We start from the raw sequence: 55,961 nt of genomic DNA, 5'->3' as shown, positions 1-55,961 counted from the left end.
GCAGTGGGGGTCGCTGCGCTACACGCTGGCCACCCCGGTGCCGCGGATGCGGCTGCTCCGGCAGAAGTGGCTGGCCGCCTTCGTGCTCTCGGTCGGTGCCCTGGTCGCCATCGTGGGGACCGCGCTGGTGGCCGGCGGCATCGCCTTCGGCTTCGGCGCGGTCCAGACACCGGTCGGGGTGACGCTCGACCAGGCCGACGGGCTGCTGCGGCTGGCCGGGATGGTCGGCTACCTCGCCGTCCACCTGCTCGTCGTCGGCACGCTGGCGTTCTGGCTTTCCACGGTCACCGACGCGCCGTTGGCCGCGGTCGGCGGGGCGGTGTTCACCCTGTTCGTCTTCGCGATCCTCGAGGAGGTCGAGCAGCTGGGCGCGATCCGCGACTGGTTCCCCACCGCGAACAACTTCGCCTGGACCGACCTGCTGCAGACCCCGGTCGACTCCGGTGACCTGTTCCGCGGCGTCGTCCAGTCGCTGGTCTACGCCGCGGTCTTCACCGCGCTGGCGTTCCGGCACTTCTCCCGCCGCGACGTCACGTCGTGAGGTTGGCCCCGTCCCGAGGCTCGCGCCGAGCTCGCGAGGCGTGAGGAGGACGGGGTCCTTCGAGCGTGCCCCTGCCGCGTTGAGCCCTACCGTCGCACCCTTCGCGGAGCCCTCCGGGCCCCACTCGGGCACGACAGCGCTCCGCGTCACAGCGAGGCGCGGACGGCCTGGGCCCAGCCCTCGCCCATGGGGGCGTCGGTCACCGTCACGTTGGGGACGGCGGCCAGCAGGTCGGCCATCCCGTCGACGGTCGCCCCGTTGGCGGTGATCCACAGCCGGTCGACCGCCGGGGCCATCTCCAGGTCGCTGACGCTGTCGCCGATCGCGACCGCGTCGGCCGGGGTGAGTCCGCGCCGCTGGAGGTCCCAGGCGATCGCCGCGCCCTTGGAGATGCCGCGCGGCATCAGGTGGTAGACCCGCGGCGGCAGCGCCTCGGGCACCAGGGTCATCCGGGACGTCGCCGGGATGGCGCCGTTGTCCTTGAGCGTGAGCCAGCCCGCGCTCCGCTCGGCGAGCTCGGCGTCGACGGCCAGCGGGTCGACCCGGCCGCGCAGCAGCGCGTCGGTGAGGTGGGTGGCGTGCCACGGGGCGTGCCACTCCAGCCGGCCGGGGTGGCGGGCCAGCAGGCCCTCGACGACGCCCAGCTCGGCCATGACCTCCATCGGTGCCCGGCCGGCGTACTGCCCGGGCAGCGCGCCGGTCAGCCGGTGCACGCCGCGGCCGCCGTCCCAGCTCACGACCGAGCCCAGCTCGGCGATGGCGCCGTCGGCGGCGAAGATGCGCGCGGCCTCCACCACCTGCTCGAAGGTGCGGCCGCTGACGAGCACCAGGGCGACGCCGGCGCGGTGCAGGTCGTGCAGGGCGGCGGCCGGGTCGTCGGTCAGGTCGCGGTCGGCGGTGTGCCAGAAGGAGCCCCGCGGCCCGACCATCGTGCCGTCCAGGTCGGTGTAGACGACGCGCGTGCTCACCGGCCCATCCTGGCCCGGACCGGTGCCGCGCCCGCCACGTGGGTAGAGTCGTCGCCGTTCCACTCATCCAGAGGGGCAGAGGGACACGGCCCGACGAAGCCCCGGCAACCGCCGCACCGCGCGTCAGCGCAGCGGAAGGGTGCCAATTCCGTCCCGCGCGGCTCGACGGCCCGACGCGGGGAAGATGAGGAGGTAGTCGTCGCATGACCCTGACCGCTCCGGGCTCCATCCAGGCCGACTCCAGCGCCGGTGGCCCCGTTCCCCCGTGTCCCGCTCGCGGCCTCGTGTGCCGCAACTGCGGCGCGACCTTCGGCCTGATCGCCGAGCACGCCTGCGCCGAGTGCTTCGGCCCGCTGGAGGTCGACTACGACCCCGAGCTGATGCGGGCGGTCACCCGCGAGCAGATCGAGGCCGGGCCGCAGAACATCTGGCGCTACGCCGCGCTGCTGCCCGTCGGCCAGGACCCGGCCGACCGCGTCACCCTCGACCCGGGCATGACGCCGCTGGTCCGCGCCGACCGGCTCGCCGCCGAGCTCGGCCTCACCGGCGGGCTGTGGGTCAAGGACGACTCGGCCAACCCCACGCACTCCTTCAAGGACCGCGTGGTCAGCCTGGCCGCCACCGCGGCGAAGAAGCTCGGCTACACGAAGATCGCGGCCGCCTCGACCGGCAACCTGGCCAACTCCGTGGCCGCGCACGCCGCCCGCGTCGGCCTGCCCTCGTTCGTCTTCATCCCCTCGGACCTCGAGCCGGGCAAGGTCGTCCAGTCGGCGGTCTACGGGCAGACGCTGGTCGCCGTCGAGGGCTCCTACGACGACGTCAACCGGCTGACCAGCGAGCTCGCCGAGACCGACGAGTTCGAGGACACCGCCTTCGTCAACCAGAACGTGCGGCCCTACTACGCCGAGGGCTCCAAGACGATGGGCTACGAGATCGCCGAGCAGCTCGGCTGGCGCATCCCGGCGCAGGTCGTCATCCCGATGGCGTCCGGCTCGCTGCTCACCAAGGTGGACAAGGCGTTCCGCGAGCTCACCACGGCCGGCATCGTCGAGGCCGCGGAGTGGACGGTCTTCGGTGCGCAGTCGGCCGGCTGCGACCCGATCGCCACCGCCTTCGACAACGGTTGGGACGTCGTCAAGCCGGTGAAGCCGACCGGGATCGCCAAGTCGCTCAACATCGGCAACCCCGCCGACGGCCCGTACGCCCTGGACGCCATCCGGCGCACCGGCGGTTCGGTCGGCCGGGTGGACGACGACCAGATCGTGCAGGGCATCCGCGACCTGGCCCGCACCACCGGCGTCTTCGCCGAGACCGCGGGCGGGGTCACCACCGCGGTGCTCCGCCAGCTGGTCGAGGACGGCCGGCTGGACCCGGCGAAGGAGACCGTCGTCCTCAACACCGGCGAGGGCCTCAAGACCCTCGATCCCCTGCTGCCGGTCGTCGGGCCGACCCACCGCGTGTCGCCGGCCCTGTCGTCGGTCCGGGCAGCGGGCCTCATCGGGTGACGCGGTAGGGTCACGGGCGATCCCGCGTTCCGGGGACGAGGTCCCCCGAACCGGTGCGTCGCGGGCGTGAGTCTTCTCTCACCACGCGTTTCGTCCTGTACGTTCTCCGGCGGTTCGGTTCCACGTTCGTGTTCGGCGGGCGGAAGAGCTCGACCCGGCCTCCCTGGTCGGTGGGGGGCCGTCCGCACGCACGAACGTGGGAGCACACGTGGCACAGGGCACCGTGAAGTGGTTCAACGCCGAGAAGGGCTTCGGCTTCATCGCCGTCGACGGCGGTCAGGACGTCTTCGTCCACTACTCGGCCATCCAGATGGACGGGTACAAGAGCCTCGACGAGGGCCAGCGGGTCACCTTCGAGGTCGTCCAGGGCGAGAAGGGTCCGCAGGCCGACGCCGTGCGTTCCGCCTGAGCACACCTCCCCTCGTGCAGCGGCCCGGTTCCCCCCGCGGGAACCGGGCCGTTGCCGTTCCTGCGCGTCCCGGGCGTCCGCCGCCCGCCCGGGCCGGCCGTCCCCGCGGCGCACGCGGTGCTCCTGCTGCTGGTCGAGGTGTCCGGGGTGCTCGGCCTGACCGGCGTCCACCGCCCCGGCCCGGGAACCGGTCGGCTGCGGTCGCCGTCCTCGCCGCCTCCCCGTCCGGCCGGGTGTGGCCGGGCCGCCGGCCGCGATCGGCGCCGTCCGCACCGCCGTCCTGACCGGCATCCCCGACCGACGCTGCGGGAACAGCGGGCCGTCGTCCCCCCGTTCTTGCACTCGGCAGGGGCGAGTGCCAGACTCGGACTGGCACTCGACAGTGCCGAGTGCCAATCAGGTCGGAACGGTGAGGCACTGGTGTGCGGGCCGACGGAGTGCCCGCGCTGCCGGTGTCGTCCGTCGCGGGCGCCGGTCCCGGCCGTGCAGCGATCCATGCATGGAGGACATCACCACATGGCCAAGATGATCGCCTTCGAGGAAGAGGCTCGCCGCGGCCTCGAGCGGGGCATGAACACCCTCGCCGACGCCGTCAAGGTGACCCTCGGTCCCAAGGGCCGCAACGTCGTCCTCGAGAAGAAGTGGGGCGCCCCCACCATCACCAACGATGGTGTGAGCATCGCCAAGGAGATCGAGCTCGAGGACCCGTGGGAGAAGATCGGCGCCGAGCTGGTCAAGGAGGTCGCGAAGAAGACCGACGACGTCGCGGGTGACGGCACCACCACCGCCACCGTGCTCGCCCAGGCGCTCGTCCGCGAGGGTCTGCGCAACGTCGCCGCCGGCGCCAACCCGATGGCCCTGAAGAAGGGCATCGAGAAGGCCGTCGAGTCGGTCACCGAGTACCTCCTCTCGACCGCCAAGGACGTCGAGACCAAGGAGCAGATCGCCGCCACCGCGTCGATCTCCGCCGCCGACACCGCCATCGGTGAGCTCATCGCCGAGGCGATGGACAAGGTCGGCAAGGAAGGCGTCATCACCGTCGAGGAGAGCAACACCTTCGGCCTCGAGCTCGAGCTCACCGAGGGCATGCGCTTCGACAAGGGCTACATCTCGCCCTACTTCGTCACCGACGCCGAGCGCATGGAGGCCGTCCTCGACGACCCGTACGTGCTCGTCGTCAACAGCAAGATCAGCTCGGTGAAGGACCTGCTCCCGCTGCTGGAGAAGGTCATGCAGTCGGGCAAGCCGCTCGCGATCATCGCCGAGGACGTCGAGGGCGAGGCCCTCGCGACCCTGGTGGTCAACAAGATCCGCGGCACCTTCAAGTCGGTCGCCGTCAAGGCCCCCGGCTTCGGCGACCGCCGCAAGGCCATGCTGGCCGACATCGCCATCCTCACCGGTGGCCAGGTCATCAGCGAGGAGGTCGGCCTCAAGCTCGACACGGCCGACGTCTCCCTGCTGGGCCGCGCCCGCAAGGTCGTCGTCACCAAGGACGAGACGACGATCGTCGAGGGTGCCGGTGACAGCGACCAGATCGCCGGCCGGGTGAACCAGATCCGCGCCGAGATCGAGAAGTCGGACTCCGACTACGACCGCGAGAAGCTGCAGGAGCGCCTGGCCAAGCTGGCCGGTGGCGTCGCCGTCATCAAGGCCGGCGCCGCGACCGAGGTCGAGCTCAAGGAGCGCAAGCACCGCATCGAGGACGCGGTGCGCAACGCCAAGGCCGCCGTCGAGGAGGGCATCGTCGCCGGTGGTGGCGTCGCCCTCGCGCAGGCCACCGCCGTCGCGTTCGACAAGCTCGAGCTCGAGGGTGACGAGGCCACCGGTGCCAACATCGTGCGCGTCGCGCTCGAGGCGCCGCTGAAGCAGATCGCCATCAACGCCGGCCTCGAGGGTGGCGTCGTGGCGGAGAAGGTCCGCAACTCCGACACCGGCTGGGGCCTCAACGCCGCCACCGGCGAGTACGTGGACCTGGTCGCCAGCGGGATCATCGACCCCGCCAAGGTGACCCGCTCGGCGCTGCAGAACGCCGCCTCCATCGCGGCGCTCTTCCTCACCACCGAGGCCGTCATCGCCGACAAGCCGGAGAAGGCCGCCCCGGCCATGCCCGGTGGCGACGGTGGCATGGGGGGCATGGACTTCTGATGAAGGACCCCGTCCTCCCCGCCCCTCGCTAGCTCGGGGCGGGGCCCGGGACGGGGCCGTTCCAGTCCGTCACCTGCAGGGGCGGTCCCGCACGCGCGGGGCCGCCCCTGTCGGCGTTGCCGGCTCCACGTCCGGGCGGGATCGCCGATCTCGCCCGGATGGACCACCGGGGGCGAGCGAGAACGCCGATCTCGTCGGGTCCGTCGGTCGAGGTCCGGCTCGGCCGTACCGTGCCGCCGTGGCGGAGGTCCCTGTCGTCGAACCCTGGATGAGCCGGGTGCTCGTCGCGGCACTCGTGGACGTGGGGTGTCCGGAGCCCCGTGCGCGCGAGATCGCCTTCGAGCTGAGGGTCGAGCGTCGACACGGCGAGTGGCTGGCCCTGCTGGTGGGCCACGGGTTCGGCGTCGAGGTGCCGGTCGAGCGCGGTGGGTGGGCGGCCGCGGTGGCCCACCTCGCCGGGAACCTTGCGGCCGACGACGCCGAAGCGGTCGACAGGTCCGCGCGGGGGGAGGCGGGCTGGGTGCCCTTGTGGTCGTAGGTCAGCCGGCGGGGGCGCCTCCGCTGCAGACACAGCGAGGCCAGCCGCGTGGTCACCAGCGCGGAGACGTCGTCCACCCGCCACCTCCCGGGATCGGCACCGGCCCAGCGGGGTCTCCGGGCGGCGGAGGGCCCGCTGCGGCCGAGGTGATCACGACCGGCGTCCGTCGCCGAGCAGCCAGCCGCACGGCTCGGCCAGCGCCTCGGCCTCGACGGGGCCCCACGAGCCCGGCTCGTAGCGGTGCACCTGCGGAGGCCGCTGCTGCAGCGGGGCGAACGCCCGCCAGGCGTGCGCCAGGCCCTCGCTGCTGGTGAACAGCGACCGGTCGCCGACCAGCACGTCGTGCAGCAGCGAGACGTAGGGCGGCAGCGGCGTCCCGCCGGGGACGTCGGCCAGCTGCAGCGTCGCGGTCGCCGTGGCCAGGGCCAGGTCGGGGCCGGGCTCCTTGGCCACCACCTGCAGGTCCACCGCGCCGGACCCGGACAGCGACAGGGAGACGACGTTGCCGTGGCCGGGGGTGTCGGTCACCGGGCCCTCGGGACGGCGCAGCAGCAGGCTGACCCGTTCCTCGCTCGCCGCCATCCGCTTGCCGGTGCGCAGCACGAAGGGGACACCGTGCCAGCGGTCGGTGTCGACCCACAGCCGGGCGGCGACGTAGGTGTCGGTCGTCGAGTCGTCGGCCACGCCCTCGATGTCGGTGTAGCCGTCGAACTGGCCGAGCACCACCTCGTCGGGGTCCAGCGGCCGGAAGGCGGCGAGCACCCCCTCGCGGGCGGCCTGCAGGTCGGCGGGGGAGAAGCTCACCGGCGGCTCCATGGCCACCTCGGCGGCGACCTGGAACAGGTGGGTGACCAGCATGTCGAGGGCCGCGCCGGTGGCGTCGTAGAACTCCGCGCGCCCCGCCACGTCGAGGTCCTCGGGGACGTCGATCTGCACCTGGGCCACGTGGTCGCGGTGCCACACGTGCTCGAACAGCCCGTTGGCGAACCGGAGCACGTGCAGGTCCTGGGTGCCCTCCTTGCCCAGGAAGTGGTCGATGCGGAAGACCTGCTCCTCGGCGAACACCGACAGCACCAGGTCGTCGAGCCCGCGGAAGGTCTCCGGCGTCGTGCCGTAGGGCTTCTCGTAGACCACCCGCGCGCCCTCGGTCAGCCCGTGCTGCCGCAGCGCCCGGGTCATCGGCTCGAACGCCGACGGCGGGACGGCGAGGTAGTGGACGAGCTGTGGCTGCCCGCCCAGCTCGTCGCGCGCCTCGGCGAGGACGTCGAGCAGGCTGCCCGGGTCGTCCTCGGCGAACCCGCCCCCGGCGAAGCGCAGCCGGGCGGCGAACTCCGCCCACGGCCCGTCGGTGCCGCCTTCGTCCAGCGGGCCGAACTCGGTGAGCGCGTCGCGCGCCCGGTCGGCGAACCCGCCGTGCGAGACGTCGCCGCGCCCGTTGCCGACCAGCCGCCAGTCCGCCGGCAGCAGGCCCCGCTGGGCGAGCTCGTAGAAGGCCGGTAGCACCATCCGGTGGGCCAGGTCGCCGGTGGCGCCGTAGAGCACGAACACGGTCGGGGGCAGGTCGGTCACGCGCGTCCTGTGCCCGGGTGGCGGTGGGGTCACGCGTGCAGGCCGAGGGCCCGCCACCGGATGGTGACGGGCCCTCGGGGTGTTCGGTCGTGCTCAGGGCCTCCAGTGCCGCCCTGTCGGGTGCCGCCGGATCAGCGGGACCGGGTGATCGTCGTCTCCACCCTGGCGCCGGAGTCCGAGGTGACGACGATGCGGTTGTTCGTCGGCAGCACCGGACCGTTGCGCAGGTCCACCGTCCAGCTCCCGTCGGCCGCGACCGGGACGTTGAGCTGGATGGTCAGCCCGGTGGTGGTCCGGACGTGCACCCGGTTCGCCGTGGTGTCCTGCGCCGTGCCGTTGACCTTGTACTCCCGCCGGTCGGCGCGGTACTGGGCCCGGCCGACGGTCACCACGTCGTTCGGGACCACCGTCGTCGGGACGTTGAGGCCGAAGGTGCCGGCCGGGCCCCGCAGGTCGCCGGTCCTGGCGAACACCGCGAGGTCGTAGGTGACCCCGTTCACCAGGCCGGTGACCGCGCCGGTGGTGACCGTGCCCACCGGGTTCGTCACCTGCCTCGCCGCGGCGTTCGTGGTGCCGGCAGCCGGGGTGGCCACGATGTCGTAGCCGGTCACCGGGCTGGCCGCGTTGCCCGCCTGCGCCGCCGTCCACTCGAGCGAGGCCCCCTCGTGGGCCGAGGCGACGCGTGTCACCGTCGCCGCGCCCGGTGCCACGGCCGCGGCCGTCGTCACCGTCGCGGTCCCGGCCTCGGCGCTGGTGCCCACCGCGTTGCTGGCGGTCACCGACACGGTGTAGGCCGTGCCTGCGGTCAGCCCGGTCAGGGAGGCCGTGGTGGCCGGGGCCTGCACGGTCACCGCAGCGGGGATCGCTGCACCGGTCGCGTCCGAGGTCACGCTGACCGCGTAGGCGGTCGCGCCGGTCGACGCCGTCCAGCTCACGTCCACGGCACCACTGTCCGCCGCCGTGGCGGTCACGCCCGCCGGGGCCGCCGGGGCCGCCGTCGGGGTCTCGCCGACGGGCCCACCGCCGCCACCGGTGCCGCCACCCGTGCCGCCGCCGGTCGAGGTGCCCGACCCGACCGTGATCGTGCCGAGCGACTGCGCCGACGACCACCGGCCGTTGTAGGCCTCGATCATGATCTCGTAGCTGGCCCCGGCCTCCAGGCCGTCGAGGGAGACGGTGGTCCCGCCGGTCCGCTCCGCGACCTCCTGCTCGGCGTGCGTGCCACCGATCGCGGCCACCCGGTAGCCGGTGACCTCCGAGCCGTCGGCGGGCTGGGCCGGCGTCTGCCACGTGACGTCCACCGAGGTGGAGCCCGCGGCCGAGGACAGCTGAGCGGTCGTCGGCGCGGTGGGCACCTGGCCGTCCGGGCTCGGCGGGCAGCCGCCCATCCCGGGGCCGGGGATCTCCTCGAACTCGTTCTGGGTCAGGCCGAGCGCCGGCTCCTCGCCGGCCATCCACGCCGCGAAGACGTGGTCGCCCGCGAGCACGCGGTCGTAGTCGGCCTCGGTGTAGAGCGTGTAGGTGCCCACGATCTCGCCGGTCGCGGGGTCGGCCGTCGCCGTGGCGTCCCACAGACCGGGCTCGCCGTTGGGGTGCTCCGCGTCCGGGACCAGGCTGATCCCCATCGCCCGGTTGTCGGACAGGCCCGGGTCCTCCCCGGGCGGGGTCTTGTCGTCGTCGTTGTCCGGGTTGACCGTCTCGATGTTGAACCGGGCCGGGTCGAACCACGGGTCCTCGGGGTCGTAGGTGCCCTCGATCGTGACCGTCCCGACTCCCCGGACCCGGTTCTCCGGATCGGTCGGGAGGTTCTGGCCGGCGACGAACCCGCTGCCGGTGACCGAGGTGACCGTGGGGGAGGCGGTGATCGCGGAGTCGGTGAACGCCGCTCCGCTGAAGGAGACCCTGACCTCGTCGCCGGGCTTGATGGTGGGCGTGACCCCGATCCAGCACTCGCCGCCCGGGTGGTTGAACTCCAGGAAGCCGGTCGCGTCCACGGTCCCCACGCCGATGCCGATCACCTGGCCACCCCGGAGCACCTCGACCGTGGCCTCCTGGCCGGCCTGCTCGGCGTAGCCCTCCAGGGCGACCATGCTGCGCTTGTTGAAGATCTCGATGTTGCCGGGGCCGGCCGGAGGGGTGCCTGCCTGGGCACCGCTGGCGAGCGTCACGAGGCCCCCCGTCGCCATGGCGGCCGCGAGGCCCCCGGCGATCAGGCGGGAGTTCCGCTTGCCGGTGGATCGGGACGTTCGCGACGCGGGGGCACCCACAGCTCCGTGCCCACCCCCGCGACCGCCGTGCTGGGTCGGTCGTGTCCTGGTCATCGCCTACTCCGCAGTCGCGCCGCGCCCACACCCACCGTGGGCCGGTCTCGTGGGGGTCACAGTCGTCGCGCATCGGCACCCCAGGCAGCCGTGGGGAGGGGGACCGGATCCCCCCAATCCGGGGGCAGCACGCGGCCGCCCTTCCGCGTCGGCGACCGCCGGGACGGGTAGGCGGCTCCCCGTGGCGGTGGTGATCGGGACGTCGGGCTGGCAGTACCGCGACTGGCGGGGCCGCTTCTACCCGCAGCGTCTGCCCCAGCGGCTGTGGCTGGAGCACCACGCGGCCCACTTCGCGACGGTCGAGAGCAACAACGCCTTCTACCGCTTGCCGGAGCGGGCGACGTTCGAGGCGTGGCGGGCGCGCACCCCGCCCGACGTCCGCTGGGCGGTGAAGGCCAGCCGCTTCCTCACCCACGTCAAGCGGCTGCGGGACCCCGAGGAGCCGGTCGCGCGGCTGGTGGAGCGCGTCGCCGGCCTCGGGAACCGGCTGGCCGCCGTCCTGCTGCAGCTGCCGCCGACGCTCAGGGCCGACCCCGGCCTGCTGCGCGACTGCCTCGCCCAGTTCCCGCCGGGCACCCGCGTGGCGGTCGAACCGCGGCACGACTCCTGGTGGACCGACGAGGTCCGGGCGCTGCTGGAGCGCTTCGACGCCGCGCTGTGCTGGGCGGACCGGGCCGAGCAGCCGGTCGCGCCGCTGTGGCGCACCACCGACTGGGGGTACCTGCGACTGCACACCGGTGCGGAGGGCTGGGCGTACCGCCCGGAGACCCTGCAGGCGTGGGCCGACCGGCTCTCGGCGTCCTACGGGGACTCCGACGTCCTCGTCTACTTCAACAACGACCCGGGTGGGGCGGCGGTCACCGACGCGGTCGTCTTCGCCGAGGCGGTGCGCCGCACCGGCCGGACGCCGACGCGGGTGCCGACCCCCGACCAGGCCTCGGGCGCGGCGTGGTCACCCGCGGGGACACCGCAGGCCGGGACGCCGCTCGCGGGAGCGGGCCCCGGCCTGCCGGAGGGGTGAGGGGTCAGTCGTCGTCGGAGTCGTCGGAGCCGCTGCGCTCGGCCTCGCGCTCGGCGGCCTCGCGTGCCTCCTCCTCGGCCTCGCGCTGGGCCTCGGCGGCCTCCTCGGCGGCGCGCTGCGCCTGCTCGCGGGCCTCTTCCTCGGCCTCGCGCTGGGCCTCGGCGGCCTCCTCGGCGGCCTCGCGGGCGTCTTCCTCGGCCTCGCGCTGGGCCTCGGCAGCCTCCTGCGCGGCCTCGCGGGCCTCCTCCTGGGCCTCCTCGGCGGCCTCGCGCGCCTCCTCGGCCGCCCGCGCGGCCGCGTCCTCGCGGCCGCGCTGGTTCTGCTGCTGGCCGGGGGCGGAACTCTCCTCGGGCGAGTCGTCGGTGCCGGGGGCGTCGCCGGGGCCCTGGTCGGGGGTGCCGTCGTCGTCCGGGCCGTCCTCGGGCGAGTCGTCGGTGCCCGGGGCGTCGCCGGGACCCTGGTCGGGGGTGCCGTCGTCGTCGGCCGAGTCCGGCAGGTCGAAGGGGGAGACCACCTCGACCGCGCTCGCGACGGTGTCCTGCACCGGCGCCGGGAGGACCCCGGCGGCGCCGGCTCCCGTCACGCCGGCGACGGCGATGCCGAGGCCGGCCACGGCCTGGCTGACGGTGGAGGCGGCCGCCACCTTGGCGGCGAGGGCGGCGAGGCCTTCGATCAGGAACACGCGGAGCTCCGGTCGGGTCGGTGGCGACCGGCCGGGCGGGCGGTCGCTGTGACCATCGGCACGGCCCGCGACGACTTGAGGCAGACCACCCGACCGGGTGGGGTCACCCCAGCGCGTGCGGGTCCTCCGCGTGCCGCACACCCAGCTGCTCGGCCGCCTGCCCGAGGACGGTCTGCACGGCGAGGGTGTCGGCCAGCGGCATGACGGCGCTCTCCGTCCGCCCCGCCCGTAGGCACCCGGTCACCTCGGCCAGCTCGTGGGCGTAGCCGGTGCCCGACGGCGGCAGCGTGACCTCCTCGGGCTCGGCGCCGGAGCGGTGCAGCACGATCGTCCGCGGGTGGTGGAACCGGGGCAGGACGTCGATCCAGCCCGCCGTCCCGAAGACCCGGGCCTGGCCGGGCGTCGGGTACCGCAGCGAGGTGGTCAGCGTGGCCGACCGGCCGTCGGCGTAGCCCAGCAGCAGGGCGGCCTCGGCGTCGACGCCGGTGGGGAACAGCGAGCCGGTCGCGGTGACCGTGTCGGGGTCGCCGAGCAGCATCTGGGCGAAGGAGACGACGTAGACGCCCAGGTCGAGCAGCGCGCCGCCGCCGAGCTCCCGGGCGAACAGCCGGTCGGCCGGGTCGTACTCGCGGGCCACGCCCAGGTCGGCCTGGACCGAGCGGACCTCGCCGATCGCGCCGTCGTCCACCAGCTCCCGCAGCCGGACGACGGCCGGCTGGAAGCGGGTCCACATCGCCTCCATGACGAAGACGCCGCGCTCGCGGGCCCGCCCGACGACCTCCCGCGCGCCCTCGGTGGTGGCGGTGAACGCCTTCTCCACCAGCAGTGCCTTCCCGGCGTCGATGGCGGCGAGGGCGACCGCGCAGTGCTGCGGGTGCGGGGTCGCCACGTACAGGACGTCGACGTCCGGGTCGGCCAGGATCTCGGCGTAGGAGCCGTGGGCCCGCTCGAGGCCGTGCCGCTGGGCGAAGGCCGCCGCGCGGTCGGCCGAGCGGGAGGCGACCGCCACCGGCCGGGCGCCGGGCACGTGTGCGAAGTCGGCCATCACGTTCCCGGCGATGCGGCCCGGTCCGACCACACCCCAGCGGATCTCGTCGCTCACCGGCACGACGCTAGTGCGGCGGGCAGACTGACGCCGTGGCGGTGCTGATCGACCCCCCGGTGTGGCCGTGGCGCGGGCGGCGCTGGTCGCACCTGGTCAGCGACGTCTCCTACGACGAGCTGCACGCCTTCGTCGGCGCGGAGCTGGGCATCCCGCGGCGGGCGTTCCAGGGCGACCACTACGACGTCCCCGACGAGCTCTACGACGCGGCGGTGGCCGCGGGGGCGACGCCGGTCGGCGCGCGGGAGCTGCTCGCCCGGCTGATGGGCGCCGGGCTGAGGGTCAAGAAGCGCCGGATCGCGCCCTGAGGAGCGCCAGCTCCGCGGCGAGGTTGGCCCGCGCCCGCGGCGTCCACTCGCCGGCGACGGCCGGCAGCCGGTACAGCGCCGGCAGCGCCAGCAACTGGTCCAGGACGGCGGTGCGCCCGGCGGTGAACTCGGCGTCGGAGAGGTGCCCGTACTCCTCCCGCACGGCCGAGGCGTAGGCGGCGTAGGTCTCCGGCGGCCCGGCCAGCACCGCGAGGTCGGCGTCGCAGAGCACCGCGCCGTTCGCGTCGTCCGGCGCCGGGTCGTGCCCGGCGGTCAGCAGCACCAGCCGGGCCACCTCCTCGACCCGTTCCGGCGGCACCAGCCCGCGCAGCCCGGCGCGCGCCCGCTCGGCGCTGACCTCTTCGTTGTCGCCGCGGCGGGGGTCGTAGACGACGTCGTGGTACCAGGCGGCCAGCCGGACGGCGGCGGGATCGGTGGCGGCGCCGGCCAGCTCACCGACCAGTCCGAGGACGGCGGCCAGGTGCGCGAGGTCGTGGTAGCGGCGGTGCGGCTCGCTCCAGGCGGCGACGACCGCGGCCCACTCGGTGCGGGAGGTGGGGGACTCTCCGGCCAGCTCCGCCCAGGCCTCGAACCCGACGAGACTCATGCGACCCCGCAGGTGCGCAGGGTCAGCAGCGCGAACGCCCGCGCGGCGGTGACCAGCTCGTCGACCGGGACCCGCTCCAGCGGCCCGTGCGCCAGGTGCAGGTCGCCGGGGCCGTAGTGCAGGGTCGGCACCCCGGCGGCGGCGTAGAGCCGCAGGTCGCTGCCGGCGGGGATCGCCCGTTCGGGCGGCACCCCGCCGCCGGTGTCGGCGACCGCGCGCTGGACGGCGGGCAGCAGGGGGTGGCCCGCCGGGAGCGAGCCGCTGGCGAAGGCGCCACCGGTCCAGGTCAGGCGCACCGGGTGCTCGGCCAGCCACGGGTCGGCGGCGCAGATCGCGGCCAGCCGCCGCTCGAACGCCGTCCGGGCCTCCGCGACCGGCTCGCCGAGCCGCACGCCGTAGCGGCCCTCGGCGACGAGCAGGTCGGGCACCGAGCTGGCCCAGTCACCGGCCCGCACCCGCCCGATGCTGATCCCGTAGGGGTACGGCGCGCCGCCGAAGCGCGGGTCCGCGCCGGCCTGCCGCTCGGCCTCGAACGTCCGCAGCCCGGCGTGCACGTCGGTGAACTTCTCGACCGCGCTCACCCCGCGGTCGCGGTGGGCGGCGTGCGCGGCGTGGCCGGTGACCTCGAGGCGGAAGGTCAGCGCTCCGGCGTTGGCGGTGACCACGGCGCCGGCGGTCGGCTCGGGGATCACGCACAGCTCGCCGCCGTGCCCACGCCGCAGGGTGGCCCACGCGCCCAGGCCGCCGTCCTCCTCGCCGACGACGGCGTGCACCGCGACCGGCCGGGCCAGCCGCACCCCCGCCGTCCGGACGGCGGACAGCGCGGCGAGGACGGCGACGACACCGGCCTTCATGTCGCAGGACCCGCGGCCGTGCACGGCCCCGCCGGCCACGCGCGGGTCGAACGGGTCGGCCGGCCACAGCGACCGGTCGCCGGGCGGGACGACGTCGGTGTGCCCGGCGAACACCAGCGCGGGCAGGCCCTCTGCAGCGGCCGGGACGGTGCCGACCACGCCCCACGCCTCGGTGCGCACCACCTCCTGGCCCGGGGCGTCGGGAGCCGTGGCCGCGGCGTCGAGGTCGATCGGCCAGCGGTCGACGGCGCAGCCGAGCTCCTCCAGCCAGTCACCCACCCGGTGCTGGACCTCGCTCTCGGCGGCGGTCCCGCCGACCGAGGGGAGGGCCACCAGGTCCCGCAGGCGGGCGACCGCCCAGGCCTCGTCGACGGCGGACAGCACGCGCGCCTCGGCGGAGGTCAGGTCGGCCACGGGTGGAGTCTGGCAGGGCTCCGGAGGGGCCGAACTCCCCCGCCCCGGCCCGTGTGAGGGGGCTCGGGCGGGGGTAGCGTGGACAGCGTCCGGGCCGGGTGCATCGTGCCCCCGGGTGCCATTTGGTTACGCCTTCACGGAACACCGCCCCGACTCCGGTCGGGGGCCTGGAGCCGCGTTGTGCATCTCGCCGCGAGGCGGCCGTCGCCCGGTCCGGACCCCATCCCGTCGTGCCGACGACGCCGCCCCGTCCTACGGTCGACCCCTGGACCGAGGGTGGGAGTGGCGATGGCCGGAGCAGTGCAGCAGGCACAGGGGACGACGGAGGAGCGGCACCGATTGCCGGTGAAGACGCTCGTCTCGGCGAGCATCGGCAACGCCGTCGAGTGGTTCGACTGGACGGTCTACGCCACCTTCGTCGTCTACTTCGCCGGGCAGTTCTTCCCGGCTGAGAACCGGGCGCTGGCGCTGATCGGGGCGACGTCGACCTACGCGCTGGCCTTCTTCTTCCGGCCGCTGGGCGGCATCCTGCTCGGCCGGTTCGCCGACCTGCGCGGCCGCAAGGCGGGGATGCTGCTCACCATCCTGCTGATGGCCGGCGGCTCGATGGTCATCGCGATCCTGCCGACCTACGAGCAGGTGGGCTGGCTGGCGCCGATCCTGCTGCTGCTCGCCCGCATCGCCCAGGGCATGTCGCTGGGCGGTGAGGTCTCCAGCGCGTCGGCGTACCTGGGGGAGATCGCACCCCCGGCGCACCGCGGGCGGTACTCGGCGTTCTTCTACATCTCCACCGGGTCGGCGCTGCTGGCAGCGTCCCTCCTCGGCGTCCTGCTGACCAGCACGCTCAGCGAGGACCAGCTGCAGTCCTACGGCTGGCGGATCGCCTTCTTCATCGGTGGCGTGCTGGGCCTCCTCGGCATGTGGCTGCGCCGCTCGCTGGTCGAGACCGAGCAGTTCGAGGAGAACGCGGCCAAGGCCCGGGCCACCAAGCACCCGCTGTGGCAGACGGTCCGGCACCACCCGAAGGCCGTGCTCCAGCTGATCGCGATCACGCTGCTCAACACGCTGTCCTACTACACGTTCTTCAGCGCGCTGACCCCGTTCGCGATCAACTTCCGGGACGCCGACGGGACCGACGTCTTCCTCGCACTCTCGATCGGCACCACGCTGTTCGTGGCGCTGTGCTACCCGTTCGGGGCGCTGTCGGACCGCTTCGGCCGCAAGCCGCAGCTGCTGGTCTGGTCGGGCGCCTACGCGCTGCTCATCGTGCCGCTGTCCTTCCTGGTGCAGGACAACCTGTTCTCGCTGATCGTCGTCTTCTGCACGGGACTGGGTCTCTACGCCCTCATGGCCTCGATCGCGCCGGCGATCATGAGCGAGCTGTTCCCCACCGAGCTGCGGGCCACCGGGATCGGTGCCTGGTACAACCTCACGGTCGCCACGTTCGGCGGCACCGCGCCGCTGGTCATCGTCTGGCTGTCCAACAACGACCGCCCGCTGTGGTTCTTCTGGTACGTGGCGGTCGCGGCGGTGATCTCGTTCCTGGTCATCCTCACCACCCTGCGCGAGACCAAGGGCACCGACCTGCGCTGAGCAGCGGCCCCCACGGACGACGCGGCCCCCGCCCTCACCGAGGACGGGGGCCGCGTCGCGTGGTGTCGGCGGTCAGTAGGTCTCCTCGGTCGTCCGCCGGGCCGGACCGGCAGCGGGGGGCACGCCGTAGCCCTCGGTGTGGGTCACCCGACGGCGCGAGCGCGGGCCCCAGACGGCGATCTCCAGCACGATGCCCAGTGCGCCGACGATCATGAGGATCCAGCCGACCACCTGCAGGTCGACGCCGCTCACGTCGATGCGCAGGGCGAACGCCAGGATCGCGCCGAGCGCGAGCAGGACGATGGCAGTTCCGAGCCGCATGTCCGTACTTCCTCCCTCTCGGTTCCGGGCGCTCGGGCCCGGACGAACCGGCGGCGGTCGCCGCGGGCCGACCGTGCCCGCGTGGGACCCCGCGAACCGCTTGAGAGGGTCGATGTCCCTCGAACGGGTGCCCTCCAGCCCCCGCCGGCGGACTGCTGACCCCGGATTGACCCCGCGACTGATCGCCGAGACCTGCGGACTCGGGGCGATCAGCGTCCGATGGCCACGAGTGCGCAGGTCTCGGCACCGACCCCCGGCCTGCCCGGTCGGGGAGCTGACCGGGGCGGCGCGCTGGGGCAGGGTGGCGGCGTGGAGTCCGTGCGCCACCCGGTGACCTGGCTGGTGACGGCGTGGGCCTGGCCGCTGTGGCGGGTGGTCCGGGCGACCGCCGCCGGGCCCTGCACCCGCCGCGACGCCGAGCGGTGGGCCGAGTGCCTCGACCGCCCGCGGCTGGCCCGGTTGCCGGCGGGCGCGCGCTTCGGCTGGCTGGTGGCGCAGCACCCGGAGTTCCGGTCGCTGGTGCACTACCGGCTCACCCCGCTGCCGTGGGCGGTGCGGCTGCTGCTGCGCGCGGTCTACCGGCCGCTGCCCACGCTGCACCTCAACTGCGCGGTGATCGGCCCCGGGCTGTTCATCGAGCACGGCTTCGCGACCACGCTCACCGCCCGCACCGTCGGCCGGGACTGCCGGGTCAACCAGCAGGTCACCGTCGGGCACACCGGCCGCGGTCAGCCGGTGATCGGGGACCGGGTGAGCATCGGGGCCGGCGCGGTCGTCGTCGGGCCGGTGACGATCGGGGACGACGCCTGCATCGGCGCCAACGCCACCGTCGTCCGGGACGTGCCCCCGGGCGCGGTCATGCTCGCCCCGCCCGCCGTCGCCCGGTAGGGGTCTCTTCCAGGTGGACCGATCGCGGGGGCCCGGAGGGTCTCCCGATCGGGACTCGGGTAGCGGTTCCGCTCGGGTCGGGGACGGCACCTGGCCGCGGTGGACCGATCGCGGGGGCCCGGAGGGTCTCCCGATCGGGACTCGGGTAGCGGTTCCGCTCGGGTCGGGGACGGCACCTGGCCGCGGTGGACCGATCGCGGGGGCCCGGAGGGTCTCCCGATCGGGACTCGGGTAGCGGTTCCGCTCGGGTCGGGGACGGCACCTGGCCGCGGTGGACCGATCGCGGGGGCCCGGAGGGTCTCCCGATCGGGACTCGGGTAGCGGTTCCGCTCGGGTCGGGGACGGCACCTGGCCGCGGTGGACCGATCGCGGGGGCCCGGAGGGCCTCCCGATCGGGACTCGGGCAGCGGTTCCGCTCGGGTCGGGGACGGCACCTGGCCGCGGTGTCGTCCGGCAGGACGACAGTGTCACAGCATGGTGCGCAGGCGCTCCCGGCGGGCGCGGAGCACGTCGACCGACGCCGAGGCCGACGGCGGTCCGGGCACGGACTTGCGCAGCTCGGTGTGCACCACCCCGTGCGGCCTGGAGGTCTTGGCCGCGACCCGGGCGACCAGTCGGTTGACCTCCCGCCGCAGCTCCGCGGCGTCGCGCCAGGAGCGGCCGGCGTCGTCCTCGTCGGGGTGGTCCTCGACCAGCGGCAGCTCGCCGGTGTCGTCGTCGGAGGAGGCGCGCTGGGCGATGCGCAGCCGCAGCTCGTCGTCCCGCCTGGCCAGCAGCGACGCGGTCTGCTCCGGGGTGAGCAGGCCGGGGATGCCGAGGAAGTCCTCGTCCTCGGGGGCGACGGCCACGGGCGACCCCGAGCCGGTGTGCGCGGTGCCGCTGTGCAGCACGTGCGCGAAGCGGGCGTCGGCCTCCAGCGCCTCGAACTGCTTCACCGTGACCGGCTCGCGCTCCTCGGGCGGGAGCGGCTCGAGGTCCAGCTCGTCGCCCTGCACCGTCTTCGGCGGGGGCATGACGTGGTTGCGCTGCTCCTCCATCGACGCGGCCAGGGAGAGCAGCGGCCGGACGGCGGGCAGGAACACCGTCGCCGACTCGTGCGAGGCCCGGGCGCGGACGACGCGGCCGACGGCCTGGGCGAAGAACAGCGGCGTCCGGTAGGAGGTCATCCAGGCCAGGACGGCGGCCCGCGGGACGTCGACGCCCTCGGAGATCATCCGCACGCAGACCGCGATGCGCGCGGACCCGGTGGCGAAGCGCTCGATCTTCTTCGACGCCTTGGGGTCGTCGGAGAGGATCAGCTCGGGTGCCTTCCCGGTGACCCGGCGGACGATCTTGGCGTAGGCGCGGGCGTCGTCCTGGTCGCTGGCGAGGATCAGCCCGGCGGCGTCGGGCATGCCGCCCTCCTCGCGCAGGTGGGTGATCCGGTCGTCCATCGCGGCGATGACGTGCGGCACCCACTGGCCCTTGGGGTCCAGCGCGGTGCGCCAGGCCTGCATCTCCACCGACCGGGTGCCGGCCTCGGACAGCGAGGCGGCGACCACCTCGCCGGCGGAGTTCCGCCAGCGCGAGGTGCCGGTGTAGGCGGCGAAGACCACCGGGCGGACGACGTTGTCGGCCAGCGCCTCCTTGTAGCCGTAGGTGTAGTCGGCGCGGCTGACCAGGCCGGCGCCGTTCTCGCCGGCGTCGCCCTCGAAGCCGTCCTCCTCGTAGCGGACGAAGGGGATGCGCTCGTCGGGCTTGGTGCGGAACGGCGTCCCGGTGAGACACAGCCGGCGGGCGGCGCGGCCGTAGGCCTCCTCGACCGCCTCCCCCCAGGACAGGCCGTCGCCGGCGTGGTGCACCTCGTCGAGGACGACCAGCGTCTTGACGGTGGTGGAGCGGGCGGCGTGCAGCATCGGCTTGCCGGCGACCTGCGCGTAGGTGGTCACGTAGCCCTGGGTACCGGCCCGCACCGGACCGACGGCGTTGGTCAGCCCCGGGTCCAGGACGATGCCCATCCGGTCGGCGGCGTCGGCCCACTGCAGCCGCAGGTGGTCGGTGGGGCAGACGACGACCACACGGGCGACCTCGCGCCGCTGGAGCAGCCGCGCGGCCAGGGTGAGGGCGAAGGTCGTCTTGCCCGCACCCGGGGTTGCGGTGACCAGGAAGTCCTTGGGGGAGCGCTGCTCGTACTCCTCCAGGGCGGCCTGCTGCCAGGCCCGGAGCGGTCGGCCGGTCCTCTGCGGGGCGACCGCCTCCGCGCGTGCTGCACTCGCCATGTCGAGGGTCATCCTGCCTGCGCGGCGAGCAACACGCCCAACCGGCCGCCTCCCGCGCGTCCCGCCGGGGGCGACGTAAGGGGCCGCCGGACGAGCCGCTGACCAGCACGGACGTCGTGGGGCGGCGAGCGGTGTGGCGATCGTCTCGCGGTGTGGAGGGGCCGTTCCGTCCCGCCGGCCCCGGTCGCCCCTCGGGTCGGGGCGGGGCCGGCCACTGCTCGTCGTACGCTGGACCCGGCTCCTCGACCAGGAGGCCCCACGGCGCGGACTGCAGCGGCACACCACCCGCACTCCGGCGCCGTCCCCCTCACCGCGCAGTCCCTCCTGGAGCCCGCCCGTGTCCTCAGCCGTCCTCTCCTGTCCCCTCCCCGCCCTCGCGCAGCGCCTGGCCGGTGTGGCCAGCTCGCCGGTCCGCGAGCTGCTGGCCCTGCTCGACCGCCCCGAGGTCGTCTCCTTCGCCGGCGGTCTGCCCGCGCCCGAGCTGTTCGACCTCGACGGCGTCCGCGCCGCCTACGAGCAGGTGCTCTGGGGTCCCCACGCCCGCCGCGCCCTGCAGTACGCACCCACCGAGGGCGACCGGGAGCTGCGCGCGCGGATCGCCGCCCGGATGACCGCCCGTGGCCTGCTCACCACCATCGACGACCTGCTGGTCACCTCCGGCTCGCAGCAGGCGCTCAGCCTCGTCGCGACCGCGCTGCTGGACCCGGGGGCGGTCGTGCTGGTGGAGGACCCGACCTACCTGGCGGCGCTGCAGTGCTTCCAGCTGGCCGGCGCCCGCGTCGTCCCGGTGCCCACCGACGAGCACGGCGTCGACCCGGCCGCGCTGGCCGACGTCATCGAGCGGGAGCGGCCGGCGCTGCTCTACCTGGTCCCGACGTTCGCCAACCCCACCGGGGCGACCATGCCGGCGGAGCGGCGGGCCGAGGTCGTCGAGGTCACCGCCCGGCACGGCGTCCGGGTGGTCGAGGACGACCCCTACGGCGAGCTGCGCTACCGGGGCGCCCCGGTGCTGCCGCTGGCCGCGCACCCCGGCGCCGACGGCCACGTGCTGCACCTGGGCAGCTTCTCCAAGATCGCGGCGCCGGGCCTCCGGCTGGGGTGGCTGCGGGCGCCGTCCCGGCTGCTGCCGGCGCTCACGGTCGCCAAGCAGGCCGCGGACCTGCACACCTCCACGGTCGACCAGGCCGCGGCGGCGGCCTGGTTCGCCGCGGCCGACGTCGAGGCGCACGTGGCCGGGCTGTGCGCCGCCTACCGCGAGCGCCGCGACGCCCTGGTCGAGGCGCTGCCGGCCGCACTGCCCCCGGGGAGCACCTGGACCGACCCCGACGGCGGCATGTTCGTGTGGGTCCGGCTGCCCGGGGCCGCGGACACCGGCCAGCTGCTGCAGCGCGCGCTCGCCCACGACGTGGCCTTCGTGCCGGGTGCCGCCTTCCACGCCGGGACGCCGGACCGCGCCACGCTGCGGCTGTCGTTCACCACGAACACGCCGGCGCGGATCGCCGAGGGGATGCGCCGGCTCGGGGCGGCCCTGACCGGAGCCTGAGCGCAGGTCCGCCGGCAGGCCCCCGCTGCCGCCGCGTCACGGTCGGGTGGCGCCGCTGGACGGCGGGGCCGCCGGGCCACACGATGCGAGCTGTGACGGGATCACGGCCGGTGGGGCGCCTGCTGGTGACGGCTGCCCTCGTCGCCGCCACGCCCGTGCTGGCCGCGTGCGGAACGGGCCGGGTCGGAGCGGGCGGGCCGCTGCCCTACGTCGCGGAGTTCCGCCTCGGCTGGGGCGCACCCGAAGAGCAGCGGTTCGTGCTCACGCCGGCGCCCGGTCCTCGTGTCCAGGTGCTCCCCGAGCCGTCCCACGCACCGCCGGTCACGCCGTCCCCCGACCACGGTGAACCGGTGCAGACGCCGCCGGTCGCTCCGCCACCCGACCCCGGCGGGTGGCCGTCCTCCTTCGAGCCCTCCGTCGCGTGGGTCGACGGCGGTCGGTACCTCGGGGTGGTCACCTACGGCAGCGGCAGCTGTCCCAGCGGTCCGCACGGCATCGAGGTCGTCGCCGACCAGGAGATCGAGATCCGCCTGGGACCCCTGTTCCCCGGCCGGGACGTCTGCTCCGCGGACGTGAGCGGGCACGTCACCGTGGTGGAGCTGCCGCAGGGGGTGACGCCGGCGGAGCCGCTCGTGGCCCGCTTCGGGGAACGCGAGGTGACGATCCCCGCCGTCGGCCGCTGACCGTCGCGGCAGCCGGCTCCTGCTCGGTGCCCGGGCCCCGTGCTGCCCGCGGTACACAGCCCGGCGGGCCCTCGTGCGGGCGCGGAGACGGGCATCCCCGCCACAGGATGCCGTAGGCCTCGCCGGGTGGGGGTCAGGAGGGGGCGACGACCGGCAGCCCGGCCTCGGTGGCCGCGCGCGCCAACCGCTCGTCGTAGACCACGAAGGCCTCCAGCACGGGCCCGAGGGTCAGGGCGGCCGCCAGGTGGACGGCGTCGAGACTGCGCAGGGACGGCGGCCCGAGGTCCGCGGCCGTCTCGAGCAGGTCCCTGCTCACCGGGACCAGGTCGACACCGGCCAGGAGCGTCCGGGCTCGCGGCACGCCGGCAGAGTCGGCTCCGGCCACGGCGCGGATGACCTCGACCCTCACGAGGTCGCTGGCCGTGACCGAGAGCGGGGTCCGACCTGACAGCCACGTCTCCAGTGCTGCCGACTCCGGCGAGTCCAGCACGAGCTTCGCGAGAGCGGAGGAGTCCAGAGCGATCACAGTCGCTCGGCGCGCTGCTCGTCGAGGGCCTCGGTGGCGCTGAGGGCTCCTGGTCGGGGCGTGATCCGGTCGGGGAACCGGAACGGTGCACTCGCGGGGATCAACCGCCCCTCGGCGATGAGCCGCTCGCGTGCCGTGACCGCGGGGGACGGCGGGGACAGGACCGCGACGAGCTCACCGCGCTCGGTCACCTCGACCGTCTCGCCCGCCTTGACCAGAGCCAGGTACCGGCTGGCGTTTCTGCCGCAGCTCACGCACACGATGCGGGTCATGCCCGGCACCTGCAGGCAGCCCGGCCGTCAGCGCCGGTTCCGCAGCGCGAGGAGTGCGCCGGCGGTGAACAGCGCCGCGGCGACGACCGCGTACAGCGAGGGCTGGCCACCGCCCAGCAGGTCGTCGACCAGGTTGCCCTCGTTGTTGGCGGCGTTGAAGCTCGCGTGCACGAGCCCGGCGGCCAGCAGGCTTCCGGCGGCGCCGCGCACGGTTGCCCCCACCAGGAGCCGCACCAGGACCCCGAGCACGAGCAACCCGCCGATCGCGAGCGCGAGCCGGTCGATCGCCAGGTCGCCGGTGAACGACAGCGGCAGGTGGACCGCCGCGAACGGGACGGCGGTGAGCGCGGCGGCCGGGAGGAAGCCGTGCCGCTGCTCCAGCCGGCCCTGGAAGAACCCGGCCCAGACCGTCTCCTCCCACAGGTGCACGAGCAGCACCGCGGACAGCACCGAGAAGGCGCCCCAGCCGAGCGTGGCGAGCAGGCCGCCCGTCCGCAGGCGCTGCCCCGTGGCCAGCCCGACGGCCAGGGTGAGCACCGGCAGGGCCAGCAGCACCGCGGCCCACCAGCCGGCACCGAAGCGCCACCGGACCGACCGGCGGAGCAGCGCCCGGACGGCGCCGGGCCCGTCGGTGACCGCGGTGACCCAGAGGGCGGCGGGCAGCATGACGAGGAGCGTCGTCCCGAGGGCGAACGGCTCCTCGGGCAGCGGGCCGCCGGGGAGGACCCCGTGCGCGGTGAGCGCCGGCACCGAGATCAGCGGCCACCCCACGACGGCCACCACCACGAGGAAGGCGGTCAGCGGGCGGCGCGCGACCCGGCTGCGCAGGCCACCGGGCGCGGCGGGGACGGGCCGGCGGGCGTCGGTCGTGGACATCTCAGGACCTGCTCCCTGTCCGGTGGAGCTCATCGGGCGGTGACGGACGACGTGCCGGTCTCCTGCTGCTCGGCGGTGCCGCGGCCCCGGACGAGCGGCGCGGTGACCGCGGTCAGGAGCGCGACGGCGAGCACGGCGAACAGCACCGGCTGACCGCCGGACAGCAGGTCGTCGACGATCGAGTCCTCGCTGTTGCTGGCGTTCCACACGGCGTGCAGGACCGCGACGGCGAGCACGCTGCCGGCGGTCCCGCGCAGGACGATCCCGGCCAGGAGCCGGAACAGCAGCGCGACGGCCAGCACGAACCCCAGCTCCAGCAGCACCGAGGACGCGGTGAACTCCTCGGCGAACGACAGGGGGACGTGGATGGCGGCGAAGGCCACGCCGGTCAGGGCGGCCGCGGCCACGAGACCGTGCCGGCGCTCCAGGTGGACCTGCACGAACCCGGCCCAGACGGTCTCCTCCCACAGGTTGACCAGGAACAGGGGCAGGAGGGCGGCCAGCGTGCCGCTCAGCAGGACCGACGGCAGGTCCGCGGTCTGCAGGCTCCGGCCGGACAGCAGGCCCAGGACGACGGTCCCCACCGGCAGGGCGAGCAGCACGGCGGCCCACCAGCCGGGGCCGAACCGCCAGCGGAACGTGCGCGCGAACAGCCGCCGCACGCCGGCGCGGCCCTCCGCGACGGAGACCACCCAGACGGCGGCGGGGAGCATCACCAGGACGGTGAGCGCCAGGGCGAAGACCTCGACGGGCAGCTGCCCGCCCGGCAGCAGGCCGTGGTACGCGAGCGCGGGCACGCCGAGGACGGCCCACCCCAGGGGGAGGGCGAGGAGCAGGAAGGCCGTCACGGGACGGCGGGCCACCCAGCCGCGCCAGCCGTCCTCGGTGGTGTCGCGGGTGCGGGGGACCGTCGGCACGGGGGTGCGCCGGCCGTGGTGGAGAGCGGACACGTCAGGACCTGCTTCCGTTGCGGAGGACGGTCCCCCCGCCCAGCGCGCGGGCCGGGGAGACCGACGCGGTGGGCAGGGCGGCCAGGTCGCGGGCGAGGACGACGTCGGCCTCCCGTGCCGCCTGCACGAGGCACAGGCACCGGCACTCGTCGAGGAGCAGCCAGGCGGCGCACCAGCGGATCGGCGTCCCGGCCGAGCCGAGCCGGGTCACCGCCCGGTGCAGGGCGCGGTGCATGTCCTCCGCGTCGTCCGCCGACGGCGGGCAGCTGCGGAACTGCACGAGGAACAGCCCCGTCTCCCGGTGCCCCGCCTCGCCCATGCGGCCACGTTCCCGCCGGCGGGCGCCGTCGGCAGCGGGCATCTCCCGGACGGCGGTACGGGTCCTCCCGCACACCCGTACCCGGCCGCTACGGTCCCCGGCCATGGTGCGGCGGGCCGCCCCCGCGGCGGGGCCCCGGCTGCCGGCCGAGCGCAGCTCGTTCGTCGGCCGGCGGGCCGAGCTCGCCCGGGTGCGTGGCCTGCTGGCCGGGTCCCGGCTGGTGACGCTGGTCGGGCCGGGCGGGGTGGGGAAGACCCGGCTGGCCCTGCGGGCGGCCGAGGAGCTGCGGCGGTCGTTCCCGGCCGGGGTCGCGCTGGCCGACCTGACCGCCGTCGCGGACCCCGCGCTGGTCGCCGCGCTGGTCGCCGCCGCCTTCGACGTCCGGGACGGCACGGGCCGCTGGCTGCCCGCGTCCCTGGCCGACGTCCTCGGCGAGCGGCGGGTGCTGCTGGTGCTGGACAACTGCGAGCACCTGCGCGACGCCTGCGCCGTGCTGCTCGACGCGCTCACCGCCGCCTGTCCCGGCCTGTCGGTCCTGGCCACCAGCCGGACGCCGCTGGACCTGCCGGGGGAGGCGCTGTGCGCGGTGCCGCCGCTGCCGCTCGGAGCGGGCACCGAGTCGGTGGCCCTGCTGCGGGAGCGGGCCCGGGCGGCGGCCCCGGAGCTCGTGCTGACGCCGGCGGACGACGAGACGCTCACCGAGCTGTGCCGCCGGCTGGACGGGATCCCGCTGGCGATCGAGCTGGCCGCCGTCCGGCTGCGCACGCTGACCCCGGCCGAGCTGCTGGTCCGGCTGGACGACCGCTTCGGGCTGCTGCGCCGGGCGGGGACCGCGGGGCCGGACCGGCACCGCACCCTGCGGGCGACGATGGAGTGGAGCGCCGGCCTGCTGGACGAGCGCGAGCGGCTGCTGTGGGCGCGCGCGGCGGTCTTCGCCGGCGGCTTCGACCTGGCCGCCGCCGAGGTGGTGTGCGCCGACGACCGGCTGCGGGAGGACGACCTGCTGGACGCGCTCGGCGCCCTGGTCGACGCCTCCCTGCTCACCGTGACCCGCGACGGCGCCGGGAGCCGGTTCGCGATGCTGGAGACCGTCCGGGCCTTCGGCAGGGAGCTGCTCGAGGCGTCGGGTCAGGTGGACCGGGTGCGCCGCCGGCACCGCGACTGGTGCGCCCGGCTGGTGGCCGACGCGGCGGCGCGGTTCCTCGGACCCGGGCAGGCCGCCGCCTTCGACCGGCTGGCCGCGGTGCACGCCGAGCTCGCCGGAGCGGTCGAGCACTGCCTGCGCACGCCCGGCGAGGAGCCGGCCGGCCTCGCGACCGTCGCCGACGCCTGGCTGTACTGGGCGGCCCGCGGCCACCTCGGCGAGGGACGGCGCCGGCTGGACCAGCTGCTGCGCGCGGTCCCGGCGACCTGCCCCGAGCGGGCGCGGGGGCTCGTCGTCGCCGGCTACCTCGCGCTCGTCGCGACCGACCCGGAGACCGCCGTCCCGCTGCTGGAGGAGGCGGTGCGGGACGCGCGGGCACTGGACCTGCCGGCGGTGGCCGCGCTGGCCACCCAGTACCTCGGCCAGGCGGCGCTGTTCCGCGGGGACCTGCCCGCCGCCGACCGGCTGCTGCGGGCGGCGGCCGCCGAGCACGAGATGGTCGGCGCCCCGGCCGGTGCGTTCTGCTGGGCCGACGTCGGCGTGGTGGCCCTGCTCGCCGGCGACCTCGGATCGGCCGACGCGGCGTTCGGCACGAGCCTCGCCACCGCCGCGGACCCCTGGACCCGGTCCCACGCCCTGTGGGGCCGGGGCCTGGTGCGGCTGGCCGAGGGGGACCCCGGAGCCGGCCGCTGCCTGGAGGAGCAGGCGCTGCGGCTGATGCGCGAGGTGGACGACCGCAGCGGTGTCGCGCTCTGCGTCACCGCCCTCGGCTGGACCGCCGCCGCCCGCGGGGACGCCGAGACGGCCGCCCGGCTGGCCGGCGCCGCCGACGCGGTCTGGCGGTCGGTACCGGCGCGGCGACCGGAGCCGCTGACCGCTCCGGACGCGCACTGGACAGCAGTGGCCCGGCGCGCGCTCGGCGAGCAGCGGTGGGACGCCCGGTACGCCGAGGGCAGCGCCCTGGAGCGGGCGGGCGCGGTCGCGCTGGCCCTGGGGGAGGGGCCGGCGGCTGGGACGCCGGAGCCTCCGCCGTCCGGCCCGCTGACCCGCCGCCAGCGGGAGGTGGCCGACCTGGTGGCGCAGGGGCTGACCGACCGGGAGATCGCCGCCCGGCTGGTCATCTCACCGCGGACGGCGGAGTCGCACGTCGAGCAGATCCTCACCCGGCTGGGCTTCCGCTCCCGGGCGCAGATCGCCGCGTGGACCGCCGCCCAGGGCTGAGCGCCCGCGCCGGCGGTGCACGACCCGTCAGACACGGCGGGCCAGCACGAGCGGCGGCCCCTGGTCCGGCGAGAAGACCGCGTGCTCGCCGTCGCAGACCCAGCAGGCCTCCTGGTCGTACGGGACGTCGGCCGGGTCCTCGTCGGGCAGCCCCCAGCCGGAGCGCTCGAGCGGCTCCCGGTTGGGCTCGGGCCAGTCGCCGTACCGCACCGACCGCCAGACCACCCCGTCGGCCGTGGTGAAGCTGTAGCGGTCCTCGCCGTCCGGCAGGACCCGCACGCGCACCGGAGTCCACACCCGTCCGTCCAGCACGCGGCGGACCTGGCGGTGGACGCTCAGCCGCCAGACGCCGAGAGGGCCGGCCGCGAAGGCCGTGAGGAGCGCGGGGGCCAGGGCCCAGCCGGTCCACGCAGGCGCGTAGAGCGCGTCGTCGACGATGAAGCGGTCCGGGTCGGAGCGGTCGTACACGACGTCCACGACCTGACCCTCGACGTAGTCGTCGGCGTAGCCACCCAGGGACACGTACCGCGCCCGGGTCACGCCATCGGCGGTGAACCGCACCGACGCGCCTCCCGAGCTCCAGTCGTCGTCGTGGTCGACGCGCAGGACGGTCCCGACCGTGGTCACGCCGACGGCCCGCAGGTCCTCGTCGGCCGCGATCTCGACGGCGGCGAGCGCCACCACGGCACAGGCACCCGCCGCACCCAGGGCCGCGACGGCACCGGCTCTCCGCGTGGCCCGGGCCAGGTCTGCAGTCGTCCGCTCGACCGAGAGGGCGGCGCCGTGGCCGCCCTCGAGCGCGGACGGCGTCGCCAGGTGCGGCATCGGGACGAGCGTGCGCCGTCGGGCCAGGTACCAGAGCCGTGCCGCGCCTGCGGCGATCGGCGGCAGGCCGAGGACGAGTCCCAGGCCCACGTACGTCTCGGTCAGGGTCGGCTCGCCGGCGTCCGGCCAGCCCGACACCCGGACCTGGAACCGGCTGCCCGCCGGCTCGTCGTAGCAGTCGGACTCCCCGCTGAGCACGCGTCCCGACGGGTCCTCCCAGACGACGTCGCAGAACCCGGCGCCGTCGCCACCGGTCACGGTGACGGTCGCCGTGTACCCGGTGACGTAGAGGCTGGCCAAGAAGGAGAGCCCCAGCGCGCCGAGCGCGATCGACCCGATCGCCCACCACGGCCGACGGGGGGAACGGAAGCGCACGGGGACGAGATCGGCTCCCGTGCGCCGCGCCTGAAGTCGAGGACGGCCTCAGCCGGCCGGCTCGCCCACCGGGGTCCGGACTCGATGTCCTCCCCGCTCAGCAGTCCCTGCCGACCAGCCGGAGGTGGGGTCCGGTGCTGATGTCGGCGCGGGGGTCCGGCACCTGCGCGAGTCCTGCGGCGCGGCGGACGCGGTTCTCGGTGACGTCGAGTGCGCGGGCCAGGGGACGTGCGAGGCCCTCGGTGATGAAGCTGCGGCCGCTGCGGGCCAGCTTGCCCATGGTGGCGGGCGGGATCAGCCAGCCGGTCCGCTGGGACGCCTGGTCGGGGCTGCGGCCGAGCTCCCAGAGGCGGCGCCGCACGAGGTCCGTCAGGTCGGCCATCCGGGCAGGTTACGACGGCGGGGCCGCGGAGGCACCCCTGGGCGACGGGAACCGCGGACGTCCACGACGAACACCCCCGCGCGGATCGCCGAGGCGGTGCGGCGACCGGCGGGCGTGCTGCGCGCCAGAGGGGCCGGCCGGCGTCAGTCGGCGGGCTCGTCCACCCAGTCGGGGCCGCCGACCTCGCCGGGACCGGCCAGGTCGGCGGCGTCGACGATCGTGTACGCGTAGCCCTGCTCGGCGAGGAAGCGCTGGCGGTGGGCGGCGTACTCGGCGTCCAGGGTGTCGCGGCTGACCACCGTGTAGAAGTGCGCCTGCCGGCCGTCGGCCTTGGGCCGCAGCACCCGGCCGAGCCGCTGGGCCTCCTCCTGCCGGGAGCCGAAGGTGCCCGACACCTGGACGGCGACCGCGGCCTCGGGCAGGTCGATGGAGAAGTTGGCGACCTTGGACACCACGAGGGTCTTGACCTCGCCGGCGCGGAAGGCGTCGAAGAGTTTCTCCCGCTCCCGGTTGGTCGTCGACCCCTGGATGACCGGGGCGTCGAGCGCGCGGCCGAGCTCGTCGAGCTGGTCGAGGTAGGCGCCGATGACCAGCTTCTGCTCGTCGGGGTGCCGCTCCAGCACGCGCCGGATCACCGGCAGCTTGGACGAGGCGGTCGCGGCGATCCGGTAGCGCTCCTCGGGCTCGGCGACCGCGTAGGTCATCCGCTCCTCGTCGTCCAGGGCGACCCGCACCTCGATGCACTCGGCCGGCGCGATGTAGCCCTGGGCCTCGATGTCGCGCCACGGGGCGTCGTACCGCTTCGGGCCGATGAGGGAGAAGACGTCGTCCTCCCGGCCGTCCTCGCGCACCAGCGTGGCGGTCAGCCCGAGCCGCCGGCGGGACTGCAGGTCGGCGGTCAGCCGGAAGATCGGCGCCGGCAGCAGGTGCACCTCGTCGTAGACGATCAGGCCCCAGTCCTGCGCGTCGAACAGGTCCAGGTGCCGGTACTCGCCCTTCCGGCGGGTGGTGATCACCTGGTAGGTCGCGATCGTGACCGGGCGGATCTCCTTGCGCTCACCGGAGTACTCGCCGATCTCCTCCTCGGTCAGCGAGGTGCGGGCGATCAGCTCCCGCTTCCACTGCCGCCCGGCGACGGTGTTGGTGACCAGGATGAGAGTGGTCGCCTTCGCCTCGGCCATCGCCGCGGCGCCGACCAGCGTCTTGCCCGCTCCACAGGGCAGGACGACGACGCCCGAGCCGCCGGCCCAGAAGCCGTCGACGGCCTCCTGCTGGTAGTCCCGCAGGTGCCAGCCGGCCTGGTCCAGCTCGATCGGGTGCGCCTGCCCGTCGACGTAGCCGGCGAGGTCCTCGGCCGGCCAGCCGACCTTGAGCAGCGCCTGCTTGAGCCGCCCGCGCTCCGACGGGTGGACGACGACCGTGTCCTGGTCGATCCGCGCGCCCAGCATCGGCGCCACCCGCTTGCTGCGGATGACCTCCTCCAGCACCGCGCGGTCCGAGGTGGTGAGCACCAGCCCGTGCAGCGGGTCGTTGGCCAGCGTCAGGCGGCCGAAGCGGTCCATGGTGTCGGCGACGTCGACCAGCAGCGCGTGCGGCACCGGGTAGCGCGAGTACCGCACCAGCGCGTCGACGACCTGCTCGGCGTCGTGCCCGGCGGCGCGCGCGTTCCACAGCGCCAGCGGCGTCACCCGGTAGGTGTGCACGTGCTCGGGGGAGCGCTCCAGCTCCGCGAACGGCGCGATGGCCGCGCGGCAGTCGCGGGCCAGCGGGTGGTCGACCTCGAGCAGCAGGGTCTTGTCCGACTGGACGATCAGGGGGCCGTCAGACACGCGGGACCTCTCGGCAGGCGGTGAGGGGATTGGCGGCCGCGCAGGGCCTCCGACACGGTAACCACCGGGGCCGACGGGTCCTTCCCGGCCGAGGTCAGGACGACGGGGCCAGGTCGTCGTCCTCCACCAGCGCCACCGAGGTGATCCGGTGGACGGCGAAGGTGCGGCTCTCCCCGCGGCGCTCGTCGTAGCCCTGCAGGAAGCCCCCGGCCAGCGACACCGGCTGGACGACGCGCTGGCTGCCGCTGCCCTGCGCGTCGACGTAGCCCAGCCACACCGGCACGCCCTCGCGCACCGCGCGGGTCAGCAGCTCCAGCGTGCCGGCCGTGGTCACCCCCGGCACCTGGCGCACCGCCTCACCGCGGCGGGCGGCGAGGGCGGCGTCCCCGGCCCGGACCTCGCGCACCGTGGCGGCCAGCTCGTCGCCGGTCAGCGGCCGCGGCGCCTGCGGGGCCGAGCCCCCGGGACGGCGGCCCGCGGCGCGCGGCCGGGCCGGTGGGCGGGTGAGGACGGTGCCGCCCGGGGACTCGCCGGCGGGGGCGTACCCGGCCTCGCGCAGCACGGTGAGCACCTCGTCGGCGCCCAGCCCGCTGACCAGCACGCCGGGGGCCAGCCGGCGCAGCTCGGCCGCCGCCGTGCGCCGGTCGTTGAGCACCTGGGAGAGCAGCCCGTGGTCGTCGGAGCGCACGTAGCTCTCGATCGCCCCGACCCGCAGCCGGCCGTGCTGGCGGGCCACGTCGTCCACCAGGTAGTCCAGCGCCTGCGGAACCGGGGTGCGCGAGGCGCGGGTGAAGAAGTCGTGCAGGTCGGTGGCCGACCAGCCGGCGTCCAGGGCGCGGCGGACGCTGCCCTCCGACACCCGGAACACCGTCGCCCCGCCGGAGGACTCGACGTCGGCGACGACGGCGAGGGTGTCGGCGAGCTCGGCGACCAGCGGGCCCGGCGCCACCAGCGACAGGTCGGGCTGGGCGAGCACGTGGTCGACGGGGTCGGGCAGCAGCCCGCGCATGCCCGTCGCGGCGCCGTCCTCGCCGGTGGCCAGCAGCCCGCGGCCACCGGCCGACAGCACCCCGCCGACGACGATCCCGAGCCGCGCGGCCTCGGCCAGCAGGTCGGGCACCGGGGCAAGCCGGTCGGCCCGCCGCGGGGTGCGCCAGCGCAGCAGCGCGACCAGGTCGTCGGGGGCGACGCCGCAGCCGGGCGGGTACTCGGCCAGCGCGCTGAGTGCCGAGCGGCGGATCGCCGGGGCGGTGTGCCGCACCAGGTCGGGGGACAGCGCGTTGACCGCCTTGCCCGCGACGTCGCGCTGGCCGGCCAGCGAGGGCAGCCGGACGGCGGCCAGCCAGCCCGCCGCGAGGGTCGCCCAGCGGTCGGGCAGCTCCTGCTCGCGCCACAGGTCGAAGGTGCGGGTGGGCAGCCACTCGTCGCGGTGCGGCCCGCCGACGTCGAGCAGGCCGGCGGCGAACGCCAGCTCCAGCAGCCACGCGGCCTCGGGCTCGGGGACCTTCAGCGTGCGGGCCAGCCGCTTCTGGTCGCGGACGCCGACGCCGCCACTGCGCAGCAGGCCGGCCGGCTCCTCCTCCAGCAGGGTCAGCAGCTCGCCGACCCGGCCGATCGCCTCCATCGCCGCGCCGGCGGCCTGCCGGTCGACGACGGCGGGGTCGCGCTCCAGGCCGGGCGGCTCCGGGCGCACCCGCGGCGGGCCGAAGGGCCGGGGTCCGCGCAGCAGCAGGCCGATCTCGCGCGGCAGCTCCACGTTGAGCGCGTCGATGCGCGCCAGCAGCCCGCGCTGCAGCAGCCGGCGGGCGGGGGAGGAGCCGGGGCCGTCGGTGTCCGGGAGGTGGCCCACGGGCCGGTCGCCGGCCAGCCGCTCCAGCACCTCGCGCTCCTCGGCCGGCAGCTCGGCCAGCGCCACCGGCAGGTCCGCCGGGAGGGTCAGCCGCAGCTCGACCGCCCGCCGCCCCAGACCCGCTGGGTACCGGACGGCGCGGCGCACCGGCTCGGGCGCGTGCAGGACGTCGTCCCCCCAGAGCAGCGCCCGGGTGGTGAGCTGGTCGACCGCCGCCGCGAGCACCTCGTCGGGCACCTCGGGCAGCGCGGCGGGCAGGTCGGCGGCGTCCACCCCGTCGGTGTCGGCGAGCAGCACCACGTCGAGCACCTGGAGGGTCGCGGCGTCCAGCTCGTCGAGGGCGCGGTCGACCGAGACGGGCACCGCCAGCCGGCTGGCGAGCGCGACGACGTCGGAGGGCGCGGGGCGGGCCACGTCGGGCCGCGCGGCCAGCAGCGCACCGAGCTGCTCGTCGCTGCGGGTGCGCAGCCAGGAGGCGAGCGTCGCGGGGGCGGGCGAGGACATCCGGTCCACGTTACGTCGCCGGGCCGGCCGGTGCTCCTGCCAGCATGGAGGCGTGACCCCGGCCGCCGACGACCCCCGGACCCGGGCCGCGCTGACCGGCTACCAGGCCGGTGCGGTCCGCTGGCTGGCCGGCGGGCTGATCGCCGTCGTCCTCGGGGTGCTGCTCGCCGCCGCCGCGGTGACGATCGCCCGCGACTCCGGCCGTCAGTTGCCCCTGGCCGGTCTGCTGGTGGTCTCGCTCGTCTTCGTCGGGGCGGTCGCGGCCGTCGCGGGCGCCGGCGCGCTGCTCCGGTACCACCGCTGGTGGCGGGCGCTGCGCACCGTGCCGTGGCAGACCGGGGTGCTGCGGGTGGCCGGGCCCGCGGTGCTGGCCTTCGAGCCGGAGGGCTACGACGAGCTCGACCCCACGGCCGACCCGGTGCGGCTGCGGCTGACCAGCACCGCCGTCTGGCGGACGCGCGCGGTGCAGCAGCTGCACGACGCGGTGGTGCGCGCGGCGCCGGTGGGGCAGCGGGAGTGGGTGCTCACCGCGGACGGCGTCCCGACCGTCTACGGCGCGCGGCGGGTGGCCCGCCGCTGACCCGCCAGAGGCGGCCCGCAGGACTCGGCGGATGGGACAGGTGCGTGCATCCGGGGTACCGCATCGGACAAGATGCAGGCCGACGCGGGCACCGGGCGGTGCACCGCAGGACAGCGGAGCACGGAGGACACGGCGACATGGCCAAGCGGAACAGCAAGCACGAGCACCTGGTGGAGCCCACCTGGGGTCAGTCGGACGACGGCGGCGCGCCGGTGACGGAGCTCACCGCGGAGTCGGCCGGGCCGCTGTCGCCCTTCGGCGAGGACCACGACTTCCCGCTGCCGCCCAGCCGCCTGCGGTACGCCCACCCGACCGACAAGCCCAACCGGGCCGGCGTCCAGGCGGGCGAGTAGCCATGCCGACGCCCGCGCTGCCGTCCTACAGCAGTGGTACTTCGACCGTTCCCCTGCTCGGGGACACGATCGGCGCCAACCTGGACCGGACGGCGGCGCGGGTGGGCGACCACGAGGCGCTCGTCGAGTGCGCCACCGGTCGCCGCTTCAGCTACCCGCAGTTCGTCGCCGAGGTCGACGCGGTCGCCCTGGGGCTGGACGCGCTCGGTGTCGCCAAGGGCGACCGGGTGGGCATCTGGGCGCCCAACTGCGCGGAGTGGGCCTTCGTCCAGTACGCGACGGCCAAGCTCGGCGCGATCCTGGTGAACATCAACCCGGCCTACCGCACCCACGAGCTGGCCTACGTGCTGCGGCAGGCCGGCATCTCGGTGCTGGTGAGCGCGCCGGCGTTCAAGACCAGCGACTACCGGGCGATGGTCGGCGAGGTCCGCGGCCAGTGCCCCGACCTGCGCGAGGTCGTCTTCCTCGGCTCCCCGGAGTGGGAGCAGCTCGTGACCACCGGCCGGGCCGGTGACCGCGGCCGGCTGGCCGAGCGGGAGGCCTCTCTGTCGGCCGACGACCCGATCAACATCCAATACACCTCGGGGACGACGGGCTTCCCGAAGGGCGCCACGCTCACCCACCACAACCTGCTCAACAACGGCTTCTTCGTCGGCGAGGGCTGCGGCTACACCGAGGCCGACCGGATCTGCATCCCGGTGCCCTACTACCACTGCTTCGGCATGGGCATGGGCAACCTCGCGGCCACCAGCCACGGGGCGACGATGGTCATCCCGGCACCCGGCTTCGACCCGGCGGCCACGCTGCGGGCGGTGCAGGAGGAGCGCTGCACGTCGCTGTACGGCGTCCCCACGATGTTCATCGCCGAGCTCGCGCTGCCCGACTTCGCCTCCTACGACCTCTCCTCGCTGCGCACCGGGATCATGGCCGGCTCGCCGTGCCCGGTGGAGGTGATGAAGCGGGTGGTCGCCGAGATGGGCATGACCGAGGTGACCATCTGCTACGGGATGACCGAGACCTCGCCGGTCTCCACCCAGACCGGCGCGGACGACGACCTGGACCGGCGCACCTCGACCGTCGGCCGGGTGCACCCGCACCTGGAGGTCAAGGTCGTCGACCCCGACACCGGGCTGACCGTGCCGCGCGGGACGCCGGGGGAGTTCTGCACCCGCGGCTACTCGGTGATGCTCGGCTACTGGAACGAGCCGGAGAAGACCGCCGAGGTCATCGACGCGGCCCGCTGGATGCACACCGGCGACCTCGCGGTCATGGACGCCGAGGGCTACCTGAACATCGTCGGCCGGATCAAGGACATGGTCATCCGCGGCGGGGAGAACGTGTACCCGCGCGAGGTGGAGGAGTTCCTCTACACCCACCCCGACGTCCTCGACGCCCAGGTCATCGGCGTCCCGGACGAGCGCTACGGCGAGGAGCTCATGGCCTGGGTGCGGCTGCGCGAGGGCGCCCGGCCGCTCACCCCCGAGGGGCTGCGCGAGTTCTGCGCCGGCAAGCTGGCGCACTACAAGGTGCCCCGGTACGTGAAGGTCGTCGACGCGTTCCCCATGACCGTCACCGGCAAGGTCCGCAAGGTCGAGATGCGCGAGGTGTCGGTGCGGGAGCTCGGGCTGGAGTCCGCGGCCGCCGTCCGCAACGCCTGAACGGCGAGCCCCCGGAGATCCGCCGCGGGGCTCCCGACCGGCCCGGGTCGGCGGAGGAGCCACCTCCGCAGGACCTAGGCCCCTGCTTCCCCCTGTGCGCAGGGGCCGAGGTTCCGGGAGGAGGGGTTCCGCCCCTGCTGCGGTGTGTGCGTCGCGCTCTCGGGGGGAGGGGTCCCGGTGACCCGGCGGCGCGGAGGGGGTCACGCCCGGGCGCGAGGGGCTCGGCGCAGGTCAGGCGGGTGCACAGGGCACCACGAGGGCCCGGTGGTCCGACAGCGGCAGCCGCACCGACTCGGCCGGACCGGTCGCGCTGATCGGGCCGCGGGCCAGCACGTGGTCCAGCTGCCGGGTGGGCTCGTCGACCGGGAAGGTCGGGGTGCGCGCCGGTGCCATCGGCTGCAGCCCGCTGACCCGCACGGCCTGGCCGGCCTGCATGTTCAGGTCGCCCATGAGCACCAGCGGCTCGCGCGTGCCGGTGAGCGAGCGCACCAGCGTCGACAGCTGCAGCGCGCCCCATCCGGGCACGAACGACAGGTGCGTGTTGCAGACCGTGAACTGCCCGGACGGCCCCTCCAGGACGGCGGCGACGGCGACCCGCGGCTCGTCGCCCACCAGCTTCGGGCGGGGCGCCCCGCGGAACCAGACCGGCACCCGGCTGCGCAGCGCGGGGAGCCGGACCACCCGCCAGGAGACCACCGGGTAGCGGGAGAGCAGCGCGATGCCGTAGGTCGCCGACCCCGGCTGCTCCTCGCCGGTGGCGGCCATCCAGGTGCCGCCGGGGGTGCCGTGCAGCGCCGCCACGAACTGGGAGTCCACCGCGCCCATCGCCTCCGCGGCCACCGCGGTGAGGTCCGCGCCGAGCGACCGGGGCTGGTCGCGGTCGACCTCCTGCAGCCCGAGGACGTCGGCGTCCAGGGTCTTCACGGCAGCGGCCAGGCGCTCGACGTCGACCCGGCCGTCGTCCGGCGAGCGCCCGTGGAGGATGTTGAAGGTCGCGATCCGCACGGGGGCTCCTGTGCCCCGCGAGCCGACGTCCACACCGCCGTGTTCGGCCGGGCGCACCCCGGGTAGCAGGCACCCCGTGCTGCCCTCCGACCGCGACGAGATCCGCGACCTCCTCAAGCGCGTGGCCGTCGCGCTCAAACAGGGCGACGTCCCCTTCGCGCTGTGCGGCGGCTACGCGGCCTGGGTGCGCGGGGCACCGGAGCCCGACCACGACGCGGACTTCCTGGTCCCGGCCGCGGAGGCCGAGCGGGCCGCCAAGGTGCTCGCCGAGGCGGGCCTGGAGGTCGTCGACCCGGCGGAGGACTGGCTGACCAAGGTGGTGCAGGGCGACTCGTTCGTCGACGTCCTGTGGCGCACCTGCGGCATCCCGGTGGAGCAGGACCTCATCGACCGGGCCGAGGACCTGCCGGTGCTCTCGGTGCACATGCCCGTGCTCCAGGCCACCGACCTCGTCGTCACCAAGCTCATGGCCCTCGACGAGCACTACTGCGACTACGGGCGGCTGCTCCCGGTGGCCCGCGCGCTGCGGGAGCAGGTCGACTGGGAGCGGGTGCGCCGCGAGGTGGCCGGCAACGACTTCGCGGCGGTCTTCCTCGTGCTGCTCGACCGGCTGGGGATCGTGCAGCCGCTCAGCGGGGACTGAGCACCGCGACCAGGGCGACGCCGGACGCGGTGACGACGACGGCGGTGGCCAGCAGCACCAGCCGCGGCACCGCCACCGCCGTCCCGCGGTCGAGCGCCCGCTCCGCGGCCCGCGCCCGCAGCGGCGCCGGCCCACCCAGCACCCCGAGGCCCAGCAGCGTCCGCTCGTCGGCCGGCGTGAACCGGTGGTCGGGTGGTCCGGGGGCGGCACCGCGTCAGGGTGGGCAGCTCCCGGAGGCCGCCCGCGCAATACCGGTGGGCCGCCGCCGTCCGGCGACTAACCTGGGGCTCAGCGGCTGATCGTGCCGCGACCGTCCGCCCGGCCCGGTGCCGGGTCACCCGCGAGCGACTGAGGGATCAACGTGCCCACCGGCAGAGTCAAGTGGTTCAACCCGGAGAAGGGGTTCGGCTTCCTCTCCCGTGAGGACGGCCCGGACGTCTTCGTGCACAAGGACGCCCTCCCGGCCGGCACCGCCGAGCTCAAGCCGGGGCAGCGGGTGGAGTTCGGCATCGTCGCCGGGCGACGCGGCGACCAGGCCCTGCAGGTGCGGGTGCTCGACCCGCTGCCCTCGGTGACGGCGGCGCACGCGGAGCGGACCCGCAAGAAGCCCGACGACCTGGTCCCGATCATCGAGGACCTGATCAAGCTCCTCGACGACGTGTCCACCGGGCTGCGGCACGGCCGGCACCCCGACCGTCCGGTGGCCCGCAAGGTCGCCTCGGTGCTGCGCGCGGTCGCGACCGACCTGGAGCACTGAAGAAGGACCCCCTTGCCCCCCGCTGGGGGCCGCTCCGGCCCCGTCCAGGGCACCGCCCCGAGCTCGCGAGGGGTGGGGAGGACGGGGTCCTCCTACTGGGGCGCGGACGGCGTCGGCTCCGTCGCCGTCCCGCCCTGGGCGCCGCCGGCGCGCACGAAGCCGATCGGCCACGCGCCGCTGAAGCCGTCGCACGCCTCGACGGCGTCCTCGACGACGACGAGGTAGAACGCCGGCGGGACGACGTCGGAGGTGTTGATCTCGTCGAACACGGTCGTCCCGGCGTCGACGGGCACCTCGCCGAGCAGCCTCTCGAGCCCCTCGTCGAACACCTGCACGCTCCAGCCGTTCTCGGCGACGGCCTCGGGCACGGTGAGCCGGATCGTGGTGTCGGGGGACACCTCGATGATCGGCGGGGTGATCGAGTAGCGCTGGCCCTCGCCGTCCACGCAGTACTGGGTCGGGGCGGCCTGCACCTGCTGGGGCCCGGCCTCGACGGTGACGTCCTGGGGCCCGGCGGGCTCGCCACCGCAGCCGGCCAGCAGCAGGACGGCGGCCGGTAGCACGACCCGTCTCACGAGAGCCCGCCCAGCGGGTCGGTGGCCGTCATGGGCGCGGTCGGGGTGACCGCACGGCGGCGCGGCCCCCAGAGCACCAGCCCGACGGCGAGCACGAGCAGGGCGGCGGCGACGGTGAAGCCGAGCCACCCGGTCGGCGGCAGCGCGATGCCCAGCGCGCCGCCGACGACCCAGGACAGCTGCAGCACGGTCTCCGAGCGGGCGAACGCCGAGGCCCGCAGGGTCTCGGGCACCTCGCGCTGGATGATCGCGTCGAGGGCGACCTTGCCCAGCGCGTTGGCCACGGCCGCGACGCCGGCGACGACCGCGGCCATCGCGAAGCTGTAGAACACCGCGGCGGCCACCGTGATCGCCGCGGCGGTGCCGGCCGACCAGAGCACCACCCGGTCGGGGTCGACGCGGTGCAGCCGCGAACCGACCGCCGTGCCCAGCACACTGCCCAGGCCGGCGGCCCCCGCGACCGCGCCCAGCGCGAGCGTGCCCTGCCAGCCGCCCTCGACCGTGGCCTGGACCAGGAACGCCGAGAAGATCGTCAGGAACCCGCCGAGCCCGCGGAGCGCGGCGTTGGCCCGCAGCGCCACGACCACCCGTGGGTTGACCGGCCGGCGCCCGCGCCCGGTCACCACGGGCTGGGGGGCGGTGGAGAGCACGTCGGCGGGCAGCTCACCGGTGGGGACGTCGACGTGGCGGGGCAGCCGCACCGCGAGCACCGCGCCGACGGCGAAGACCACCGCGGTGGCCCACAGCAGCCAGGTGAACCCCACCGCCCACGCCAGCCCGGCGCCGACCGCGCCGAACACGCCCGCGGTGAGCAGGCCGAACACCGACGTCCGCGCGTTGGCCGAGGTCAGCGACATGGCCCCGGGCAGCACCCGGGGGACCACCGCGGCCCGGAGCACGTTGTGCGCCTTGGAGAGCACCAGCACGCCCAGCGCCGCCGGGTACAGCCACCAGTCGTCGAAGTGCGCGGCCATGACCAGCGCCAGGGTGGCGCGCCCCAGCTGGCTGACGGCCATGGCCCACCGGCGGCCGCGCTGCAGCCGGTCGAGCAGCGGCCCGATCACCGGGGCGACGACTGCGAACGGTGCCATCGTCACCAGCAGGTAGAGCGCGACGTTGCTGCGCTGGGCGTCGGTGGTCGCGGCGAAGAACAGGGTGCCGGCCAGCGAGACGGCGATCATCGCGTCGCCGGCCATGTGCAGGGCGTTGACCCACAGCAGCTGGGCCAGCCCGCTCTGGCCGGCGCCGTCGGCCCGGCTGGCGGTCTGCACCCGGCGGACGGCGGCCCCGGTCAGCTCCCGGGTGCGGGCGGCGGCGACCCGGGTGACCGTCGGCTTCCGCGGCGGCGGGGCGGGGGTGGCCGGCGGCATCGTGTCGGTGTCGGTGTCGGTGTCGGTGTCGGTGTCGGTGTCGGTGTCGGTGTCGTCCCCGTTCCACGGCTGCGGCCCGGGCCCGGCCGTCGGCAGGGGGCGGGTGGCCGGGCGCGACCCGGCGAGGGGTGCGGTCTGCGTCCCCGGAGCCGCCGGCGGGGCCGGGTGCCGGCGCAGGGCTCGGCGGCGGGCGCCGGGCGGGCGGGACGACGACACGGGCCCATGGTGCCGCACCGACCTGGGAGGACGCCGACACCGGCCCCCGCACCGACCGCCGCCCACGGGCGTCAGGGAGAATGACGCCGTGGCCGAGTTCCCCGACCCTGCCGCCGCGGGCAGCGGCGCGCCCAGCACCGCGGTCGAGCAGGCACGCGCTGCCGCGGTCGAGACCGCCGGAGCCCCCGACCTGGTCGGCGAGCACCTGGGCGCCAGGCCCGAGACGCCGTCCGCCGTGCCGGTCGAGGGGGATCTGGGCGAGGTGGTCACGCACTCCTTCGCCAGCCGGCTGCCCGGCTACGTCGGCTGGTACTGGGCGGTCACGCTCGCCCGGGTGCCCGGCGAGGAGCAGGTGACCGTCGACGAGGTCGTCCTGCTGCCCGGCGAGCAGGCGCTGCTGGCCCCCGCCTGGGTGCCGTGGCACGAGCGGCTGCGCCCCGGCGACCTGTCGGTCGGCGACGTGCTGCCCGCCACCGAGGACGACCCCCGGCTGGTCCCCGCCTACACCGTCGACGACGACTCCGCCGACGACCCGCAGGGCTCCGTCGTCGCCTCCGAGATCGGCCTGGGCCGGGAGCGGGTCATGTCCCGGGAGGGGCGCGAGGAGACCGTGGCCCGCTGGAACGCCGGCGACTTCGGTCCCCGCTCGGCGATGGCCCGCCAGGCCCCCGGCCCCTGCGGCACCTGCGGCTTCTTCCTGCCGCTGGCCGGTTCGCTGCGGCACGCCCTCGGCGCCTGCGGCAACGTCTACGCCCCGGCCGACGGGCGCGTGGTCACCGTCGACTACGGCTGCGGCGCGCACAGCCAGGCGACGCTCGTGGCCGACGACGACGCGGAGGTCGTGCGCTCGGCGCGCTACGACACCGGCTCGTTCGACGTGCTCTGACCTCGTCGGGCTGCCCGCCGACCTGAGCCGGGGTCCGGTTCGCGCTCACTCTCGCGCTGTCGCCCTCGCCCTCGCGCTGGTGCACGGGCGCGAGGACGGCAGGAACGGCGCGAGAGTCGGTTCCGCGGCCCGCGGACGCCGGTCGGCTCAGTCCCGGCGGCCGAGCTGGCCCTGCAGGCGCATGACACCCAGCCCGATGAGGGCCAGCGCGATGCCGGCGAGGCAGGTCCAGGTCCAGACCCGGTCCACCCGGTCACCGAGCAGCAGCAGGACCACCAGCGCCACGACCCACACCGCCGTCCCGGCCAGGACCACCCGCGCGGTGTCCACGCGCAATGGAGGAGGAGCCTGCTTCACCGGTCGGGGCACGGCCAGACCCTAGGACGCGCGGGCCTCGCACAGGACACCCGGCCGGAACACGCGTGTGGCACGCTGTCGCCGCTCATCGCCAGTCCCCACCGGTCAGCCGGCGCGCTCCCCCGTCGCCGGCTCGCCGGCCGTGCGCCCGGAGAGTCGTCATGGCAGAGAAGTCCCGCCCGTCCCCGGGCACCACCGACGGCGGCACGCCGGCCGACGTCGCCGCCGAGACCCGGTCTCCGCGGCGCAGCGAGGGCCCGCGCGTGCGACCCAGCAACGGCGTGGACCGCTACTTCGGCATCAGCGCCCGCCGGTCGACGATGGTCCGCGAGCTGCGCGGCGGGCTGACCACGTTCTTCACGATGGCCTACATCGTGGTGCTCAACCCGATCATCCTGTCGGGCGAGGACGTCACCGGGGCCACGCTGCCGTTCGCCGCGGTCGCCGCCGTGACCGCGCTCGTCGCCGGCGTCATGACCATCCTCATGGGCGTCGTCGGCCGGTACCCCTTCGCGCTGGCGACCGGCCTGGGCATCAACGCGATCGTCGCCGTCTACGCGGCCACCCAGCTGTCCTGGCCCGAGATCATGGGCCTGGTCGTCCTCGAGGGCCTGCTCATCACCGTGCTGGTGCTGACCGGGTTCCGGAAGGCGGTCTTCGAGGCGATCCCGCCGCAGCTGAAGACGGCGATCGCGGTCGGCATCGGCTTCTTCCTCACGATCATCGGGCTCGCCGATGCCGGCGTCATCCGGCCGGGCACCCCGCTGATCAGCTTCGGCGTCAACGGTCAGCTGGCCGGCTGGCCGCTGCTGGTCTTCGTGATCGGCCTGCTGCTCACCAGCGTGCTCGTCGTCCGCCGGGTCAAGGGTGCGCTGCTCATCGGCATCGTCGTCACGACGGTCATCGCCATCGTCGTCGAGGCAATCGCCGGGATCGGGCCGCGCTTCGGCGCTGACGGGGCGGTCGACGACCGTGGCTGGGCGCTGCAGGTGCCGAGCCTGCCCGACCAGGTGGTCAGCGCTCCCGACCTCTCGATCATCGGGAACTTCTCGCTGTTCGGCGGGTTCGAGCGGATCGGCGTCATCGCCGCCCTGCTCATCGTCTTCTCGATCATGATCGCCGACTTCTTCGACACCGTCGGCACGGTGACCGCCGTCGGCGCCGAGGGGGACCTGCTCGACGAGAGGCGCAACCTGCCCAGGTCGCAGCCCGTGCTGCTGGTCGACTCGGTGGCCGCCGCCGCGGGTGGTGCGGCCAGCGTCTCGTCGAACACGACCTACATCGAGAGCGCCTCCGGTGTGGCCGACGGCGCGCGCACCGGCCTGGCGAGCGTCGTCACCGGCGTGCTGTTCCTGCTGGCGATGTTCTTCACCCCGCTGGTGCAGGTCGTCCCGTCGGAGGCCGCGGCCCCGGCACTGGTCATCGTCGGCGCGCTGATGATCAGCCAGATCCGCAACCTCGCGTGGGACGACATGTCGCTGGTCATCCCGGCGTTCCTGGCCATCGCCCTCATGCCGTTCACGTACTCGATCACCAACGGCATCGGCGCCGGCATCGTCAGCTACGTGCTGCTGCGGTCGGCGGTGGGCCGCGGCCGCGAGGTGCACCCGCTGATGTGGGTCATCGCCGTCCTGTTCGTCGTCTACTTCGCCCTGGAGCCGCTGCAGCAGCTCTTCTGAGCTGCTGACCGGGAGCGACTCGTTAGGCTGGGCAACCGTGACCCGGACGACGCTGGACACCGCGGCGCTCGCCCACGACCTGCGGCTGGCGGTCATGCGGTTCTCCCGCCGGCTGCGCTACCAGCGGGTCGACCAGTCGGTCACGCTCACCCACCTGGCGGCGCTGTCCACGCTGCAGCGGCACGGCGCGATGAGCCCCGGTGAGCTGGCCTCGCACGAGCGGGTGCAGCCGCCGTCGATGACCCGGGTCGTCGTCGCGCTCGAGGGGATGGGCCTGGTCACCCGCAGCCCGCACCCGACCGACGGGCGGCAGGTGGTCATCGACCTGACCCCGGCCGCGGAGGAGCTCCTCGGCGCCGAGGCGCGCGCCCGCGAGGCCTGGCTGGCCGAGCGGGTGCAGCAGCTGAGCGCCGAGGAGCGGGCGGTGCTGCGCGACGCCGCGGTCATCATGGAGAAGCTGGCGAGTGGGTGAGCGGGGGAGCTGAGGACACCGGGGTGTTCCGGTCGCTGCGCGTCCGCAACTACCGCTTCTACGCCGCGTCGAACCTGGTCAGCCTCACCGGCACCTGGATGCAGCGCATCGGCCAGGACTGGCTGGTCCTCCAGCTCTCCGACGACAACGGCGTGGCCCTCGGGCTGGTCACCGCGCTGCAGTTCGGCCCCACGCTGCTGCTCAGCCTGTACGGCGGGGTGCTCGCCGACCGCTACCCCAAGCGCCGCATGCTCGTGGCGACCCAGACGCTCATGGGCCTGCTCGCCCTCCTCCTGGGCGTGCTGGTCGCCGGCGACGCGGTCGCGCTGTGGCACGTCTTCGTCCTCGCCGGCGCCCTCGGGTCGGTCTCCGCGATCGACGCACCCGTGCGGCAGGCATTCGTCGCGGAGCTGGTCGGCCCGGAGCTGCTGCCCAACGCAGTCAGCCTCAACTCCACGATCTTCAACGGGGCCCGGCTGGTCGGCCCCGCGGTCGCCGGGCTGCTCATCGGCGCGGCGTCGGGGGACACCGCGCCGGCGTTCCTGGTCAACGCCGCCAGCTTCGCGTTCACCATCGGCGCGCTGCTGCGCATGCGGCCGGGCGAGCTGCACTCGAGCCCCCCGGTGGCGCGGGCCCGGGGCCAGCTGCGCGAGGGGCTGGCCTACGCCTGGGCCCGCCCGGACCTGCGGCTGGCCATGGGGCTGGCCCTGGTCCTGGGCACCTTCACGTTCAACTCCCAGGTCACCATCGCGCTCATGGCGCGCGAGGTGTTCGACCTCGGCGCCCAGGCGTTCGGGCTGCTCACCACCTGCTTCGCGCTCGGGTCGCTGTCCGGCGCGCTGCTGTCGAGCCGGCGCAGCACCCGGCCGCGGCAGCGCTTCCTGGTCGTCGCGGCGGTCGTGTTCGGGCTGTTCTGCATCGCCTGCGGGCTGATGCCGACGTACTGGTCGTTCGCCGCGCTGCTGGTGCCCACCGGCGCGGCCGGCCTGGTGTTCAGCGTGGCCGCCAACAGCTTCGTGCAGCTCGGCGTCGACCAGCAGCTGCGCGGGCGGGTCATGGCGCTGTACTTCGTGTGCTTCCTGGGCGGCACGCCGCTCGGTGCCCCGTTGATCGGCTGGGTCTCCGAACGCTTCGGCGCGCCCTGGGGGTTCGTCCTCGGCGGGACCGTCGCGGTGACCGCGGGTGCCGTGGCCGCGGTGTGGCTGGCGCGCGGACGCCGGGTCCGGCTGGAGACGCACGCCGTCCCGCCGTGGGTGCAGCTCCGCGTCGGGCCGCGCGCCGTGCCGCCGGCACGGGTCCGGGCGGCGGCGGAAGCGGCGGCGGGCGAGGTCCCGGGCACGCAGGACAGCTGAGGCCGCCGCCGCGTCGTACCGTGACGGCCACCACTCCCGAGTCGTCCCCGGAGGCGACATGGTGACCTCGCTGCTCCACCTGGGCGCGATCGTCGGCGGCGTGGTCGGCTCGGTCGCCCTCGCCGGCTACGTGGCCCGGCTGGTGTTCGGCTCCGCGGAGCTGCCGCGGGTGCTCCGCCGCCGCCAGGAGCAGCCGGCCGTGCCGGCCGGGCGGCCGCTCGAGCGGGTGGCCGCCGACCTCCGCCGGCTCAGCGCGCAGCTCGTCCGCGTGCCGGCCGGTGCCCCGATGGCCCGCCGCCGGGGGCTGCAGGCCGCCTACGACGACGTCCTGGTCGAGGCCGCGCGGCTGCTGGAGGTCCCGCAGACGCTGGACGCCGTCCCGCCCGGGCGGGCCCGCGACGTCGAGCGGCTGCGGGTGCAGACCGCGCTCGCCACCGCCGGCCTGGTGGTGCCGGACTGAGCGGCCGGCGGCTGTTCTTCGCGGTCACCCCGCCGGCCGCGGCACTGGCCGAGCTCGACCGGGCGCTGGCGCCGCTGCGGGAGGCGCCGGGGGCGCCGCGGTGGACGCCGCCGGAGCGCTGGCACCTGACCCTGCTCTTCCTCGGCGGCGTGCCCGCCGACCGCGTGGCCGGGCTGGTCACCGCGGCCGGGCCCGCGGTGACGGCCACCCCGCCGCTGGCGCTGCGGCTGGCCGGCGGCGGGCGGTTCGGCTCGCGCCGCCGTCCCCAGGTGTTCTGGGCCGGGGTCACCGGGGACGACGACGCGCTGCGGGGTCTCGCCGGCCGGCTGGCCGCGGTCGCCTGCGGCCTCGGTCTGCCGGTCGAGGACCGGCCGTTCCGCGCCCACCTCACCCTCGGCCGCTGGCGCCCGGGCCGGCCGGGGGACGGCGACCTGCCCGAGCGGCTGGCCGGTCACTGCGGGCCGGAGTGGCCGGTGACCGAGGTGGAGCTGCTGGAGAGCCACCTCGGCCCGACGCCCCGCTACGACCGGGTGGCCGCCTGGCCGGTCGGCCCCTGACGGGCGGTCCGCTCAGCCGATGGGACCGGGGACGGGGGAGGTCGCCTGGGGGTCCGGCGCCTCGCCGGGCTCCAGCGGCTCGGGCTCCTCGCCGTCCTCCGGCTCCTCCTCGTGCGGCGCCTCGTCCTCCACCTCGCCGTCGGCGGGCTCCTCCGCCTCGGGGAGCTCCTCCTCCTCCGGCACCTCGAAGGCCCGCGGGTCGATGGCGTCGGCCCACAGCAGGAAGTGCCCCATGGAGTACCCGGCGCCGGGGTCGAAGCCGGGGTTCGCGGTGAAGTACGAGCTGGTGTCGCACGCCATCAGGCCCAGGATCACCTCGGCGACGATCGTGCCGCCGACCGGGCCCAGCCGGTCGCCGCCGAGCAGCTCGGACTCCTTGAGCACGTAGAACCAGAGCGGCGCCTTGCCCTTCCAGCCCGGGTCGGTGAGCCCGAGCTGCTGGTTGGTCAGCGGCTTGAGGCCCATCGCGGCGGCGACGTCCTGCCCCGAGGGCAGGCCCAGCCGCTTGCCGCGCAGCAGGTTCCGCTCGGCCAGCGAGACGATCGCCCCGGCGGTGGGGGCCACGACGGTGGGCGGCAGCGTGGACAGCGGCAGCGAGAGCTGGGCGTCGATCTTCCGCGACATGTTGCGGTCGTCGGGCGTGCTCATGCCGGGGACCTCGAAGAAGTAGTTCCAGTCGATCCACAGGTCGGCCGGGACCGGGCGGTTGCCGCGCAGGTCCTGGTAGCCCTCGTTGGCGAAGATCGGCACGGTGTGCTGGTCGTGCACCTCGTACTCGGCCCGGATCATGCTGTGCCCGAAGCGGTACGCAGCGCCGGAGTACTCCACCGGCATGTACGGCCGGCGCGGGTTGCGCGGCTTGTAGAACCGCCCGAGGAACTCGATCGGCCCGCCGCGGCGGCGGCGCACCAGCCGGTCGACCACGTCGCGGCCGACGATGCGCGGCAGGTAGTCGTTGACGATCAGCCACTGGTAGTGCCAGCGGACCAGCTGCTGGGCCTGCTCGAATCCCTTCCCCTCGTCGCGCAGCTTGTTGTGCAGCCGCAGGAAGACCGCGTGCAGCTGGGCGACGATGAGGTTCTCGTCGTTGCGCGGGTCGCCGAGGTAGGCCGCGCCGACCTCGTCCCGGGGCAGGTCGCGCACGCCCTCGTGGTCGTTGCAGAGCAGGTAGCCCGGCCGGGCCGGGTCGTAGAGCTCGGGGCTGCCGGCCGGTCCCTTGCCGTACACGCTGGCCAGGTCGAAGCGGGGCGTGTCGTAGTTGGTCATCGCCCGCGGGTCCTGCTGCTGCTGGGTCAGCGGGGTCTTGTCCAGCGTCATGTCGTGGTCGATGAACTGGCCGAGGTAGATGTAGCCGGCCGGGATGCCCGCGATGTCGGAGGCGACGTCGGAGTCCTTGACGTCCGACAGCGGGGCCTTGCCGTCGTTCATGGCGACGGCCAGCGCGGTCAGCAGGGCGTCCGGCGGGGAGAAGGCCGGCAGCTTCTTGAACATCACGCCGAACCGGGCCTCCTTGTCCCGGTCGGCGCGCACCGCGATGTCGCTGCCGCGCGGGTTGCCGACGGCGTGCGCGCCGCGGGCGGCCCGCGGCTTGCGGGCCGGGGCCTTCGGCGGCGGCGGCGGGGCCGTCGGCGTCCGGCGGGCCGGTGCCGCCTGGGCGGTGCCGCCGAGGACCGGCAGCGCCGCGAGGGTCGCGAGCCCCGCCAGCACCGTGCGCCGGCCGACCCCGCTGCGCGCCGTCCCGCCGTCGCCGGCACCCGCCCCGCTGAACGGGCACACCCCGGCCGTCTCGTCCCCGTACCCGTGCACGCGCACCCGCCCCCCGGCGTCGGAGAGCCCGCCCCCACGGCCGCTCTCGTGGGATCCGAGGCTCCGGGGGAGGGAGGGGCACCGGGCACACGCGGCAGAGGGGGACCCGGTCCCCCAGTCCTGGGGGTCCAGGGGGCGGCGTGTCGCGCTTCGTGCCCGGGCGGTCACGCGGTGCGGCCGAAGCCCGGCTCAGCTCACCAGGCGTACTCCATCGGTGCCGCCTGGTAACCGGGGAAGATCTCGTCGAGCCGGGCCAGCTGGGCCGCGTCGAGCTGCACGTCCAGCGCCGCGAGCGAGCCCTCGAACTGCTCCATGGTGCGCGGCCCGACGATGGGCGCGGTCACCGCGGGCTGGTGCAGCAGCCAGGCCAGCCCCACGTCGGCGGGCGCGGAGCCCCACTCCCGGCAGGCGTCCTCGTAGGCCTGCAGCGCGGGGCGGTGCCGCTCGATCCGCTCCCGGTTGCGCTCCAGGTGGCGGCGGTCGCCGGCCTGGTCGCCGAGCACACCGGCCAGCAGCCCCTGGGCCAGCGGGCTCCACGGGATGATGCCGACGCCGTAGTGCCGGGCCGCCGGCAGCACCTCGAGCTCCACGTGCCGGGTCAGCAGGTTGTAGTGCGACTGCTCGCTGACCAGGCCGGTGAAGTGCCGGCGGGCGGCGGCCTCGTTGGCCGCGGCGATCTGCCACGCGGCGTGGTTGGACGAGCCCACGTAGAGCACCTTGCCCTGGGCGACCAGCGTCTCGCAGGCCTGCCAGATCTCCTCCCACGGCGTCGAGAGGTCGACGTGGTGGAACTGGTAGAGGTCGATCCAGTCGGTCTGCAGCCGGCGCAGCGAGGCCTCGCAGGAGCGGACGACGTTGCGGGCGGAGAGGAAGGTGTCGTTGGGCCAGTCGGTCATCGAGCCGTAGACCTTGGTGGCCAGCACCGTCTTCTCGCGGCGCTCGCCGCCCCGGGCGAACCAGCTGCCGAGCACCTCCTCGGTGCGGCCCTTGCCGGCGTCGAAGCCGTAGACGTTGGCGGTGTCGAAGAAGTTGACGCCCTCGGCCAGCGCCCGGTCCATGATCGCGTGGGCGTCGAACTCCTCGGTCTTCCAGCCGAAGTTCATCGTGCCCAGGCAGAGGCGGGAGACCGACAGGCCGCTGCGCCCCAGGTGCGTGTACTCCATGGACTCCCACCCTGGCAGGCTCCGGGACGTGCCGCAGACCGACCCCGCGCCCTCCGCCTTCGACGCCGCCACCGCCGTCACCCGCACCGAGGGCGGGGGGCTGCTCGCCGACCTCGACCCCGGCTGGGACGTCGGCGGCGGGGTGCTCAACGGCGGCTACCTGCTCGCGGTGGCCGCCCGGGCGGCCGTCCTGGACAGCCCGCACCCGCACCCGGTCGCGCTGTCGGCGAGCTACCTGCGGGCCACCCCCGGCGGTCCGGCCCGGCTCGCCGTCACGCCGGGCCCGGCCGGGCGCACGCTGGCGCACTCGTCGGTGCTGCTCGGCGACGGGACCGGCCCGTCGCTCGCCGTCCAGGTGACGACGGCGACCCTGGGCGAGGACCCGGCCGACTACACGGTGAACCCCGCGCCCCGGCTGCCGGGTCCCGACGAGTGCGTCGCCACGCGGAACGCCGAGGGCGGGCCGGTGGTCGGGCTGGCCCGGCGGATCGACACCCGGCTGGACCCCGCGACGGCCGGCTGGACCGTCGGCCGCCCGTCGGACCAGCGCGTGCTGCGGGCCTGGATCCGGCTGGCCGACGGCCGTGCGCCCGACCCGCTGGCGCTGCTCCTGTTCGCCGACGCCCTGCCGCCCACCGCCTTCGCCGTCGGCAGGCCCGGCTGGGCACCCACCGTGCAGCTGCAGGTCCTGGTCCGCGCGCTGCCGGCGCCGGGCTGGTGCCTGGTCGAGTCGCGCTCCACCGAGGTCACCGGCGGGTGGTCCGACGAGGAGTGCCGCATCTGGGACGCGACCGGCCGGCTGGTCGCCCAGGCCCGCCAGCTGGCGCGGGTGGCGCGCTAGCCGCCGCTGCCCGGGAGGGCGACCTCGCCGGTGAGGTAGCGCTGCACCGTCGGGCCGATCGCGTCGACGACCTCCTGCGGTGGGGCGGAGGCGAGCGGCTCCAGCTGCAGCACGTAACGCACCAGGACGAGGCCGCCGACCTGGGAGGCGACGAGCGCGCCACGGGCCTCCCGCTCCTCGGCCGGCAGGTCCAGCGAGCCGATCACCCGGCGGATGATCCGCGCGAGCAGGAACTCGCGCAGCAGCCTCGCCGACCACTCGTTGCTGACGGCCGACCGGACCAGGGCGAGGAACGCCGGCCGGGCGGGCCCGTCCCACACCCGCAGCACCAGGCGGACGACCTCGGCACCCAGCTCCTGCGGCGGCGCGGCCAGCACCCCGGGCAGGAACTCGTCCGGATCGGCCGGGGCCTCGACCGCCGCGAGGAACAGCTTCTCCTTGGTGCCGAAGTAGTGGTGCACCAGTGCGGGGTCGACGCCCGCGGCGGCGGCGATCCCCCGGATCGAGGCGCCGTCGTAGCCGCGCTCGGCGAAGGCGGTGCGGGCCGCGGCCAGCACCGCCTCGCGCGTGTCGGGGTTGCCGGGGCGGCGACCGGTGGGCCGCCGGCGGGCCTGGCTCAGCCGGTCCTCCTCCGCAGGGTCGCCGCCGCCAGGGCGAGGGCGAGCAGGGCCGCGCCGGCCACGATGCCGACGTCCGCCCACATGGTGCCCGTCGGCTCCGGGGACCGCCCGACCTCCTGCAGGGCCTCCACGGCGTAGGTCAGCGGCAGGACGTCGCTGACCGCCTGCAGCCAGCCGGCCATCTGCTCGCGCGGGACGAGCAGGCCGCAGAGGAAGAACTGCGGCAGGACGACGACCGGCATGAACTGCACGGCCTGGAACTCGCTGCGCGCGAAGGCGCTGGCCAGCAGGCCCAGGGCGACCCCGAGGACGGCGTCGACGACGGCGATGAGCACCACCGCCCACAGCGGCCCGGCCAGCGCCAGGTCGTAGAGCGTCGTCGCGACGGTGACGGTGACCAGCGCCTGGACCGCCGCGGCCAGCCCGAAGGCGGTGCCGTAGCCGAGGAGCAGGTCCAGCCGCGACAGCGGGGTGGTGAGCAGCCGCTCGAGCGTGCCCGACGTCCGCTCGCGCAGCATGGCGATGCTGGTCACCAGGAACATGACGACGAAGGGGAAGACGCCGAGCATCGTCAGGCCCACCCGGTCGAACACGTCCGGCCCCCCCGGGACCGACGGCAGCTCGGCCCACAGCAGGTACAGCAGCCCGAGCAGCAGGCTGGGCAGCAGCACCAGCATCCCGACCGTGCGGTGGTCGTGGCGCAGCTGCCGGAGCACCCGCCCGGTGGTGGCCGCGGTGAGCCGCGGCGAGAGCGCGGTGGTCACGCCGCCACCTCCTCACGGGCGCGGACCACGCGCAGGAACGCCTCGTCGAGGTCGGCGGTGCCCGACTCGGCCCGCAACCGGTCGGGGGTCGAGTCGGCCAGCAGCTCGCCGTCGCGGAGCAGCAGCAACCGGTCGCAGCGGGCCGCCTCGTCCATGACGTGGCTGGAGACCAGCAGCGTGGTGCCGGCGGCGGCGAGGTCGGCGAACCGCGCCCACAGCTCGACCCGGAGGACCGGGTCCAGCCCCACCGTGGGCTCGTCGAGCACCAGGACCTCGGGCCGGCCCACGAGCGCGCAGGCCAGCGACGCCCGGCCGCGCTGGCCGCCGGAGAGGTCGCCGACCAGCTGCCCGCCGGCGCCGGCGAGCCCCACGTCGGCGAGCGCGGCGTCGGCGTCGCGGGCCGTGCGGCCGTACAGCGCGGCGAAGTGCCGGGCGTTCTCGCGGACGGTGAGGTCGGGGTAGACGCTGGGCGCCTGGGTGACGTAGCCGACCCGGGACCGCAGGCCGGGGGAGCCCGCCGGCTCCCCGAGGACGGTGACCTCGCCCGCGCGCACCCGCTGCACCCCGACCAGCGCGCGCATCAGCGTCGTTTTCCCGCTGCCGCTGGGGCCCAGCAGGCCGGTGACCTGCCCGGGAGGGACGGCGAAGGTCAGCCCGTGCAGCACCTCCCGGCGCCCGCGGTGGACGACGAGGTCGGTGACGGTGACGGCGTCGGTCATGGGTGCTCCCTCGGCGGAACTCAACACCTGATGAAGTCAACGGTAGGTGAGTTCCTCGCGCGCCGTCAACAGGCCGGTCCCCGCCGGGTCGGGAGAGTGGTCAGCGTGCGGTGAGGAGGGCGCGGCCGAGCGCGGTGCCCGACGTCCACGCCGCCTGCACCCGGGACGGCGCGGACCACCCGTCGCCGCAGACGCCGATCCCGCCGGCCAGCCCGAACGGCTCGTCCCGCGCCTGCGCCGGGCGCGCGTGGGTCCAGCGGTGCACCGTCGTCCACTCGGGCGGCACGTCGATGCCCAGCGCGCGGCCGACCGCGGCGGCGACCGGGCCGGCGGCGGCGTCGGGGTCCTCGAGGTGCGCGGCGGCCAGCTCGGCCGTGGTGTGCGCGACCAGCACCGGGGCGCCGTCCCCGCGGCGGTCGCCGTCGTCGGCCACCCAGGTGACCGCCGGGTCGTCGTTGACGAAGGCGCCGTGCAGGTCGGCCGGCCAGTGCCGCCGCGACCACCCGAGGACGACGGCCAGCGAGGGCTCCCACGGGCGGTCGTCGAGCAGCCGCCCGGCGGTGTCGGCGTCCAGCAGCCGGCGCGCCTGCGGATCGGGCATCGCCAGGACGACGGCGGGCACCTCCTCGCCGTCCACCCGCGGACCGGGGCCGACCGCGGCGACCGTGCGCCCGCTCTCCAGGTCCAGGCCCCCGGCGAGGTCGGCGACCAGCGAGCGGGTACCACCCGGTGCGGCGTAGCGGACCGGCCCGGTGGTGGTCGAGCGCAGCCCGTCGGGGCCGGCGACGGCGAAGGTGTCGGTCCACGGCCGGGCCAGGCCGCGGTCCACCCAGTCGCGGACCTGCGTGGCGAACTCCGAGCCGTCCTCGGCGGTCAGGTAGGAGGCGCCCAGGTCGACGGTGCGGTCGTGCAGCGTCCGGGAGGCCATCCGCCCGCCGGGCCGGCGGCCGCGGTCGAGCACGCGGACGGGCACCCCGGCCCCGGCGAGGACGCGGGCGCAGGCCGTGCCGGCGATGCCGGCTCCGACGACGGTCGTGGGGGAGGAGGGCACCGCTCGATCCTGCGGGCCGGACGGCGCGGCCGCGCGGCGGACCGGCTTGGGAGGATCGGCGGGTGCGCCCGAGCCCCGCGACGATCACCGACCCGGACGACCCGCGGGTGGCCGACTTCCGCGACCTCAAGGCGGGCGACCGCCGGCCGGGCACCGAGCGCGGGACCGGCCCGGTGATCGTGGAGGGCGTGCCGGCGGTCGAGCGGCTGCTGGCCTCGCCGTACCGGGTGCGGGCGGTGCTCGGCGTGCCCGGCCGGGTGGCGGCGCTGGACCTGCCCGAGGGGGTCGCGGCCTACGAGGCGGACAGGTGGGTGCTCTCGGAGGTCATCGGCTTCCGGCTGACCCGCGGCGTGCTGGCCTCGGCGGACCGCCGTCCGCCGGCCGACCTGGACGAGCTGCTGGCCGGGCCGGATCCCGCGGCCCCGCGGCGGCTGGCCGTGCTCGAGGCGCTCAACGACGCGGAGAACCTCGGCTCCATCGCCCGCTCGGCCGTGGCCCTCGGCGTCGAGGGGTTGCTGCTCGACCCGCGCTGCGCCGACCCGCTCTACCGGCGCTCGGTGCGGGTCTCGATGGGGCACGTGCTGGCGCTGCCGTTCGCCGTCCTGCCGGACTGGCCCGGCGGGCTGGCGCGGCTGCACGACGCCGGCTACCTGACCGTGGCGCTCACCCCGGCGCCCGACGCCGTCGACCTGGCCGACGTGGACCCGGTCGCGCACCCGCGCACCGCGGTGCTGCTGGGCGCGGAGGGGCCGGGCCTGACGCCCGAGGCGCAGCAGGCCGCGCGGGTGCGGGCGCGCATCCCGATGCGGGCCGGCGTCGACTCCCTGGGCGTCGCCGCGGCCGCCGCGGTGGCCTTCGCGACCCTCAGGTGACGTACTGGAACGGCCCCCCTGCAGGGGCCCGCCGCGAGCCTGCGAGCGGTGGGGGGCAGGGGGGTCCTCACGTTCAGCCGCGGAGCGAGAAGCGGGCCAGGTGCGCCCGGGCCTCCTCGGCGCGGGCCGGGTTGCACATCACGTCGTAGCGGCCGGCGACGATCGCGCTGGCGCTGGTGAAGTCCCGCCGTCCCCGAGTGGCGGCGTAGCCCAGCGCGCCGAACAGCGCGCCGAAGAGCAGGCCGATGAGCAGGCCGGTCACGACCGAGCCGATCCAGGCACCGGGCTCGACGGCGAAGATGCCGAGCAGCAGGCCGACGAACAGGCCCCACCAGGCGCCGCCGGCCGCACCGGCGGCGAGCACCCGGCCCCAGGTGAGCCGGCCGGTGACGCGCTCGACCTGGCGGAGGTCCGAGCCGATGATCGTCACGTTCTCGACCGGGAACTTCTGGTCGGAGAGGTGGTCGACGGCGGCCTGGGCCTGCTCGTAGCTGTCGAAGGAACCGACCTGCACTCCACCGAGGGGCATGGACACCGAAGCTGACATGTGCTCGTTGCTACCCCGGCGGGTTCCGCGGACACCTGCCGGCAGCCGAGGTCCGCGTCACCGACCCGGTGCCGCCACCGCGGCCCGGGCGGTCACGGGACCCGCGGGGCCGTGGGCGGCGAGCCACTCCGCGAGCCGGTCCAGCGGCAGGGGGCGGCTCACGTGGAAGCCCTGCACCAGGTCGCACCCCCAGTCCGCGAGCAGGGCGAGCGTCACGGCGTCCTCCACGCCCTCCGCGACGACCCGCAGGCCCAGGGCGTGGCCCAGGCTGAGCGCGGCGCGCACGATGGCGGCGTCCCCGTCGTCGTCCGCGAGGCCCAGGACGAAGGCCTTGTCGATCTTCACCTCGTGGATGGGCAGCTGCTTGAGGTAGGCCAGGGAGGACTGCCCGGTCCCGAAGTCGTCGACCGACAGCCGGACGCCCAGGGCGCGCAGCTCCTGCAGCACCGCGACCGACCGGCCGAGGTCGGCCATGACGGCGGTCTCGGTGATCTCCAGCGTGAGCGCGGCCGCGGGGAGGCCCGCCCGGCGCAGCGCCTCGCCGACCCGGGCCGGCAGCTCGGCGTCGGTGAGGCTGCGGGTGGAGAGGTTCACCGCCACACCCAGGTGGTGGCCCTGCCGGCGCCACCCGGCGCAGGCGGCCAGCGCGGTGTCCAGGACCAGCGTGGTCAGCGGCCGGATGAGGCCGGTCTGCTCGGCGAGCGGGATGAACTCGTCGGGGCCGACCCGCCCGTGCTCCGGGTGCTCCCAGCGGACCAGCGCCTCGACCCCGGCGGTCCGGCCGGTCGCCGGGTCGGTCTTGGGCTGGTAGTGGACGGTCAGGTCCCCGGCGGCGATGGCGTCGCGGAGCTGGCCGGTCATGCGCAGGCGGTGGCTGGCCCGGTCGGCGGCGCTGTCGTACACCGCCACGTCGGTGCGCTGGTGCTTGGCCGCGTACAGCGCGGTGTCGGCGTGCTGCAGCAGGCCCGCCGCGTCCTCGCCGTGCTCGGGAGCGACGGCCAGACCGGCGGTGACGCGGACGTCGACCGTCAGGCCCTCCACCGGGAACGGGACCGACAGCGCGGCGACCAGCGCCGCCACCCGCGTGCGGGCGTCCTCGGCGTCGGCGACGGCCGGCACCAGGGCGGCGAACTCGTCGTTGCCCAGCCGGGCCACCGACGTCGCACCCAGCCGGTCGGCCAGCCGCCGGCCCACCTCGGCCAGCAGCCGGTCGCCGGTGGCGTGCCCGAAGGCCTCGTTGACGTCCTTGAACCCGTCGAGGTCCAGCAGGACGACGGCCGTCCGTGGCTCGTCGGCCAGCCGGTTGCGCAGCAGCC

At 75.5% G+C, this 55,961-nt stretch carries 55 protein-coding genes, 1 pseudogene and 1 riboswitch (2 of these 57 cut by a window edge); of the genes and pseudogenes, 25 read left to right on the top strand and 31 right to left on the bottom strand.

Features of this window, described 5'->3' with window-relative positions; all coding sequences use genetic code 11:
- Positions 1 to 541, top strand: the 3' portion of a protein-coding gene (locus BLR12_RS02445) for an ABC transporter permease (RefSeq protein WP_091372955.1). Its footprint begins 332 nt before the window's first position; only the last 541 of its 873 coding nucleotides appear in the window; the start codon falls outside the window, past its left edge; it ends in the stop codon at positions 539 to 541.
- A gap of 146 nt (positions 542 to 687) precedes the next feature.
- Here BLR12_RS02445 and BLR12_RS02440 read toward each other — a convergent pair whose 3' ends face one another.
- Positions 688 to 1,509 carry an HAD family hydrolase gene (locus BLR12_RS02440; RefSeq protein ID WP_091372952.1) on the bottom strand — a complete coding sequence of 274 codons (822 nt, stop codon included), beginning with the start codon at positions 1,507 to 1,509 and terminating at the stop codon, positions 688 to 690.
- Between the two features lie 60 nt (positions 1,510 to 1,569).
- Positions 1,570 to 1,700, top strand: a riboswitch (SAM riboswitch).
- Positions 1,701 to 1,712: 12 nt separating this feature from the next.
- Between BLR12_RS02440 and thrC the strand changes: the two genes are divergently transcribed.
- The 4 genes from thrC (at position 1,713) to BLR12_RS02420 (ending at position 6,106) form a co-directional block, all read left to right on the top strand.
- The gene (thrC, locus tag BLR12_RS02435) at positions 1,713 to 3,014 is read left to right on the top strand and encodes a threonine synthase (protein WP_218120509.1); all 1,302 of its coding nucleotides are present in this window, start codon (positions 1,713 to 1,715) and stop codon (positions 3,012 to 3,014) included.
- Between the two features lie 208 nt (positions 3,015 to 3,222).
- Positions 3,223 to 3,423: a cold-shock protein gene (locus BLR12_RS02430; protein ID WP_012946987.1), complete on the top strand. Its 201-nt coding sequence runs from the start codon at positions 3,223 to 3,225 to the stop codon at positions 3,421 to 3,423.
- Between the two features lie 516 nt (positions 3,424 to 3,939).
- Positions 3,940 to 5,568: a chaperonin GroEL gene (groL, locus tag BLR12_RS02425; RefSeq protein WP_091372950.1), complete on the top strand. Its 1,629-nt coding sequence runs from the start codon at positions 3,940 to 3,942 to the stop codon at positions 5,566 to 5,568.
- A gap of 238 nt (positions 5,569 to 5,806) precedes the next feature.
- Positions 5,807 to 6,106, top strand: coding sequence for a hypothetical protein (locus BLR12_RS02420; protein ID WP_091372947.1), 300 nt, complete (start codon positions 5,807 to 5,809; stop codon positions 6,104 to 6,106).
- Positions 6,107 to 6,256: 150 nt separating this feature from the next.
- Here the strand turns inward: BLR12_RS02420 and BLR12_RS02415 are convergent, their stop codons facing one another.
- Together BLR12_RS02415 and BLR12_RS02410 are read right to left on the bottom strand one after the other, a co-directional pair.
- Positions 6,257 to 7,675: a glucose-6-phosphate dehydrogenase gene (locus BLR12_RS02415; RefSeq protein WP_091372944.1), complete on the bottom strand. Its 1,419-nt coding sequence runs from the start codon at positions 7,673 to 7,675 to the stop codon at positions 6,257 to 6,259.
- Between the two features lie 131 nt (positions 7,676 to 7,806).
- The gene (locus BLR12_RS02410; protein WP_176832308.1) at positions 7,807 to 9,843 is read right to left on the bottom strand and encodes a fibronectin type III domain-containing protein; all 2,037 of its coding nucleotides are present in this window, start codon (positions 9,841 to 9,843) and stop codon (positions 7,807 to 7,809) included.
- A 334-nt stretch (positions 9,844 to 10,177) separates the two neighbouring features.
- Here BLR12_RS02410 and BLR12_RS02405 point away from each other — a divergent pair, with 334 nt between their 5' ends.
- Complete coding sequence (locus BLR12_RS02405; protein WP_091372939.1) at positions 10,178 to 11,017, top strand: DUF72 domain-containing protein; 840 nt, start codon at positions 10,178 to 10,180, stop codon at positions 11,015 to 11,017.
- Positions 11,018 to 11,021: 4 nt separating this feature from the next.
- Here the strand turns inward: BLR12_RS02405 and BLR12_RS02400 are convergent, their stop codons facing one another.
- A complete protein-coding gene (locus BLR12_RS02400) occupies positions 11,022 to 11,699 on the bottom strand; it encodes a hypothetical protein (RefSeq protein ID WP_091372936.1) in 678 nt (225 codons plus the stop codon).
- Positions 11,700 to 11,802: 103 nt separating this feature from the next.
- On the bottom strand, positions 11,803 to 12,801 hold the full coding sequence (locus BLR12_RS02395; RefSeq protein ID WP_091372933.1) for a Gfo/Idh/MocA family protein: 999 nt from the start codon (positions 12,799 to 12,801) through the stop codon (positions 11,803 to 11,805).
- A gap of 35 nt (positions 12,802 to 12,836) precedes the next feature.
- On the opposite strand from BLR12_RS02395, the gene BLR12_RS02390 reads away from it, so the two are divergent.
- Positions 12,837 to 13,109 carry a DUF4031 domain-containing protein gene (locus tag BLR12_RS02390; RefSeq protein WP_091372931.1) on the top strand — a complete coding sequence of 91 codons (273 nt, stop codon included), beginning with the start codon at positions 12,837 to 12,839 and terminating at the stop codon, positions 13,107 to 13,109.
- Here BLR12_RS02390 and BLR12_RS02385 read toward each other — a convergent pair.
- A complete protein-coding gene (locus BLR12_RS02385; protein ID WP_091372928.1) occupies positions 13,084 to 13,716 on the bottom strand; it encodes an HD domain-containing protein in 633 nt (210 codons plus the stop codon). The two genes, BLR12_RS02390 and BLR12_RS02385, sit on opposite strands and share 26 nt — an antisense overlap.
- Positions 13,713 to 14,984: an ArgE/DapE family deacylase gene (locus BLR12_RS02380; RefSeq protein WP_091372926.1), complete on the bottom strand. Its 1,272-nt coding sequence runs from the start codon at positions 14,982 to 14,984 to the stop codon at positions 13,713 to 13,715. Before BLR12_RS02380 ends, BLR12_RS02385 begins: the two co-directional genes overlap by 4 nt.
- A gap of 288 nt (positions 14,985 to 15,272) precedes the next feature.
- Here BLR12_RS02380 and BLR12_RS02375 point away from each other — a divergent pair, with 288 nt between their 5' ends.
- Positions 15,273 to 16,577, top strand: a complete 1,305-nt coding sequence (locus tag BLR12_RS02375; RefSeq protein WP_091374245.1) for an MFS transporter — start codon at positions 15,273 to 15,275, stop codon at positions 16,575 to 16,577.
- A gap of 72 nt (positions 16,578 to 16,649) precedes the next feature.
- Here the strand turns inward: BLR12_RS02375 and BLR12_RS02370 are convergent, their stop codons facing one another.
- A complete protein-coding gene (locus BLR12_RS02370; protein WP_091372922.1) occupies positions 16,650 to 16,898 on the bottom strand; it encodes a DUF6458 family protein in 249 nt (82 codons plus the stop codon).
- 309 nt (positions 16,899 to 17,207) lie between these two features.
- Between BLR12_RS02370 and BLR12_RS02365 the strand changes: the two genes are divergently transcribed.
- Positions 17,208 to 17,786 carry a serine acetyltransferase gene (locus BLR12_RS02365; RefSeq protein ID WP_218120508.1) on the top strand — a complete coding sequence of 193 codons (579 nt, stop codon included), beginning with the start codon at positions 17,208 to 17,210 and terminating at the stop codon, positions 17,784 to 17,786.
- Between the two features lie 467 nt (positions 17,787 to 18,253).
- Here the strand turns inward: BLR12_RS02365 and BLR12_RS02360 are convergent, their stop codons facing one another.
- Positions 18,254 to 20,044 (bottom strand): DEAD/DEAH box helicase, encoded by a 1,791-nt coding sequence (locus tag BLR12_RS02360; RefSeq protein WP_091372917.1) that lies wholly within the window; start codon positions 20,042 to 20,044, stop codon positions 18,254 to 18,256.
- 337 nt (positions 20,045 to 20,381) lie between these two features.
- Between BLR12_RS02360 and BLR12_RS02355 the strand changes: the two genes are divergently transcribed.
- Positions 20,382 to 21,587 (top strand): aminotransferase-like domain-containing protein, encoded by a 1,206-nt coding sequence (locus BLR12_RS02355; protein ID WP_218120507.1) that lies wholly within the window; start codon positions 20,382 to 20,384, stop codon positions 21,585 to 21,587.
- Positions 21,588 to 21,679: 92 nt separating this feature from the next.
- The gene (locus tag BLR12_RS02350) at positions 21,680 to 22,270 is read left to right on the top strand and encodes a hypothetical protein (RefSeq protein ID WP_143018682.1); all 591 of its coding nucleotides are present in this window, start codon (positions 21,680 to 21,682) and stop codon (positions 22,268 to 22,270) included.
- Positions 22,271 to 22,403: 133 nt separating this feature from the next.
- On the opposite strand, the gene BLR12_RS02345 is transcribed toward BLR12_RS02350, so the two are convergent.
- From BLR12_RS02345 to BLR12_RS02325, 5 genes are read right to left on the bottom strand one after another with little or no spacing between them, the layout of a single operon-like run.
- Positions 22,404 to 22,796 carry a type II toxin-antitoxin system VapC family toxin gene (locus tag BLR12_RS02345; protein ID WP_091372913.1) on the bottom strand — a complete coding sequence of 131 codons (393 nt, stop codon included), beginning with the start codon at positions 22,794 to 22,796 and terminating at the stop codon, positions 22,404 to 22,406.
- Positions 22,793 to 23,068, bottom strand: coding sequence for a type II toxin-antitoxin system Phd/YefM family antitoxin (locus BLR12_RS02340; RefSeq protein WP_091372910.1), 276 nt, complete (start codon positions 23,066 to 23,068; stop codon positions 22,793 to 22,795). Before BLR12_RS02340 ends, BLR12_RS02345 begins: the two co-directional genes overlap by 4 nt.
- A gap of 27 nt (positions 23,069 to 23,095) precedes the next feature.
- Entirely contained in the window at positions 23,096 to 23,944 is an 849-nt protein-coding gene (locus BLR12_RS02335) for a CPBP family intramembrane glutamic endopeptidase (protein ID WP_091372908.1), read from the bottom strand.
- Positions 23,945 to 23,973: 29 nt separating this feature from the next.
- Positions 23,974 to 24,894, bottom strand: coding sequence for a type II CAAX endopeptidase family protein (locus BLR12_RS02330; RefSeq protein WP_091372905.1), 921 nt, complete (start codon positions 24,892 to 24,894; stop codon positions 23,974 to 23,976).
- 1 nt (position 24,895) lies between these two features.
- Entirely contained in the window at positions 24,896 to 25,255 is a 360-nt protein-coding gene (locus BLR12_RS02325) for a hypothetical protein (RefSeq protein ID WP_091372903.1), read from the bottom strand.
- Between the two features lie 61 nt (positions 25,256 to 25,316).
- Here BLR12_RS02325 and BLR12_RS02320 point away from each other — a divergent pair, with 61 nt between their 5' ends.
- The gene (locus BLR12_RS02320; protein WP_091372900.1) at positions 25,317 to 27,578 is read left to right on the top strand and encodes an ATP-binding protein; all 2,262 of its coding nucleotides are present in this window, start codon (positions 25,317 to 25,319) and stop codon (positions 27,576 to 27,578) included.
- A gap of 27 nt (positions 27,579 to 27,605) precedes the next feature.
- Here BLR12_RS02320 and BLR12_RS02315 read toward each other — a convergent pair whose 3' ends face one another.
- From BLR12_RS02315 to BLR12_RS02300, 4 genes are all read right to left on the bottom strand, one after another.
- The gene (locus BLR12_RS02315; RefSeq protein WP_091372898.1) at positions 27,606 to 28,778 is read right to left on the bottom strand and encodes a DUF3592 domain-containing protein; all 1,173 of its coding nucleotides are present in this window, start codon (positions 28,776 to 28,778) and stop codon (positions 27,606 to 27,608) included.
- 97 nt (positions 28,779 to 28,875) lie between these two features.
- Complete coding sequence (locus BLR12_RS02310; RefSeq protein WP_091372897.1) at positions 28,876 to 29,160, bottom strand: hypothetical protein; 285 nt, start codon at positions 29,158 to 29,160, stop codon at positions 28,876 to 28,878.
- Positions 29,161 to 29,303: 143 nt separating this feature from the next.
- On the bottom strand, positions 29,304 to 30,989 hold the full coding sequence (locus tag BLR12_RS02305) for a DNA repair helicase XPB (RefSeq protein ID WP_091372894.1): 1,686 nt from the start codon (positions 30,987 to 30,989) through the stop codon (positions 29,304 to 29,306).
- Positions 30,990 to 31,083: 94 nt separating this feature from the next.
- Positions 31,084 to 33,342, bottom strand: a complete 2,259-nt coding sequence (locus tag BLR12_RS02300) for a helicase C-terminal domain-containing protein (RefSeq protein ID WP_091374238.1) — start codon at positions 33,340 to 33,342, stop codon at positions 31,084 to 31,086.
- Positions 33,343 to 33,394: 52 nt separating this feature from the next.
- Here BLR12_RS02300 and BLR12_RS02295 point away from each other — a divergent pair, with 52 nt between their 5' ends.
- The 3 genes from BLR12_RS02295 to BLR12_RS02285 all read left to right on the top strand — a co-directional run bounded on the left by BLR12_RS02295 (position 33,395) and on the right by BLR12_RS02285 (position 35,933).
- Positions 33,395 to 33,922 (top strand): hypothetical protein, encoded by a 528-nt coding sequence (locus BLR12_RS02295; RefSeq protein ID WP_091372892.1) that lies wholly within the window; start codon positions 33,395 to 33,397, stop codon positions 33,920 to 33,922.
- Between the two features lie 137 nt (positions 33,923 to 34,059).
- A complete protein-coding gene (locus BLR12_RS02290) occupies positions 34,060 to 34,275 on the top strand; it encodes a hypothetical protein (RefSeq protein ID WP_091372889.1) in 216 nt (71 codons plus the stop codon).
- A gap of 2 nt (positions 34,276 to 34,277) precedes the next feature.
- The gene (locus BLR12_RS02285; RefSeq protein WP_091372887.1) at positions 34,278 to 35,933 is read left to right on the top strand and encodes an AMP-binding protein; all 1,656 of its coding nucleotides are present in this window, start codon (positions 34,278 to 34,280) and stop codon (positions 35,931 to 35,933) included.
- Positions 35,934 to 36,164: 231 nt separating this feature from the next.
- Here the strand turns inward: BLR12_RS02285 and BLR12_RS02280 are convergent, their stop codons facing one another.
- The gene (locus tag BLR12_RS02280) at positions 36,165 to 36,938 is read right to left on the bottom strand and encodes an endonuclease/exonuclease/phosphatase family protein (protein WP_091372885.1); all 774 of its coding nucleotides are present in this window, start codon (positions 36,936 to 36,938) and stop codon (positions 36,165 to 36,167) included.
- A gap of 76 nt (positions 36,939 to 37,014) precedes the next feature.
- Between BLR12_RS02280 and BLR12_RS02275 the strand changes: the two genes are divergently transcribed.
- Entirely contained in the window at positions 37,015 to 37,581 is a 567-nt protein-coding gene (locus BLR12_RS02275; protein WP_091372882.1) for a nucleotidyltransferase family protein, read from the top strand.
- Here BLR12_RS02275 and BLR12_RS24220 read toward each other — a convergent pair.
- Entirely contained in the window at positions 37,568 to 37,723 is a 156-nt protein-coding gene (locus BLR12_RS24220; RefSeq protein ID WP_176832307.1) for a hypothetical protein, read from the bottom strand. The two genes, BLR12_RS02275 and BLR12_RS24220, sit on opposite strands and share 14 nt — an antisense overlap.
- Before the next feature lie 219 nt (positions 37,724 to 37,942).
- Here BLR12_RS24220 and BLR12_RS24985 point away from each other — a divergent pair.
- Positions 37,943 to 38,128: pseudogene (locus BLR12_RS24985) on the top strand (cold-shock protein); the annotation flags it as partial.
- Between the two features lie 302 nt (positions 38,129 to 38,430).
- Here BLR12_RS24985 and BLR12_RS02265 read toward each other — a convergent pair.
- Positions 38,431 to 38,913 (bottom strand): DUF2771 family protein, encoded by a 483-nt coding sequence (locus BLR12_RS02265; RefSeq protein ID WP_091372879.1) that lies wholly within the window; start codon positions 38,911 to 38,913, stop codon positions 38,431 to 38,433.
- Positions 38,910 to 40,499: an MFS transporter gene (locus BLR12_RS02260; protein ID WP_091372877.1), complete on the bottom strand. Its 1,590-nt coding sequence runs from the start codon at positions 40,497 to 40,499 to the stop codon at positions 38,910 to 38,912. Before BLR12_RS02260 ends, BLR12_RS02265 begins: the two co-directional genes overlap by 4 nt.
- 88 nt (positions 40,500 to 40,587) lie before the next feature.
- Here BLR12_RS02260 and BLR12_RS02255 point away from each other — a divergent pair, with 88 nt between their 5' ends.
- On the top strand, positions 40,588 to 41,385 hold the full coding sequence (locus BLR12_RS02255) for a DUF3027 domain-containing protein (protein WP_091372875.1): 798 nt from the start codon (positions 40,588 to 40,590) through the stop codon (positions 41,383 to 41,385).
- 147 nt (positions 41,386 to 41,532) lie between these two features.
- On the opposite strand, the gene BLR12_RS02250 is transcribed toward BLR12_RS02255, so the two are convergent.
- Positions 41,533 to 41,754, bottom strand: coding sequence for a DUF2530 domain-containing protein (locus BLR12_RS02250; RefSeq protein WP_091372872.1), 222 nt, complete (start codon positions 41,752 to 41,754; stop codon positions 41,533 to 41,535).
- A gap of 149 nt (positions 41,755 to 41,903) precedes the next feature.
- On the opposite strand from BLR12_RS02250, the gene BLR12_RS02245 reads away from it, so the two are divergent.
- The 5 genes from BLR12_RS02245 to thpR all read left to right on the top strand — a co-directional run bounded on the left by BLR12_RS02245 (position 41,904) and on the right by thpR (position 46,262).
- Entirely contained in the window at positions 41,904 to 43,421 is a 1,518-nt protein-coding gene (locus tag BLR12_RS02245; protein WP_091372869.1) for an NCS2 family permease, read from the top strand.
- 37 nt (positions 43,422 to 43,458) lie between these two features.
- Positions 43,459 to 43,893: a MarR family winged helix-turn-helix transcriptional regulator gene (locus BLR12_RS02240; protein WP_091372867.1), complete on the top strand. Its 435-nt coding sequence runs from the start codon at positions 43,459 to 43,461 to the stop codon at positions 43,891 to 43,893.
- Positions 43,890 to 45,245, top strand: a complete 1,356-nt coding sequence (locus BLR12_RS02235; protein ID WP_091372865.1) for an MFS transporter — start codon at positions 43,890 to 43,892, stop codon at positions 45,243 to 45,245. Before BLR12_RS02240 ends, BLR12_RS02235 begins: the two co-directional genes overlap by 4 nt.
- Positions 45,246 to 45,306: 61 nt before the next feature.
- Positions 45,307 to 45,705, top strand: coding sequence for a hypothetical protein (locus BLR12_RS02230; protein WP_218120506.1), 399 nt, complete (start codon positions 45,307 to 45,309; stop codon positions 45,703 to 45,705).
- On the top strand, positions 45,702 to 46,262 hold the full coding sequence (gene thpR, locus BLR12_RS02225) for an RNA 2',3'-cyclic phosphodiesterase (protein WP_091372863.1): 561 nt from the start codon (positions 45,702 to 45,704) through the stop codon (positions 46,260 to 46,262). Before BLR12_RS02230 ends, thpR begins: the two co-directional genes overlap by 4 nt.
- A gap of 12 nt (positions 46,263 to 46,274) precedes the next feature.
- Here the strand turns inward: thpR and BLR12_RS02220 are convergent, their stop codons facing one another.
- Positions 46,275 to 48,068, bottom strand: a complete 1,794-nt coding sequence (locus BLR12_RS02220; protein WP_091372861.1) for a peroxidase family protein — start codon at positions 48,066 to 48,068, stop codon at positions 46,275 to 46,277.
- A gap of 194 nt (positions 48,069 to 48,262) precedes the next feature.
- Positions 48,263 to 49,231: an aldo/keto reductase gene (locus BLR12_RS02215; protein ID WP_091374232.1), complete on the bottom strand. Its 969-nt coding sequence runs from the start codon at positions 49,229 to 49,231 to the stop codon at positions 48,263 to 48,265.
- 28 nt (positions 49,232 to 49,259) lie between these two features.
- Here BLR12_RS02215 and BLR12_RS02210 point away from each other — a divergent pair, with 28 nt between their 5' ends.
- Positions 49,260 to 50,072 (top strand): thioesterase family protein, encoded by an 813-nt coding sequence (locus BLR12_RS02210; RefSeq protein WP_091372858.1) that lies wholly within the window; start codon positions 49,260 to 49,262, stop codon positions 50,070 to 50,072.
- Here BLR12_RS02210 and BLR12_RS02205 read toward each other — a convergent pair.
- The 4 genes from BLR12_RS02205 to BLR12_RS02190 form a co-directional block, all read right to left on the bottom strand.
- Complete coding sequence (locus BLR12_RS02205) at positions 50,069 to 50,629, bottom strand: TetR/AcrR family transcriptional regulator (RefSeq protein ID WP_091372855.1); 561 nt, start codon at positions 50,627 to 50,629, stop codon at positions 50,069 to 50,071. The two genes, BLR12_RS02210 and BLR12_RS02205, sit on opposite strands and share 4 nt — an antisense overlap.
- A 59-nt stretch (positions 50,630 to 50,688) precedes the next feature.
- Positions 50,689 to 51,456, bottom strand: coding sequence for an ABC transporter permease (locus tag BLR12_RS02200; protein WP_091372853.1), 768 nt, complete (start codon positions 51,454 to 51,456; stop codon positions 50,689 to 50,691).
- A complete protein-coding gene (locus BLR12_RS02195; RefSeq protein ID WP_091372851.1) occupies positions 51,453 to 52,175 on the bottom strand; it encodes an ABC transporter ATP-binding protein in 723 nt (240 codons plus the stop codon). Before BLR12_RS02195 ends, BLR12_RS02200 begins: the two co-directional genes overlap by 4 nt.
- Before the next feature lie 100 nt (positions 52,176 to 52,275).
- Positions 52,276 to 53,226 carry an NAD(P)/FAD-dependent oxidoreductase gene (locus BLR12_RS02190; protein ID WP_091372849.1) on the bottom strand — a complete coding sequence of 317 codons (951 nt, stop codon included), beginning with the start codon at positions 53,224 to 53,226 and terminating at the stop codon, positions 52,276 to 52,278.
- 62 nt (positions 53,227 to 53,288) lie between these two features.
- Here BLR12_RS02190 and BLR12_RS02185 point away from each other — a divergent pair, with 62 nt between their 5' ends.
- Entirely contained in the window at positions 53,289 to 54,098 is an 810-nt protein-coding gene (locus tag BLR12_RS02185; protein WP_091372846.1) for a TrmH family RNA methyltransferase, read from the top strand.
- Between the two features lie 73 nt (positions 54,099 to 54,171).
- On the opposite strand, the gene BLR12_RS02180 is transcribed toward BLR12_RS02185, so the two are convergent.
- The gene (locus tag BLR12_RS02180; RefSeq protein ID WP_255363246.1) at positions 54,172 to 54,627 is read right to left on the bottom strand and encodes a YflT domain-containing protein; all 456 of its coding nucleotides are present in this window, start codon (positions 54,625 to 54,627) and stop codon (positions 54,172 to 54,174) included.
- A 75-nt stretch (positions 54,628 to 54,702) separates the two neighbouring features.
- Positions 54,703 to 55,961, bottom strand: the 3' portion of a protein-coding gene (locus BLR12_RS02175) for a putative bifunctional diguanylate cyclase/phosphodiesterase (RefSeq protein ID WP_091372841.1). 1,231 nt of this gene lie beyond the right edge of the window; the window shows 1,259 of its 2,490 coding nt (coding positions 1,232-2,490); its start codon lies off the right edge, out of view — the gene reads right to left on this strand; it ends in the stop codon at positions 54,703 to 54,705.

The sequence above is a fragment of the Geodermatophilus sp. DSM 45219 genome, from assembly GCF_900104025.1.
Lineage (GTDB): Bacteria > Actinomycetota > Actinomycetes > Mycobacteriales > Geodermatophilaceae > Geodermatophilus.
This window is presented reverse-complemented; position numbering and strand designations above follow the sequence as displayed.

What these genes read in the sequence shown, in the direction of transcription:
- thrC (WP_218120509.1), top strand. Translation starts at nt 1,713, where the DNA reads ATGACCCTGACCGCTCCGGGCTCCATCCAGGCCGACTCCAGCGCCGGT.
- groL (WP_091372950.1), top strand. Translation starts at nt 3,940, where the DNA reads ATGGCCAAGATGATCGCCTTCGAGGAAGAGGCTCGCCGCGGCCTCGAG.
- BLR12_RS02385 (WP_091372928.1), bottom strand. Translation starts at nt 13,716, where the DNA reads ATGAGTCTCGTCGGGTTCGAGGCCTGGGCGGAGCTGGCCGGAGAGTCC.
- BLR12_RS02375 (WP_091374245.1), top strand. Translation starts at nt 15,273, where the DNA reads ATGGCCGGAGCAGTGCAGCAGGCACAGGGGACGACGGAGGAGCGGCAC.
- BLR12_RS02370 (WP_091372922.1), bottom strand. Translation starts at nt 16,898, where the DNA reads ATGCGGCTCGGAACTGCCATCGTCCTGCTCGCGCTCGGCGCGATCCTG.
- BLR12_RS02360 (WP_091372917.1), bottom strand. Translation starts at nt 20,044, where the DNA reads ATGGCGAGTGCAGCACGCGCGGAGGCGGTCGCCCCGCAGAGGACCGGC.
- BLR12_RS02340 (WP_091372910.1), bottom strand. Translation starts at nt 23,068, where the DNA reads ATGACCCGCATCGTGTGCGTGAGCTGCGGCAGAAACGCCAGCCGGTAC.
- BLR12_RS02335 (WP_091372908.1), bottom strand. Translation starts at nt 23,944, where the DNA reads ATGTCCACGACCGACGCCCGCCGGCCCGTCCCCGCCGCGCCCGGTGGC.
- BLR12_RS02325 (WP_091372903.1), bottom strand. Translation starts at nt 25,255, where the DNA reads ATGCCCGCTGCCGACGGCGCCCGCCGGCGGGAACGTGGCCGCATGGGC.
- BLR12_RS02320 (WP_091372900.1), top strand. Translation starts at nt 25,317, where the DNA reads ATGGTGCGGCGGGCCGCCCCCGCGGCGGGGCCCCGGCTGCCGGCCGAG.
- BLR12_RS02310 (WP_091372897.1), bottom strand. Translation starts at nt 29,160, where the DNA reads ATGGCCGACCTGACGGACCTCGTGCGGCGCCGCCTCTGGGAGCTCGGC.
- BLR12_RS02300 (WP_091374238.1), bottom strand. Translation starts at nt 33,342, where the DNA reads ATGTCCTCGCCCGCCCCCGCGACGCTCGCCTCCTGGCTGCGCACCCGC.
- BLR12_RS02290 (WP_091372889.1), top strand. Translation starts at nt 34,060, where the DNA reads ATGGCCAAGCGGAACAGCAAGCACGAGCACCTGGTGGAGCCCACCTGG.
- BLR12_RS02285 (WP_091372887.1), top strand. Translation starts at nt 34,278, where the DNA reads ATGCCGACGCCCGCGCTGCCGTCCTACAGCAGTGGTACTTCGACCGTT.
- BLR12_RS02245 (WP_091372869.1), top strand. Translation starts at nt 41,904, where the DNA reads ATGGCAGAGAAGTCCCGCCCGTCCCCGGGCACCACCGACGGCGGCACG.
- BLR12_RS02215 (WP_091374232.1), bottom strand. Translation starts at nt 49,231, where the DNA reads ATGGAGTACACGCACCTGGGGCGCAGCGGCCTGTCGGTCTCCCGCCTC.
- BLR12_RS02195 (WP_091372851.1), bottom strand. Translation starts at nt 52,175, where the DNA reads ATGACCGACGCCGTCACCGTCACCGACCTCGTCGTCCACCGCGGGCGC.
- BLR12_RS02180 (WP_255363246.1), bottom strand. Translation starts at nt 54,627, where the DNA reads ATGCCCCTCGGTGGAGTGCAGGTCGGTTCCTTCGACAGCTACGAGCAG.